We start from the raw sequence: 57178 nt of genomic DNA, 5'->3' as shown, positions 1-57178 counted from the left end.
GGACGGGCTGACCGACCTCTACCGTCGCGCGGCGGGACACGGTGTGGGTGGGTGGGGACCGGGCGGGCGCGGCGGGGAGAATGGGGGCATGCAGTCACACCCGAACGTGCAGGCGGTGCAGCGGGCGCTCGACGACGCGGGCGCGCGGGACGGCTCCGCCGACGCCAGCCAGGTACGCCTGCTGCCCGGGGCGGCGCACACCGCCGCGGCGGCGGCCGAGGCGCTCGGCGTCGAGGTGGGGGCCATCGCCAACTCGCTGATCTTCGACGCGGACGACGCGCCGCTGCTGGTGCTCACCTCCGGCGCGCACCGGGTGGACACGGCCGGCCTCGCCGCGTCCATCGGGGTCACCCGGCTGCGCCGGGCCAGCCCCGAGTTCGTCCGGAAACACACCGGCCAGGTGATCGGCGGGGTCGCCCCGGTCGGCCACCCCCGACCGCTGCGCACTCTGGTCGACACCGCCCTGGCGGCGTACGACGAGGTGTGGGCGGCCGGCGGGGTGCCCCAGGCGGTCTTCCCGACCACGTACGCGGAGCTGCTGCGGATCACTGCCGGAACCCCGGCCGACGTGGCGTGAGCGACGTCCCCGACCTGGTCACGCTGCACGTGTGGCGGATCCCCCGGACGGCGGTGCCCCGGGCGCTGGCCCGGATGGCGCTGCACCCGCTCCGGCTGCGGCACACCCCCGGCGTACGGTTCGGCAAGCTGCTCGGCACCGGGGCCGGCACCGGCTTCGGCCCCGGCGACGCCGACCTGACCCGGTGGGCCGCCCTGGTGGTCTGGGACTCCCCCGCCGCGGCGGCCGGCTTCGACGGCTCACCGGTGGGCCGCTCCTGGGACCGGATCGCTCACGCGTCCGCCCGGGTCGAGCTGCGCCCGCTGACCAGCCGGGGCGAATGGTCCGGCCGGCGACCCTTCGGCGACCCGCCCGGCGGCCTCGTCGACGGGCCGGTGCTCGCGCTCACCCGGGCCCGGCTGCGGCCCCGCCGGGCGGCCACCTTCTGGCGGGCCGTCCCGCCGGTGGCCGCCGCGCTGCACGCCGCGCCCGGGCTGCTCGCCCGGTTCGGCGTCGGCGAGGCCCCGCTGGGCTGGCAGGGCACGGTGAGCGTGTGGCGGGACGCGGCGGACCTCGTGGCGTTCGCGTACCGTCACCCGGAGCACCGGGCCGCGATCGCCCGCACCCCGACCGAGGGGTGGTACGCCGAGGAGCTCTTCGCCCGGTTCGAGGTGCGCGACGTGGTGGGTGACCGTTCGGTGCTGGGCTGGGCCGGCGCGGGCGGCGCGGGAACGAAGGGACAGGCATGAGGCTGGTCCGGTGGACGCCGGAGGATCTCGTCCGACGGCTGGACGACGTGGTGGTCGTCTACGGCGAGGCGATGGGCTACCGCGCCGACCTGCTGGAGGCCCGGCGCGGCTACATCGCCACCCACGTCCGCCGCCCCGGCTTCCGCGCGGTGGCCAGCCTGACCTCCGAGGGGCACCTGGCCGGCTTCGGGTACGGCTATCTCGGCGCGGCCGGGCAGTGGTGGCACGACCAGGTGTACCGGGCGCTGGACCCGCCGGCCCGCAAGCGGTGGCTCGGCAACTGCTTCGAGGTGGTGGAGCTGCACGTCCGGCCGCCCGCGCAGGGGCACGGCCTGGGCGCCCGCCAGCTGCGCGCCCTGCTCGACCTGGCCGACGGCGACACCACCCTGCTCTCCACCCCGGAGGCCGACGAGCAGCGGTCGCGGGCCTGGCGGCTCTACCGCCGGTTCGGCTTCGTCGACCTGCTGCGCCACTTCCACTTTCCCGGCGACGAGCGCCCGTTCGGCGTGCTGGGCCGGGACCTGCCGCTGGACCCGCCGGGCGCCGGCCGGCCCGGACCGGGCACGCCGTGATCCACCGGCGGCTGCCCTGGGTGCTGCTGGCCGTCCTGGTCCTCGCCCAGATCTGCTATCCGCTGGCCGGCGGGGTCACCCGCAACCGGCTCACCGTGGCGACCGTGCTGCTGGGCTGGCTGCTGTCGGTGGCCCACGCGGCGGTCAGCCGCGGTCCGCGCGCCGCCGCCGCGCTGGTCGCGGTCGCCACCGGGGGCGGCTTCGCGATCGAGGCGCTCGGGGTGGCCACCGGCTTCCCGTTCGGCAGCTACGACTACTCCGGCCAGCTCGGCCCGAAGCTGGCCGGGGTGCCGCTGATCATCCCGCTGGCCTGGACCTGGATGGCGTGGCCGGCGTGGCTGGCCGCGGTCCGGCTCGTCCGGCCGGTCGGCTGGCGGGGCGCGGCCGGGCGGGTCGCGCTGGGCGCGGTCGGACTGGCCGCCTGGGACCTCTTCCTCGACCCGCAGATGGTCGCCGAGGGTCACTGGCGCTGGCTCGACGCCACCCCGGCGCTGCCCGGGCTGCCCGGCATCCCGGTCAGCAACCACCTCGGCTGGCTGCTCTTCGCGGTGCTGCTGATGGCGGCGCTGCGCCCGCTGGCCGGCCCGGCGGCGGGCCGCACCGGGCCCGCCGACCTGCCGATGTACGCGCTCTACCTGTGGACGTACGCGTCCAGCGTGCTGGCCCACGCGGTCTTCCTCGACCTGCCCGCCTCCGCGCTCTGGGGCGCGGCCGGCATGGCGGTGGTCGCCGTGCCGCTGGCGGTGGCGCTCGGCCGGGGCCGCGCCGACCGGACCGACCGGGCCCGGCCGGCGCCGGAACCGGCCGCCGAGGCCGACGCGACCCGATGATCACCGCCGCCCTCGCCCTGCTCGTCGCCGTGGCCGGGCTCACCGGGCACGCCTGGGTCAACGCCACCCGCTGGCTGCGCCGCCCGGGCGACCCGCCGGCCGAGCCGACCGAGCCGGTCGCGGTGCTGCTGCCGCTGCGCGACGAGGCCGACCGGGTCACCCCCTGCCTGCGCGCGCTGCTCGCCCAGCAGGGCGTGCCCGGCCTGCGGATCGTGGTGCTCGACGACGGCTCGACCGACGGCACCGCGGAGGTGGTCCGCGCGGTGGCCGGCGGCGACCCACGGGTCACCCTGCTCACCGGGGTCGCCCCGCCGCCGGGCTGGCTGGGCAAGCCGCACGCCTGCTGGCAACTGGCCACCCGGACCGACCCGGCCCCGACCGTGCTCGCCTTCATCGACGCCGACGTGGTGCTCGCCCCGCACGCCGTCGCGGCGGCGGTGGCCGAGCTGCGCGCGGCGCGGGCGGTGCTGCTGTCCGCGTACCCCCGGATCGTGGTGCGGACGGCGGCCGACCGGCTGGTGCAGCCGCTGTTGCAGTGGTTGTGGCTGACCTTCCTGCCGCTGCGGGCGATGGAGCGCTCGCCACGGCCGTCCCTGGCCGCGGCCGGCGGGCAGTTCCTGGTCGTGGACCGGGCCGGCTACCTGCGGGCCGGCGGGCACGCGGCGGTCGCCGACAAGGTGCTGGAGGACATCGAGCTGGCCCGGGCGGTGAAACGCTCCGGTGGCCGGATCGCGCTGGCCGACGGCTCCCGGCTCGCCTCCTGTCGGATGTACGACGACTGGCCGCAGCTGCGCGACGGCTACTCGAAGTCGCTGTGGGCGTCGTTCGGGCACCCCAGCGCCGCGGCGGTCGTGGTGACCCTGCTGCTCCTGCTCTACTCCGCTCCCCCGCTGCTCGCGGTGGCGGCTCTGGTGACCGGCCAGCCGGCGGTGGCCGCGGCCACCCTGGCCGCGTACCCGGCGGGCGTCGCCGGGCGGGTGGTCTGCGCCCGGGCGACCGGCGGGCGGGCCTGGCCCGACGCGCTGGCACACCCCGTGTCGGTCGTGGTCCTCGGTTGGCTGACGCTGCGGTCGTACCATCTGCGGAAGCGGCGCCGCCTGTCCTGGCGCGGTCGCCCGGTCAGCTAGGAGGAGCGCGGCATGGCGCGAATCGTGGTCGTCGGCGCCGGGGTGGGTGGGTTGGCCACCGCCGCCCGGCTGGCCGCCACCGGACATCAGGTCACCGTGCTCGAGCAGGCCGGCACGGTCGGCGGCAAGCTCGGCCGGTACGCCCACCACACCCCCGAGGGGTCGTTCCACTTCGACACCGGGCCGAGCCTGCTCACCCTGCCGCAGGTCTTCCACGACCTGTTCGAGGCGACCGGCGCGAAGCTCGACGAGTACCTCGACCTGGTGCCGCTGGACCCGATCGTGCGGCACGTCTTCGCCGACGGGTCCACCCTCGACTCGGGCGCCGACCCGGACGGGTTCGCCGGCCGGATCGGCACCGCCTTCGGCGACCGCGCGGCGGCCGACTGGCGGCGGCTGTGGCGGCGGGCCGAGCGGGTGTGGGCGGCCTCGCACCGGGACATCCTGCGGCGCAGCGTCGACTCGCCGCGGGACCTGGCCGCGCTGGCCTGGCGGCTGGGTGACCTGGCCGCCATCGCCCCCGGGCGTACGCTGCGCGGCCTGGGCCGCGGCCACCTGGCCGACCCGCGGCTGCGGATGCTGCTCGACCGGTACGCGACCTACACCGGGGCCGACCCGCGGCGCGCCCCGGCCGCCCTGGTCGCCGTCCCCTACGCCGAGCTGGCCTACGGCGGCTGGTACCTGCGCGGCGGGCTGGGCAGCCTCACCGACGCCCTGCTCACCCGCTGCCTGGACCTGGGCGTGGTGGTACGCACCGACACCGCGGTCACCCGGATCGACGCCGCCGGCGGGCGGGTGCACGGGGTACGCCTCGCCGGGGCCACCGCGCCGCTGCCCGCCGACGTGGTGGTGGCAAACGTGGACGCGCTGACCCTCTACCGGGACCTGCTGCCCCACCCGCGCCGGCTGGCCCGGCTCACCGACCGGAGCCTGGCCGGCTTCGTGCTGCTGCTCGGCGTGCGCGGCGACAGCGGGCTGGCCCACCACAACGTCTTCTTCCCCCGCGACTACGACGCCGAGTTCGACGCGGTCTTCGGCGACCCGGGGCGCGGGGCCCGGGCCCGGCCGGCCCTCGACCCGGCGGTCTTCGTCACCGTGGCCGACGACCCGGCGGCCCGCCCGGCCGGGCACGAGGCGTGGTTCGTGCTGGTCAACGCCGCCCGGCACGGCACCGCCGCGGGCGCGGTCGACTGGCGCCGGCCGGGGCTGGCGCAGGCGTACGCCGACCGGATCCTCGACGTGCTGGCCGAGCGGGGCGTGGACGTCCGGGACCGGCTGCTCTTCCGCGAGGTGCGCACCCCGGCCGACCTGGCCACCGCCGCCGCCGCGCCGGGCGGGTCGATCTACGGCACCGCCGGCGGGCTGCTCCGGCCGGCCAACCGCGGCCCGGCGCACGGGTTGTGGCTGGTGGGCGGCTCCAGCCACCCCGGCGGCGGCCTGCCCATGGTCACCCTCTCCGCCGAAATCGTCGCCACCGAAATCGGCCCCGCCTGGGGGTAAGGAGGGGCCCCCGGTCAACACCCCGGGGCGGGGTCAGCCGGCGTCGGCCAGGGCGCGGCGGACGGCGGAGAGCAGCTGGCCCAATCCGAAGCCGGCCAGCAGCACCCACACCGCGGTCACCATGGTGATGGTCCCGGCCGTCAGGTCGGGGTCGATCAGGCCGCTCGCCCCGGCCAGCAGCAGCCCGACCAGGGCCACGCAGACCCGGGTGGGCCGCTCCCCCACGGTCACCGCGCCCAGCTCCCGCATGCCCGCGGCGACCGCCCGGGCCCGGGCGTACTCGTGCAACCAGGACAGCGCCCCACCCGCGACGACCAGCGCGCCCGGCGCCCCCAGCAGCCAGAACGCCGCCAGCCAGGCCACCTCGCCGAGCCGGTCGGCGAGCGAGTCGTAGACGTACCCGAGGCGGGTGGTCCGGCCGGTGGCCACGGCGACCGCGCCGTCCACGCTGTCGGCCACCGCGGCGGCCAGCACGAACAGCGCCGCCACGAACGGCCCGTTGCCCGGCCGCACCGCGAACAGCGGTACGCAGAAGCAGAGCAGCACCCCGACGGCGGTCACCGCGGTCGGGCCGACCCGCAGCCGGCCCAGGATGAACCCGACGTGGTACGCGAAGCGCAGCCAGGCCCGGACCACCGGCGCCGCCACCCGCGGGTCGAAACCGCCGTGCAGCCGAGCCCAGGCGGTGGCGTACTCGTCCCAGCTCAGTTGTGTGCCCACCACCGGTCAACCGTCGCAGCAGCGTCCAGGTGTCGGGAATCCGGGGTCAGACTCGGGCTCCGATCCGCAGGTGCTGCCACACCTCGCGGGTCGCGGTGGACCGGTTGAGGGTGATGAAGTGGATGCCCGGGACGCCCTCGTCGAGCAGCCGCGCGCACATCTCGCTGGCCTGCTCGATGCCGAGCCGGCGCACCGCCTCCGGGTCGTCGGCCACCCGCGCGAACCGCTCCGCCAGGGCGGGCGGGAAGGGCGCGCCGGAGAGCTGGACCGACCGCTCGATGGTGCTCAGCTGGGTCACCGGCATCACCCCGGCGAGGATCGGGGTGTCGCAGCCGGTGGCGGCCACCCGGTCGCGCAGCCGCAGGTAGTCGTCGGCGTCGAAGAACATCTGGGTGATCGCGAACTCGGCGCCGGCCCGGCACTTGCGGACGAAATGCTCGGTGTCGCTGGCCACGTCCGGCGAGCGCGGGTGCTTGTACGGGAAGGCGGCCACCCCGACGCTGAAGTCGCCCGCGTCCCGCACCAGGCGGACCAGGTCCTCGGCGTACTGCACGCCCTCCGGGTGGGGCACCCACTCGCCGCCCGGGTTGCCCGGCGGGTCGCCCCGCACGGCCAGCACGTTGCGCACCCCCACGCCGGCCAGCCGGCCGATCACGTTGCGCAGCTCGGCGACGGAGTGGTTGACCGCGGTCAGGTGCGCCATCGGCAGCAGGGTGGTGTCGGTGGCGATCCGCTCGGTGACCGCGACCGTGGTGTCCCGGGTCGACCCGCCCGCGCCGTAGGTGATCGAGACGAACGAGGGACGCAGCGACTCCAGCTCGCGGATGGCCTGCCAGAGCAGTCGCTCGCCCGGCTCGGTCTTGGGCGGGAAGAACTCGAACGAGAACGTCGGCTGCCCCGTGCGGATCAGCTCCCCGATCGCCGGTTGCGGATTGGGGAGGACGGAGGGAAGACCGAGCGCCACGCCACGACTCTAGCCGCCCGGACGCCCCGCACCGACGACCTTCCCACCCGTCGGAGCGGCAATGTCGGGCGGGAAGCGTCGTACCCCCGGGATATCACTGGGGGCAGCGCGGGTCGGCCGGCCGGGCCGGACCACGGGGTACGCGCGGGGGTCACGCGGGGTCACCAGCACCGATCGGCGACGTACGTGCCGTCCTCGGGGACGGTCGGCGTCGCCGCGCCGACGCCTTTCGGAGGACCGATGACCCCGCCACCGCCGCCCCTCGGGACGCTGCTGGCCCAGCTCCGTACGGCCCGCGGCTGGAGCCAGCAGCGGCTCGCCGCGCAGCTGTGCGCCGCCGCCGGCGTGCCGACCCTGACCCGGCACGAGATCTCCCGGTGGGAGCGCCATGTGCGGCTGCCCGGCGAATTCTGGCTGGCCTGGCTGGCCACCGTCCTCGGGGTGCCGGCCGGGCTGCTCGCCGACGCGGCGGCCCACGGTCGGCACCCGGGTCCACCGCCCGGGGCCCGGGTCGGCTCCCGGCCGCGGGCGGCGCTGCTCGCGGTTGCCCGGCGCTGGCTGGCCGACCCGGGTGGCGGGCTGCTCGCCGCGCCGACCGCCGGCCAACTGCCCGCCCAGGTCGTCGACGGGGCGCCCGCCGGGGCGCCCGGGCTGGCCGAGCTGCGCCGGCTGGACGACCTGGCCGGCGGGGCCGACCTGGCGCCGTTCGGGGCGTACCGGCTGCGCCGGGCGGTGCGCCGGCTGTCCGCGGCCGGCCCGGCGGGCCGCCGCCGGCTGCTGCCCGTGCTGGCCGAGTCGGCCCAGCTCGCCGGGTGGCTGGCGGCCGACGCGGGCGATCCGGCCGGCGGGTTGGAGGCGTACCGGCTGGGCCTGCGGGCGGCGGCGGCCGCCGGGGACCGGGCGCTGGCCGGGCACGTGCTCGGCTCGGCCAGCCACCTGCTGGCCGGCGCGGGCGACCCGGCGGGCGCGCTGCTGCTGGCCCGCACCGGATACCTCGGCGCCCGGCGGGCGGCCAGCCCGGGGCTGCGCGCCCTGCTGCTGCACCGGGTGGCGCTCGCCGCCGCGCTCGGCGGACGGCTCCGGGCGGCCGGCGCGGCGCTCGACGCGGCCCGGCGTGCCACGGTCGCGCCGGAGCCGGGCCGGGAGCCGTCCTGGCTGTACTGGCTGGACGCGGCCGAACTGGCCGCGATGACCGGGCGCACGCTGGTCGCGCTCGGCCGGTCCGGTGCCGGCGTGCCGCTGCTGCACGCCGCCCGGTGGGCGGGCCGGCCGCGCGCCGCCGCCGTCTACGGCGCCTGGCTGGCCCGCGGTCACCTTCAGCTCGGTGAGCTGGAGCGGGCCTGTGCCGTGGCCGGGGCGGCGCTGCTCGACGCCGTCCGAGCCGGGTCGCCGCGGGCCGTCGGCGAGCTGGCCGAGGTGCGCCGCCGGCTGGCCCAGCGCGCCGACGCCCCCGCGGTACGCCGGCACGGCGCACTCGTCGCCGCGGCCCGTCCGTGGCTGCCGCGACGCGCGCCGGTGACCGGCCGGCCGGGTCCGGGTGGCCGACGCGGTGGCCCACCTCGGCCGACCCGCCGGCCCCGGGATGCGGCGCGTGCCCCGGCGACCGGCTAGCGTCGTGGCGTGACCGACGCCGCTCCCGTGTCCCCCGTCGACCGCGCCGGCCTGCGCCAGCGGGTGGACAAGGCCCTCACCGAGTTTCTCGCCCAGCAGCGCATCTGGATGCGGGGGGTGGACGACGCCCTGGCACCGGTGGCCGAGGCGATCGAACGGTTCGTGCTGGGTGGCGGCAAGCGGTTGCGGCCCGCCTTCGCGTACTGGGGGTACCGGGGCGCCGGCGGGGTCGACTCCGACCAGGTGGTGAGCACCCTGGCCGCGTTGGAGTTCGTGCAGGCCAGCGCGCTGATTCACGACGACCTGATGGACCGCTCGGACACCCGGCGGGGTGAGCCGGCGGTGCACCGGCGGTTCGCCACCCGGCACCGCCGGGCCGGCTGGGGCGGGGACGCGGACGGCTTCGGCGACGCCGCGGCGATCCTCCTCGGCGACCTGTGCCTGGTCTGGTCGGACGAGCTGCTGCACTCCGCCGGCCTGGACCCGCGTACGGTGTCCCGGGCCCGACCGGTCTTCGACGAGATGCGCACCGAGGTGACCGTCGGGCAGTACCTCGACGTGCTGACCCAGGCCACCGGGGACATCTCGCTGGAGCGGGCCGGCAAGGTGGCCCGCTACAAGTCGGCGAAGTACACGGTCGAGCGGCCGCTGCTGCTCGGTGCCGCGCTGGCCGACGCACCGGAGCCGGTACGCGCCGCCTACTCGGCGTACGGGCTGCCGCTCGGCGAGGCGTTCCAGCTCCGCGACGACGTGCTCGGGGTGTTCGGCGACCCGGCGCAGACCGGCAAGCCGGCCGGGGACGACCTGCGCGAGGGCAAGCGGACGTACCTCGTGGCGGCGGCCGTGGAGACGGCCGACGAGGCAGGCCGGGGGCGGCTGCTCGCCGGCCTCGGCGACCCGGAGCTGGACGAGGCCGGGGTCGCCCGGCTGCGAGAGTTGATCACGGCCAGCGGGGCGCTGGAGCGTACCGAGCGGCGGATCGCCGCGCTGACCGAGACCGCGCTGGGCGCGCTGGCCACGGTCGACCTGGAGACCGAGGCCCGCCAGGCCCTGGTGGACCTGGCCATCGCCGCCACCCGCCGTACCCTCTGACCCGCTCCCGGCCGGAGCCGGGTCAGAACCCGAGGGCCTGGGCGCGGCGCTTGACCTCGCGGGCCTGGTCGCCGGCGAGCGCGGCGGCCGGCGTGCCGGGGAGGGTGGGGTCCTCCTCGTAGAGCCAGCGCAGCGCCGCCTCGTCGTCGTAGCCGGCGTCGGCCAGCAGGTTCAGCACGCCGGGCAGGTGCTTGAGCACCTGCTGGTTGGCGACCAGGTCGGCCGGGATCCGGCGGACGCCGTCGCGGCGCGCCGCGACGAGCTCCCGGTCCCTGATCATCTGGTGCACCTTGCTGATCGACAGGTCGAGGCGCTCGGCCACGTCCGGCAGGGTCAGCCAGGCGGCCGGGTCGGCGGGTCCCGCGGCGGCGGACTGCCCGGAGGGTACGGAATCGGTCACCCGACCACCCTGCCACGTGCCGCCGGCGGTCCACCACCGGCACCCCCGTGACCTGCGTCAGCGCGGCGGGACAGCCGCACCGGAGCCCCGGCTGTAGCATCCTGTTCACCGTTCACGCCTCCGACACATAGACTGCCTGCCGATGGACACACAGGTCGCCGACACGTTGCTGGGCTCGCTGATCGACGGGCGCTACCGCATTCGCGGTCGCGTCGCGCGTGGCGGCATGGCGACCGTGTACACCGCCACCGACGAGCGCCTCGAACGCACCGTGGCGGTCAAGATCATTCACCCGAGCCAGGCGCCGGAGTCGCCGGCCCGGCTGGCCGCTTTCGTGGCACGGTTCACCGACGAGGCGAAGACCATCGCCCGGCTGACCCACCCCAACGTGGTGGCGGTCTACGACCAGGGCAAGCACGCCGGGCTGCCGTACCTGGTCATGGAGTACGTCCGCGGTCGCACCCTGCGCGACGTGCTGGCCGAGCGGCGCCGGCTCAACCCGGAGGAGGCGCTGGCCATCGCCGAGCAGATGCTCGCCGCGGTCGCCGCCGCACACCGGGCCGGGTTGGTGCACCGGGACGTCAAGCCGGAGAACGTGCTGGTCGCCGAGGCGCCCACCGGCGGGCCGGCCAACCTGGTCGACAGCGTGGTCAAGGTGGCCGACTTCGGGCTGGCCCGGGCGGTGGAGGCCAGCGAGGAGAACGGCAACCAGCTGATGGCGACCGTCGCGTACGTGGCGCCCGAGCTGGTCACCGAGGGCCGGGCGGACGCCCGTACCGATGTCTACTCGGCGGGCATCGTGCTGTTCGAGATGCTCACCGGCCGGGTGCCGTACGACGGGGACCGGCCGGTGGACATCGCCTGGCAGCACGTCGACCGGGACGTGCCGGCGCCGTCGATGCTCGTGCCGGCGCTCCCCCGCGAGCTGGACGAACTGGTCGCGCGGGCCACCCGCCGCGACCCGGGGGCCCGGCCGACCGACGCGGGCGCCCTGCTCAGCGAGATGCAGACCGTCCGGGAGGGCCTGAGCACCCCGGACAACACGCACACCGCGGTGCTGCGCCGGGTGAGCGACGACCAGCAGCCGGTGGCCCAGCCGACCATGGTGGTGGCCGCGGTGCAGCCGGCACAACGCCCGGCCTGGGCGCGGCTGCCCGAGACGCAGGCCCAGCCGCCGCACCGGCGCCGGGCGGCGCCGCAGGGCTCGGCGCTGGGCGGCAAGCTGGCCGCGCTGCGCGGCCGGATGGGCGGCGACGGCGACGGCCAGAACCGGCTCGGCATCGCCGCCGTGGTGGTGGTGTTCGGCCTGCTCGCCGCGCTCGGCGGCTGGTGGTTCGGGGTGGGCCGGTACACCGTCGCCCCGCAGCTGGTCAGCATGAGCAAGGCCGACGCCGAGTCGCGGGCCGCCGAGGCCGGCTTCAACCTGGAGTACGCCCCGGCGAGGTACGACGAGAAGGCCCCCAAGGACCAGGTGATCGGCCAGAGCCCCGCCTCGGCCAGCCGGATCCTCAAGGGCGGCACGATCACCCTCACCCTGTCCCTGGGCCCCGAGCGCTTCCCGCTGCCCGACGTGATCGGCAAGGACTTCACACTCGCCGACTCGGACCTCAAGAGCGCCGGTCTGGTGGTGGTGAAGGGCCCCGCGCGCTACAACGACAACCTGCCCAAGGGCGTCGTGGTGGCTACCAGCCCGAAGGCCAAGGCGCAGGTCAAGCCGGGCGACAAGATCACCGTGGTGGTGAGCAAGGGGCGGGCGCCGATCACCGTGCCGCAACTGGTCGGCAAGAACGTCAACGACGCCCGGTCGGCGCTGGCGCAGCTCGGGCTGGTGCCGGTCGAGACGTACAAGGACTCCGACAAGCCCAAGGACGAGATCCTCGGGCAGAGCCCGGCCGACGGCGCCGGGGTCGAGAAGGGCGCACAGGTCAAGCTGGACGTCAGCAAGGGCCCGCCCGCCGTGGTGGTGCCGCGCGTGATCGACCTGCCGTGCCCGCAGGCGCAGCAGCAGCTGCAGGGCCTCGGCTTCCCGGTGAACGTGCAGTTCAACCCGAACGGCACCGTGCGGTTCCAGAACCCGGGTGAGAACGCGCAGGTGCCCCCGGGCACCCAGGTCACGATCGGCTGCCTGTGACCGGCCCGGCCACCGTCGGGCCGGCCGCCCGCCGGCCGGTCGGCTCGCACACCCCCACGTCCGGGGGCCTGGCGCGGTCGGTCCTGCCGTACGTCGACGCGGCCGGCTCCCGGGTGGTGCAGGTCTACGTCTCCAACTCCCGGGGCTGGGCCCTGCCGCCCGGGGACCCGGCCCAGGACGCGTTGCTGCGGGACGGCTGCGGTGCGCGGGGCGTACCGGTCTACATCCACGCGTCGCTGCTGGTGAACCTCGGTTCCCCCACCCCGGCCACGGTGCAGCGGTCGGCACAGACGCTGGCGCACGCGCTGCGCCGGGGCCGCGCGATCGGCGCCGAGGGTGTGGTCTTCCACGCCGGCAGCGCGGTGGAAGCCGGGTACGCCGAGACCGCCATGCGGCAGGTACGCGAAACCCTGCTGCCACTGCTCGACGAGGCGGCGGCCGCCGGGGGGCCGATGCTGCTGGTGGAGCCGAGCGCGGGTGGCGGCCGGTCGCTGGCCTCCCGGGTCGAGCAGCTGGGCCCGTACCTGGACGCGGTGGAGCGACACCCGATGATGGGGGTCTGCTTCGACACCTGCCACGCCTGGGCCGCCGGGCACGACCTGGCGGCCGAGGGCGGGATGACCGCGACGCTGGACGCCCTGGTGGCCACCGTCGGCGCGGACCGGCTCAAGCTGGTGCACGCGAACGACTCGAAGGACCTGTGCGGCTCCACCCGGGACCGGCACGAGAACATCGGCAAGGGCACCATCGGCGAACCGGCCTTCGCCGAGCTGATGCGGCACCCCGCCACCGCCGGCGTCCCCGTCGTGGTGGAAACCCCCACGGAGAAGCACGAAGGCCACGCCACCGACATAGCCACCCTAACCCGCCTCCACCCCTAACCCCCTTCCCCACCCCCCAGGGTGTCGATCATGAAGTTTGCGTCGGATTCCGCCCGATCCGCGACGCAAACTTCATGATCAACCCGGAGAGGGGCTGGGGGTGGGAGGGGGTTAGGCGCGGAGGGTTTGGGTCAGGGCTTCGGTGGCTTGGGTGATCTGGGTGTCGGAGACGTCCAGGTGGGTGACCAGGCGGGCGGTGCGGGGGCCCAGCACCGAGACCAGGACGCCCCGCTCGCGGGCGGCGGCGGCGAACCGCCTCGCGTCGAGCGGGTGCTTGGTCAGGTCGAGCGGGACGATGTTGGTCCGGACCCGGCCGGCGAGCACCCCGAACGGGGCGATCGCCTCAGCCAGCCGAGCCGCCTTGGCGTGGTCGGCGGCGAGCCGCTCGACGTGGTGCGCCAGGGCGTACCGGCCGGCGGCGGCGAGGACGCCGACCTGCCGCATCCCGCCACCCATCCGCTTGCGGACGAACCGGGCCCGGGCGATCTGCTCCGCGCTGCCCACCACCAGCGAGCCGACCGGCGCGCCGAGGCCCTTGGAGAGGCAGACCGACAGGGTGTCGAAGAGCGCACCGTACTCGGACAGCGGCACCCCGTCGGCGACGTGCGCGTGCCAGATCCGGGCGCCGTCGCAGTGCAGCGCCAGCCCGTGCTCGTCGGCGACTTCCCGCAGCCGGCGCAGCACGCCCAGCGGGATCACCCCGCCGCCGCCCCGGTTGTGGGTCTGCTCCACCGCGATCGCCCGGGTCGGCACCGCGAAGTAGCCGTCCGGCCGCACCATCCCGGCCACCACGTCCGGGTCGAGGTCCGCGCCGACCGCCGGCCAGGTCCGCGAGGAGATCCCGCCGTACGCGGCCGCGGCCCCGATCTCGTACGTAACGACGTGCGCGTCGGCGTCGCAGAGCAGCTCGTCGCCGGGCGGCACCAGCAGTTGCAGGGCGATCTGGTTGGCCATCGACCCGGTCGGGGCGAACAGCGCCGCCTCGTGCCCGAAGAGCGCGGCGACCTCCGCCTCCAGGGCGGTGACCGTCGGGTCCTCGCCATACACGTCGTCGCCGACCTCGGCCGAGGCCATCGCCTCCCGCATCCCGGCGGTGGGCCGGGTCACCGTGTCCGAACGAAGATCGATCAGGTCAGCCACTGTCATCCCTTCGGCTGCCGACTGCGGGGCTCGCAAGCTCACTCCTCGCGTCAGCCACTGTCATCCCTACGGCTGCCGACTGCGGGGCTCGCAAGCTCACTCCTCGCGTCAGCCACGGAGCATCTCCGCCACGAGGAAGGCCAGCTCCAGCGACTGCTGGGTGTTCAGCCGCGGGTCGCAGGCGGTCTCGTACCGGTCGGGCAGGTCGAGGTCCTCGATGCCCTGGGCGCCGCCGAGGCACTCGGTGACGTCCTCGCCGGTCAGCTCGACGTGCAGGCCGCCCGGATGGGTCTCCAGGCCGCGGTGCACCTCGAAGTAGCCGAGCACCTCGTCGACGATCCGGTCGAAATGCCGGGTCTTGTAGCCGTTCGAGGACTCGTGGGTGTTGCCGTGCATCGGGTCGCACTGCCAGACGACCTTGGCGCCGGCGGCGGTGACCTTGGCGACGATCGGCGGGAGGGCGTCGCGCACCTTGTGGTTGCCCATCCGGCTGATCAGGGTGAGCCGGCCGGGGACGTTGTCCGGGTTGAGCTTCTCGCACAGCTCCAGCGCCTCGTCCGGGGTGGTCGTCGGGCCGAGCTTGACCCCGATGGGGTTGGCGATCCGGGAGATGTAGTCGATGTGCGCCCCGTCGATCTGCCGGGTCCGCTCGCCGATCCAGAGGAAGTGCCCGGACAGCCCGTACGCCCGCTCGTCCGACACCCGGGTGAGCGCGCGGTCGTACTCCAGCGCGAGGGCCTCGTGCGAGCAGTAGAGGGTGACCGTCCGCAGCGCCTCCTCCTCGGTCATCCCGCAGGCGCGGATGAAGGCCAGGGCGCGGTCGATCTCCCGGGCGATGGCCTCGTAGCGCTCCCCCGCCGGGGAGTTGCGCACGAAGCCCTTGTTCCAGTCGTGCACCGCGTGCAGGTCGGCCAGCCCACCGCCGAGGTACGCCCGCAGCATGTTCATCGCCGCCGCCGAGTTGGCGTACGCCCGGATCATGCGCTGCGGGTCGGCGACCCGGGCCTGCGGCGTGGCCTCCAGCCCGTTGATCATGTCCCCCCGGTACGCGGGCAGCCCGCGGGCGTCGGTGGGCAGCGACCGGGGCTTGGTGTACTGCCCGGCGACCCGGGCCACCTTGATCACCGGCAGCGAGGCGCCGTAGGTGAGCACGATCGCCATCTGCAGCAGGGTGCGGGCGTTGGCCAGCAGGTGGCTCTCGGTGTTGTCGGCGAACGTCTCGGCGCAGTCGCCGCCCTGGAGCAGGAACGCCTTGCCCTCGCAGACCAGCGCGAGCTTGCGCCGCAGCTGGTCGACCTCGTAGGGCGCGACGATCGACGGGACGGTGTCGAGCACCCCGCACACCTCGGCGACCTCGGCCGGGTTCGGCCACGGCGGGGTCTGCGCGCGGGGCAGCTCCCGCCACCGGTCCAGGCCGAGGGCGGCGTCCTCGGCCGAGTCGACGGTCGGCCGGCTGGTCTGCAGGGCGGGGCTGCCCACCGCGGGGTAGCTCAACTGATGCCACTCATGGCGCATGACAGAAAGCGTACGGCGACGGCACCCGGAACCTGCTGTCGAGGGTTGCTGTACCGGCAGATGGGAGCGGATCGGTGCGCGGCGCGGCCGCCCGAGCACGGCGCGGGCGTCGCCGTCGAGCCGGCGACCGGCCGACGCCACAGCCGGTTGCCTTCCGCGGGTTCCTCCCCGAGACTAATCAGTTAAGTTTATTAACTGATTGGGAGGTTTCGATGAAACGAGGACGCCTGACCCTCACCGTCGCCGCCGTGGGGGCCGCTCCGCTGCTCCTCTCGCTCACCCTGGTCGGCCGCGCCGACGCGCACGGCTCGATGCAGTCGCCGGTCAGCCGCACGTACGCCTGCTTCCTGGAGGGGCCGGAGTCGCCGGACTCGCCGGCCTGCCGGGCGGCGGTGGCGGCCGGCGGCACCCAGGCCCTGTACGACTGGAACGAGGTCAACATCGCCGACGCCGCCGGGCGGCACCGCCAGCTCATCCCGGACGGCCGGCTGTGCAGCGCCAACCGGGACAAGTACCGCGGCTTCGACCTGTCCCGCGCCGACTGGCCGGCCACCGCGCTGCCGTCCGGCGGCAGCTGGACCTTCGCCTACCGGGCCACCGCGCCGCACCGCGGCACCTTCGAGCTCTACGTCACCCGCACCGGCTACGACCCGACGCAGCCGCTGCGCTGGGCCGACCTGGAGCTGTTCCACACCGCCACCGACCCGGCGCTCACCGACGGGGCGTACCGGATGGCGGCGCGGTTGCCGCAGCGCGCCGGCCGGCACCTGATCTACTCGATCTGGCAACGCTCGGACAGCCCGGAGGCCTTCTACACCTGCTCCGACGTGACCTTCGGCGGCGCCACCCCCACCGCCACGCCCTCCCCCACGGTCTCACCCAGCCCCACCACCTCGCCCAGCCCCACCGTCCCGCCCAGCCCGTCGCCGACCCCGCCCGCATCCACGCCGTCCCCGTCCACCACGCCGACCGGCACCGCGCCGGCGTGGCAGCCGAACACCCCGTACGCCGTGGGCGCCCGGGTCAGCTACACCGGCCGCGTCTGGCAGTGCCGCCAGGCCCACACCTCCCTCACCGGCTGGGAACCCCCCAACGTCCCCGCCCTCTGGCTCTGAACCACGCGGACGGGGAGGGGCCGGTGCGGCCCCTCCCCGTCGGGTGGGATGGTGCGTCGGCGCTCGGCTCAGCCGAGACCGCCCCGGATGGCGCTGATCAGCTCACCGTTGCTGGTGTCTCCGGAGAGCTCCCAGAAGAACGCGCCGCCGAGTCCCTGGGTGTTGGCGTAGCTCATCTTCCCGCCGATGGTCGCCGGGGTGTCGTAGCTCCACCAGTTGCTGCCGCACTTGGCGTACGCCGTGCCGCCGACCGTGGCGGTGGCCGGGCAGGTGTTCTTGAGCACCTTGTAGTCCTCGATGCCGGCCTCGTAGGTGCCCGGTGCCGCGCCGGTGGCGCTGCCGCCCGGGGCGGTCTGGGTCACGCCGGTCCAGCCGCGCCCGTAGAAGCCGATGCCGAGCAGCAGCTTGCTGGCCGGCACACCCTTGGACTTGAGCTTCTGGATCGCCGCGTCGGACCAGAAGCCCTGCTGCGGGATGCCCGAGTACGAGTAGAGCGGGGAGTGCGGCGCGGTCGGTCCCTGCGCGTTGAAGGCGCCGAAGTAGTCGTACGTCATCGGCATCAGCCAGTTGAGGTTCGCCGCCGCACCGGCGTAGTCGGTCGCGTCGATCTTGCCGCCGTTGCTGCCGTCGGCGGTGATCGCCGCGGTGACCAGGAAGCTGGAGCCGAACTTGCTGCGCAGCGCGTTGATCACGTTCTTGAACGCGTTCGGGCCGCTGCTGTCGCACTGGAGGCCGCAGGCGTTCGGGTACTCCCAGTCGATGTCGATGCCGTCGAAGACGTCCGCCCAGCGCGGGTCCTTGACCAGGGCGTAGCAGGAGTCGGCGAACGCGGCCGGGTTCTGCGCGGCCTGGGTGAAGCCGGCCGACCAGGTCCAGCCGCCGAAGGACCAGAGCACCTTCAGGTTGGGGTACATCTTCTTGAGCTTGCGCAGCTGGTTGAAGCTGCCGCGCAGCGGCTGGTCCCAGGTGTCCGCGACGCCGTCGACGCTGTCCGCCGCGGTGTACGCCTTGTCGTAGTCGGCGTAGCTGTCCCCGATGCTGCACCGACCGCCGGTGGTGTTGCCGAAGGCGTACAGGATGTGGGTGAGCTTGGCCGCGGAGCCACTGGTGTGGATGTTCTTGACGTGGTAGTTGCGGCCGTAGACGCCCCACTCGGCGAAGTAGCCGACCACCTTCTTCCCGCCGGTGGGCGGTGGGGTCGTCGGCGGCGGCGTGGTCGGGGGCGGCGTGGTCGGCGGGGTGGTGGTGGGTGGGGTCGTGGTCGGCGGTGTGGTGGTCGGCGGCGGGGTGCCGCCGCCGGAGCAGGACGCGCCGTTGACCGTGCAGTTCAACGGCCCGGAGTACGGGCCGGTGCCGTTGTAGCCCCAGCTGAAGCTGGCCCCCGGGGCGAGCGGGCCGGCCCAGCTCTTCTTGACCGCGACGTAGTGGTTGCCGCTGCGGGTGACGTCGGCGTCCCAGAAGCTGCCGACGGTGGTGCCCGAGGGCAGGTCGAACTCGATGCGCCAGGTGTCCACGTTGGCACTGGTGCCGTTGGTGACCGTCACGCGCGCCTCGTGACCGGTCCCCCAGTCCTGCACCTTCGTGAACGTGGCGGTCACGCTGCCGGCGGCGGCCGCGGTCGCCACCGGGACGGCCGCGACCGCCAGGGCGACCGCGGCGCCACCGGCCCAGAGGGCTCGGCGGAGTGATCTCTTCATGGCGCCTCCCCAAATAGTTAGGAAACCTTCCAGATGTTTGCAGAGACGCTACTCACGGCGTCATCACTTCGTCAAGATGCGCATACATCGATTTATGAGCGGGCCGGCGGCGGCCTCGCGGACCGGGCCGGGACCCGCCACGCCGAGGGGCGGCGGGCGGGCCGGGGGCGGGCGCGTAGCCTCGCGGCATGACCGTCTTCGACATCGAGATCGGGGCCCTCGGCGGCGGCCCCGCCGACCTCGGGCAGTACCACGGCCGCGCCCTGCTGGTGGTCAACGTCGCCTCGCGCTGCGGCCTCACCCCGCAGTACGCCGGCCTCCAGGCGCTCGCCGAGGAGTACGCCGACCGGGGCCTGACCGTGCTCGGCGTGCCGTGCAACCAGTTCGCCGGCCAGGAGCCCGGCACGGCTCCCGAGATCGCCGAGTTCTGCGAGGTCAACTACGGGGTGACCTTCCCGCTGACCGAGAAGGTGGACGTCAACGGCCCGGCCCGGCACCCGCTCTACGCGGCGCTGGTGTCCACTCCGGACGCCGAGGGGCACACCGGCGACGTGCGGTGGAACTTCGAGAAGTTCCTCATCGGGCCGGACGGCACGGTGGCCGCGCGGTTCGCCCCGCAGGTCGCCCCCGACTCACCCGAGCTGCGCGCCGCGATCGAGCAGGTCCTCCCCGGCTGACGACCCGCCACCCGCCGGCCCCGCCGCCCCGTCTGCGGGGGCGGCGGGTGTCAACAGGGGGCCCTTCCGCTACCGGAAGCGTTAACCGGGGCCCCCTCCTTGCCATCACCCCGCAGTGCTGCGGAACACCGGGTAGTAGCCGCCGGACTGGCCGGCCGCCGTCGGGTGGTACGAGATGCCGATGTTGGTGTAGTTCAACGCGTGCAGCCACTTCTCGCCGTAGCTGCACAGCTGGTGTCCGACGAAGATGGACCGGACGTCGGCGAACTTGAAGCCGGCCGCCAGGGCGGCGCTGCGGGTGATGTCGTCGACCAGGTTGATGCCCTCGTTGATCTTCGCCCGCGAGGCGGCGCTCAGTCCGATGCAGACCGTGCCGAGCTGGTAGAAGACCGGGTAGCCGACCACCACCACCCGGGCCGACGGTGCCCGGTTCCGGATGCCGTTGTAGACGTTGGCCAGCAGGCCGGCGAGCTCGGCGCGGGCCTTGTCCTCGGCGGCCTGCACGGCCGCGACGCACTGCGACTCGCCGTAGAGCACACAGGTGGTCATGATGTTGGCGAAGCCGACGTCGTTGCCGCCGACGGTCACGCTGACCAGCGTGGTGGTGGAGCTGAGCGCGGCGAGCTGACTGTTGATGACGTCCGTGGTGCGGGCGCCCGAGCAGGCCACCGAGCGGTACGAGGCCGGCCGCACCGCGGTGCTGTAGAGCGCCGGGTAGGCGCTGGTGCTGCGCTGACAGGAGCCGCTCTCGGAGGTGTAGCTGCCGGCGCCGACGCCGGAGGCGTACGAGTCGCCGAGGGCGACGTAGTTGTCGGTGGGGGCGGCCTGGGCGGGGGCGGCCAGCGCCAGCGTGGCGGCGAGGGATGTCGCCGCGCTCAGCGCGAGGGTAACGAGACGGAATCTCCGCACGTCGCACTCCTGGGGGTGGGAAGTGATGGTGAGAGATTGATATCAATAAGATCGTACCCGGCGGTAGCCTGCGGTTTTCCGCCAGCCGCCCATAGCGATAATTCGCTGCAAACAACTGCCAAACGGCTGCCGCCGCAGGAAGGAATCCGACGTGCCGGCCGGTCGACTTGCGCGACAGTCCCATGAACGGGACCCTGGGGCGAGCAGGCCGAGGTCACCCTCGCCCGGGGCGCGGTCTACTCGCTGCTGGTGCTGGACGCCGAGCGGGGCGGGCTGGTCACCGAGTTGCGCGAGGACGCTGGCGGCGGCGCACTGGTCACCACGGGGGGTGTGGAGACCGGCGGAGGCGGCTCGGCCGGGGCGGGTGTCGGGGGGTACCCGATGGTCGCCGGCGGCCTGCCCGCGGGCGCCGCGGTGGCGGGTGTGCTGTTGATCCGCCGGCGCAGCCTGGCACGGTGAGTGCCAGGAGCGAGCCGGTCCGGCGACGCTGGGGGGGTCGCCGGACCGGCGGGCTGGTCGCGGCGGGTGTGTTGGCGCTCCGCCTGACCGCCGGGAGCGGGGTCGGCGTCGCGGTCACCGCGCCGCCGGCCCCGGCCGCCCGGTCCGTCCTTTCCCGGGCCGCCGGTCAGACCGGGCGGCGGCCGGCGAAGCCGCACTCGGCCCGGTGGTACCAGCGGACGTCGCTGTCCCCCTCCAGCCAGCACCAGAGCACCGCCCGGCCGTCCCGCTCGCCGGGGAAGTCGAGCAGCACCGGGGCGATCCCCTTGACCTGGATGTCGTGCTCGTGCAACTCGTCCAGGACGCCGTGCAGCCGGGCCTCCAGCGCCTTCACCTCGGGCAACCCGCCGAGCACACTCATGCCGTGGTCGGCCAGGTCCGCGCGGAGTTCGGCCAGGTCGGCGCGGAGCCGGATCAGGTCGTCGATCCGCGGGCGCAGGGTCGCCACCAGGTGACGCGACTGGGCGAGAGTGAACACCCGAGCAGTATGGGGCACCCAGGTCACCGCCTGGGCGCGCAGCATCGCCCGGGTCCAGAGCGGGCGATACAGGTCCTGCTCGACTCGGCGCAGCGCAGCTGCGAGCCTCAGTCCGCCTGGGCGGCCAGCTCCCGGGCCCGATCCCGGGCCGCCTCCAGCGCCGCCAGCAGCGCCGCGCGTACGCCGTGCTTCTCCAGCTCCCGTACGGCGGAGATGGTGGTGCCGGCCGGCGAGGTGACCGCCTCGCGCAGCTTGACCGGGTGTTCCCCGGAGTCGCGCAGCATCACCGCCGAGCCGATCGCGGTCTGCACGATCAGCTCGTGCGCCACCTGCCGGGGCAGGCCGAGCAGGATGCCGGCGTCGACCATGGCCTCGACCAGCAGGTAGAAGTACGCCGGGCCGGAGCCGGAGAGGGCGGTCACCGCGTCCTGCTGGGACTCGGGCACCCGGATGGTGGCGCCGAGCGGGGAGAACATCTCCTCGGCCAGGGCCAGGTGCGCGCCGGTGGCGTGCGCCCCGGCGGAGATGGCGGTCATCGCCTCGTCGACCAGGGCCGGGGTGTTGGTCATCACCCGGACCACCGGGGTGCCCTCCGGCAGCCGCCGGCTGAAGAAGCTGGTGGGCAGGCCGGCGCAGAGCGAGATCACCAGCTTGTCGGCGGGCACCTTGGGACCGATCTCGTCGAGCAGTGCGGCGGCGTCCTGCGGCTTGACCGAGACGGCGAGCACCGCCGCCTCCTCCACCGCGGTGAGGTTGTCCACCACCCGTACGCCGTAGCGGGCGGTGAGTTCCTCGGCGCGGGCGGGGCGGCGGGCCGTGGCGAGCAGCCGCTCCACCGGCCAGCCCGAGCGCAGCAGCCCGGAGAGCATCAACTCGCCGATCTTGCCGGCGCCGATCACCGCGACCGTGTGCCGGGCGGCTCCCATCGGTCGTACCCCTTTCCTCGCCGGAACCGGGGCGGCACGGCGGTGACCCGCCGTGCCGCCCAGCACGGTCAGCTGCCGAAGAAGACCTCGGCCTCGGCGTACCGCTCCAGCGGGACGGTCTTCAGCTCGGCCGTGGCCTCGGCCAGCGGGACCCGGACGATGTCCGTGCTCTGCATCGCGACCATCTTGCCCCAGTCGCCCTCGTGCGCCGCGTCGATCGCCTGCAGGCCGAGCCGGGTGGCGAGCACCCGGTCGAAGGCGGTCGGGGTGCCGCCGCGCTGGATGTGGCCGAGCACGACCGTGCGGGCCTCCTTGCCGGTCTTCGCCTCCAGCTGCTCGGCCAGCCACTGGCCGATGCCGCCGAGGCGGACGTGCCCGAACGAGTCCAGCTCCTGGTTGTGCAGCACCATCTGGCCGTCCAGCGGCTGGGCGCCCTCGGCGACCACCACGATCGGGGCGTACTGGTGCTGGAAGCGCTTCTCGACGTACCCGGCGACCTGCTCGACGTCGAACTGCCGCTCGGGCAGCAGGATCACGTTGGCGCCACCGGCCAGGCCGGCGTGCAGGGCGATCCAGCCGGCGTGCCGGCCCATCACCTCGACGACCAGGGTGCGGTGGTGGCTCTCCGCGGTGGTGTGCAGCCGGTCGATCGCCTCCATCGCGATGTTGACCGCGGTGTCGAAGCCGAACGTGTAGTCGGTGGCACCCAGGTCGTTGTCGATGGTCTTCGGCACGCCGACGACGTTGACGCCCAGCTCGTGCAGCTTGGTGGCGACGCCGAGGGTGTCCTCGCCGCCGATCGCGATCAGGGCGTCCACGCCCTGCGCCGCGAGGTTCTCCTTGATCCGCTGGACGCCGTTCTCGATCTTGAACGGGTTGGTCCGGGAGGAGCCGAGGATGGTGCCGCCGCGCGGCAGGATGCCGCGGACCTCCGCGATGCCCAGCGGCTTGGTCAGGCCCTCCAGCGGGCCCTTCCACCCGTCCCGGAAACCCACGAACTCGTGACCGTAAATGGCCACGCCCTTGCGGACCACCGCCCGGATTACCGCGTTGAGCCCTGGGCAGTCGCCGCCGCCGGTGAGCACGCCGATACGCATGATCTGCTCATCCTCCTGGAGCATCAGGTGAAGCCCGGAACAAGCCCCAGGATATGGGTCGGAATCAGACCGTCGGCGCCATTGCCGGCCCGGGGCGGGCCGTCACCGCGAACTGTAGTCGCCGTGGGTGGGCGCCGACACCGCGCCCCGGCGCGTCCCGCCCGGCGGACCGGCTACCCGTCAGTAGTTGACCTCGTGGTTCTCGCCCGTCCTCGGCGGCCGGCCGGTCACCGCGGCCTTGGCGAAGCCGAACAGCGTGACCACGGTGCCGCCCGGCGAGTCCCAGTACTCGGCGGAGGTGGCGTGCACCTTGATCAGCGTGAGGCCGGGGGTCTCCAGGCCGTCCGGGAACCAGGCCTTGAGCAGCGGATTCCACAGCTGCTCCGCGCGTGCCCGGTCGTAGCCCTCGTGGGCGGTTCCGGAGATCGACACCCAGGCGTGGTGCCGCTGGTCGGAGAAGGCCACGTTCACCTCCGGGTTGACCCGGATCTGGCGCACCTTCGCCGAGTCGGCGTACGCGAAGAACCACAGGTTGCCGTCGAACGCCGCCTCCTGCAGCCCCATCGGCCGGCTCATCATCCGGCCGTCCACCCCGATGGTGGTGAGCATGCAGATCCGCGCCTGCCGGATCAGCTCGGTCACCCGGTGGCGGCCGTCGGCCGCCGTCGACTCGTCGGTCATGGCGTACCCCCTCGCGTCCCTCCGACCGGACGGTGCCCGGGACGGAACGGGTCAAACCTGGAACAGCCCGACCAGTTGCGGCGACCGGTCAGCCGCCGGTCATCGCCCGCCACCGAGCCAGGTTGTGCCGGGCGTCGACCAGCGCGTCGTGCCGCTCCGCCTCGGCGTCGGGCAGCCGCGGCCGGCCCCGGTCGTCCCAGAGCTGACGCAACTCCCTGGTGAACCGGGGAATCTCCCGCGGCAGCCCGGTCATCGAGCCCCAGAGCTGGGCCAGCACCACGTGGTCGTAGGCGGCGTACCAGGCCCAGAGTTCGAGCTGCTCGCCCGGGCGGTCACGGATCGGCTCGACCAGGAACTCGTAGAGGTCGTCGCGGATCCGCGCCCGGGACCGCCAGGCACGGTCGGCCGGCGACGGGAGCCGGTCCAGCACGTTGCGGCGGACCCACGGCACGGCCCGGGAGTCGTCGAACTCGGTGGAGACCGCGTAGAACTCGCGGCCGTACTCGTCGACGACGCCGATCGACACCAGGTCGATGGTGCGGCCGTCCTCGATGAATTCGCAGTCGTAGAAGTAGCGGTAGGCCATCACCGCCATCCTCGCCCACCGGGCGAGCCGGCCCGACGGCGGGGCGCGGGGCCGCCGTCCACGGCCACCTCCGGCGACGGATCCGCACGTCAGGGCGGACCGCCGGGCGCCACGGAAGCGTTTTGAGGGGTGTACAGCACGCGACCGGACCGTCATGATCTGATGTGTACCGCTACCGGACGCCGGACCGGTCCAGTCGACCTCGTACCGGCGACTGCCTGGTTCACCCGGTGCGTGGAATGGTCCTTGACCGGGGAGGGGTTGGGCCGTGGAGGTTCGCCTGCCGGAGCCGGGTGACGCGCTGACCGGTGTCGAGATGTTCGCCGGCCTCGAGCCGGAGGTACGCCAACGCGTCATCGCGGCGGCGGTGCCTCGCACCTACCGCAAGGGGCAGTTGCTCTTCGTGGAGAACGACCCCGGCGAGTCGCTGATCGTGCTGCGGCGCGGGGCGGTCGCGGTGTTCCGCACCGCGCCCACCGGTGAACGGGCCGTGCTGACGGTGATCCGACCGCCGGACGTGCTCGGCGAGGTCTCCCTGCTGGACGCCTCGACCCGCTCGGCGTCGGCCGAGGCCATCGAGGACTGCGCCGCGCTGGCGCTGTCCCGGCCCGCCTTCATGGAGCTGGTGCACTCCAACCCGCGCATCCTGGACGCGGTGATGCGCTCGCTGGGCGGGCTGATCCGGCGGCTGACCGAGCAGAACGCCGACCACGTCTTCCTCGACCTGCCCGGCCGGGTGGCCAAGACGCTGGTCCGGCTGGCCGGCGAGAGCCAGGCGCCGATGATCACCATCGAGCTCAACCAGAGCCAGCTCGCCGAGATGGCCGGCGGCTCCCGGCAGAGCGTCAACCAGGCGATCGGCTCGTTCGCCAACCGGGGCTGGCTGCGTACGGAGGGGCGCCGCATCGTGGTCACCGATGTGGCCGCGCTGCGCCGCCGGGCGGGGATGAACGACCGCTGAACACGGCACGTGGCCGGGGCGTCGAACGCCCCGGCCACGTGGTAGCGGTCCCGCGTCAGCTCACGGCTTGGTGCTGGTCGGGCCGATCCACCCGTCGGTCCCGTCCTTGCTGCCGCCGCCCTTGGGCCCCTCGCTGACGATCCCCTGGGCCTGCAGGGAGGCCAGGGTGGCGGCGTCCACGTCGATGGACTCGCCCGCGGAGTGGTTGATCCCGTCGGCATCGGTCCAGTCGTTCTCCAGCTTCACGTACACCATGATGTTTCCCCCTTGATCGCGGTCCTCGTCGTCCGGCGGCATGAATCTAATCCGCGACCGGTCCGCCTGACTGCCCGGATGAGTGTCCACAAGCCAACAGCCCGGTACCCGACAGCTCGCCCGACCGCGATACTCACCTGGACGCCGCGGGGGGCGGCGCCCGGCCAGGACCCGGCCCCAGGACCACCATCGGAGGGTGTCATCTCCGCCCAGTGTGACCGTTGTGGACGTACCGCCGCCGACGGCGACCGCTTCTGCGGTGGCTGCGGGGCGGAACTGGGCGCGGTCTGCCCGCACTGCCTGCGTCCCCTCGCCGCCGACGTGGCGTTCTGCACCTCGTGCGGGTCGCCCCGGGCCGGCGCCCGGCAGCCGATCACGGCACCCCAGGAGGACCGGCGCCGGATCAGCGTGCTCTTCGTCGACCTGATCGACTTCACCCCGTACGTGGAGCGGGCCGACCCGGAGCAGGTCCGCGCCATGCAGACCGGCTTCTTCGCCACCGCGAAACGGGTCGTCGGGCAGTACGGCGGGGTGGTCGAGAAGTACATCGGCGACGCCGTGATGGCGCTCTTCGGCGCCCCGGTGGCCACCGAGACCGACGCGCTGCGCTGCGTACGGGCCGGCCTGGAGCTGCAACGGGTGCTCACCCGGTTCGCGCCCAGCGGCGCGGACGAGCTGCGCTTCCGGGTGGGCGTGGCCACCGGGGAGGCGCTGGTCGACGTGGCCGCCGCCCGCGACGGCGGGCAGGCGATCGTGGCCGGCGACGTGGTGAACACCGCCTCCCGGACGCAGTCGGTGGCTCCGTCCGGCGGGGTGCTGGTCTGCGGCGCCACCCATGCCCTCACCAAGGACGCCATCCGGTACGAGGAACAGCCGCCGGTCACCCTGCGCGGGCGCTCCACCCCCACCGAGGTGTGGCTGGCCCTGGCCCCGGTCCGCCGGCAGCCCACCGACCGGGAGCCCGACACCACCCCGCTGATCGACCGCGAGCACGAGCTGGGGCTGCTGGTCAACGCGCTGCACCGGTCGCTGCGCGACCGGCTGCCCCAGGTGGTGACCGTCTTCGGACGCGCCGGCCTGGGCAAGAGCCGGCTGGTCCGGGAGTTGCACCGGCACGCCGGCCGGCTGGTCGACGAGCCGCTGACCTGGCGTACCGGGCGGTGCCCGCCGTTCGGGGAGAACGTCACCTACGCCGCGCTGGCCGACATCGTCAAGACCGAGGCCGGCATCCTCGACACCGACCCGGCGGCCACCGCCGGGCAGCGGCTGACCGCCGCGGTCGGCGAGCTGGTCGGGCCGGGCGAGCGGGACCGGATCGTGCCCGCCCTGCGCCCGCTGGTCGGGCTGGCCGGCGCCACCCTGCCCGCCGAGGAGGCCGAGTCGGCGTGCCGGCGCTTCCTGCTGGCCCTGGCGGCCCGGCGCCCGACCGTGCTGGTCTTCGAGGACCTGCACTGGGCCGACGACGCCATGCTGCGCTTCGTCGAGCTGCTCGGCGCCGCCGCCCGGGACGCGCCGCTGCTGCTGCTCTGCACCGCCCGGCCGGAGTTGATCGACCGGGACCCGAGCTGGGCCGGCATCATCACCGGCTCGGTCACCATCACCCTCCCCCCGCTGCGGGACACCGGCATCGCCTCGCTCTACGCGCACATGTTCGGCCAGGCGGCGTTCACGGCGGAGATGCTCAACCCGCTGATCGAGGTGGCCGGCGGGAACCCGCTCTACGCCCACGAGTACGTGCGGATGCTGATCGAGCAGGGCGCGCTACGCCAGTCGGGCCGGGGCTGGTCGCTGGAGAAGCACCTGGAGCTGCCGATGCCGGAGAGCGTGCACTCGGTCATCGCCAACCGGGTCGACCTGCTCGACGCCAAGGACCGCGCGGTCCTGCTGGCCGCCTCGGTGGTCGGGGTGCAGTTCTGGCCGGGGGCGGTGGCCGCCGCGCTGGGCCAGTCGGTCGAGTCGGTGGAGCGGGCGCTGCGCCGGCTGGAGCAGCGCGACTTCGTGCACGAGCAGGGCGCCTCGACGATGGCCGGGCAGCCGGAGTTCCGGTTCCGGCACGTGCTGGTCCGGGACGTCTGCTACCAGCGGCTGCCGCGTACCGAGCGGGTGGCCCGGCACGAACGGACCGCGGACTGGCTGGACACGCTGTCGCAGAGCCGGGACACCGACCTGGCCGAGGTGCTCGCCCACCACCGGTGGGCGGCCCACGAGATCGCCCGCACGCTGGGCACGGAGACCAACCGCTACGCCGCCCCGGCGCGCGCCGCGCTGCACCGGGCGGCCCGCCGGGCGTACGCCCTGCACGGGCTGGACGCCGCCGCCGCGCACGCGGGCCGGGCGCTGGGCCTGGCCGACGACAGCGACCCGGTCGGCCGGTTGCAGCTGGAGCTGCTGAGCACCGAGATCTCGTTCCACCGGGACGGCAACACCTTCCTCTCCGGCGGCGGGCCGGAGCAGCTGCACGCGCTCGCCGACCGGCTGCTCGCCCACGGCGACGACGCCTGCGCCGCGCGGGCCTGGACGATGCTCGGCCAGGCGGCCTGGCTGCGTGCCGACCGGACCGCCGCGGTCGCCTGCCTGAACCGGGCGGTGGCGCTGTTCGAGCCGCTGCCGGACAGCCAGCAGAAGGCCGACGCGCACGCCGAGCTGGGCCGGCTGCACATGCTCAACTACGAGCGGGACGAGGCGGTCGCCGCGGCGGAGACGGCCGCCGCGATCGGTGCCCGGCTCGGGCTCGTCGAGGTCAACGTCAACGCGCGGATCACTGCGGCGACCGCCCGTTACCAGGCGGGCGACCGGTCCGGGCTGGACGAGCTGCACGGGCTGGTCGAGACCGCCCGGACCCAGCAGTTGTACGCGCTGCCCCGCGCCCTGCAGAACCTGATGTTCGCGCTGAACGAGGAGGGCGAGTGGCTGCGCTCCGACGCGCTGCTGGCCACCCTGCCGGCCCTGAAGGGCAGCGGGCAGACGCTGGCCACCAGCTACTCGGGCGAGGCGGTCCGGGCGTACTTCGACGGTGACTTCGCCCGGCTGATCGCCGCCGCGGACGCGTTCGTCGACACCCCGACCGGGGGCTGGGACATGAAGGTCCGCGGCATGCGCTCGTGCCTGCTGCTGCTGCGCGGCCAGCCGGTGCCGCCGGCGGCCCGGCCCGCCCCCGGGCAACGCGACGGCGGTGCGGAGGTGGTCCGGCACCGGGACGACGTGTCCGCCGCGCTGGCCAGCGCCCGGGGTGGCGGTTTCCACCGGCCGCACTGGACCATGCTCGGCATGGCCGCGCTCTGCCGGGCGTTGCAGGGCCGCACCGACGAGGCGGCGGTCCTGATCGACGAGCTGGCCGACTCGTGGTCGGCGGTGCCGGCCCTGGCCAGCGGGGAGTGGATCGCCGCGGCCGCGTACGCGGCGACCCTCGCCGGCCGGGACGCGGCGGTGCGGGTGCGGGCGATGCTGGACCGGGTCGGCCATCGGACGCCCTGGTCGGAGGCGGCGTTGCGGACGGTGACCGGGGCGGTCGCGGCGGCGGACGGCGACCACCGGCGGGCCGGTGAGCTGTACCTGGCCGGGGCGGACATCTACGCCCGGATCCCGGACGTCACCGACCGGATGCTGGCCCTCGCCCTGGCCGTGGCCGAGCTGGACCGGGCCGGGGACGGCGCGGCGGTGGCCGGGCCGCTGGCCGAGGTACGCGCCTTCGCGCAGCGCAACGACGCACCGGGGCTGCTGACCCTGGCCCGGCGGCCGGTCCCGGACGCCGGGCCGGCCCTGGCCTGCTGACCGTCAGGCCGGGACCGGTTCCGTCGGCTGCTGCTTCAGCTTCTGCGCGTACGTGTCGACGTACTCCCGGCCGGAGAGTTCCATCAGCTCGTACATGATCTCGTCGGTGACCGCCCGCTCGACGAACCGGTCGCCCGCCATCCCGGCGTAGCGGGAGAAGTCCAGCGGCCGGCCGAACCGGATCCGGACCCGGCCCAGGTTGGGGATCAGCTGGCCGGTCGGCTGGATCTCGTCGGAGTTGAGCAGCACCATCGGCACCACCGGGGCGCCGCTCTCCAGGGCCAGCCGGGCCACCCCGGTCTTGCCCCGGTAGAGCCGGCCGTCGGGCGAGCGGGTGCCCTCCGGGTAGATGCCGGCGATGCCGCCGGCGCGCAGCACCTGGAGCTGGGTGTCCAGGGCGGCCCGGGCGGCCCGGCCGCCGGAGCGGTCCACCGGGATGGCGCCCGAGCCGAGGAAGAACATCTTGGTCAGCCACCCCTTGATGCCCTTACCGAGGAAATATTCCGCTTTGGCGATGAATGTGACTTTTCGCTTGACGATCAGCGGCGTGAAGATCGAGTCGGAGAAGGAGAGGTGGTTGCTGGCCAGGATGACCGGGCCGGTGGCCGGGATGTGCTCCCGGCCCTCGACCTGCGGGCGGAAGACCAGCCTCAGCACCGGGCCGAGGATGATGTACTTCAGCAGCCAGTACAGCACCGGGGTCCTTCCAGAACGGGGCGGCGAGGGCCCCGCGGCGGGCAGCGGGGCCCGTCCGGGCGCCGTCGGCGAGCGGAACCGTCGATGCCGAGGGTACGAACAGCGAGCGGCACGCCACAACGCACTCCCGGAACCGGCCCGGAACGTGTCACGATTCAAGGCACGGCGTACGGGCGCCGGGGCGCGAGCGGACGCACCGCCAGGTGCGATGAGGAGGGTGTCCGGTGTCAGCGGGTGGGCCCCGCCGGGGGCGGCGGGACAACGGCCTCGACGCGAGCGAGTACGCCGTCGCGGGTGACGTGGATCCCCGGGTCGGCGAGCACCTGCTCGACGTGCTGGCCGCCGGCGGCATCGCCGCGTACCTCCAGCCCTCCGCCGACCTCAACCCGGTCACCCGGACCACCACCGTCCCGCCGCGGCCCGTCGACCGGCTCTACGTCGACCGTTCGCACCTGACCACCGCCCGGGACTACCTGACCCAGCTCGCCGACGAGGGCGGCCCCGCCGACCGCGACGCCGAGCCGGACGTCGACGCCGAGTGGGCCCGGATCGTCGCCGGGTTCCACACCGCGCCGGCCGCCGGCGCGCACCCCTGGCCCGCGGCCGAGGACGTGGACGACGACCCGGCGGAGCGTCCGGGCCCGGCCACCGGCCCGGCCGGCCGCACCGGCACCGACGACGCCCCCGGGCCCACCGCCACCGACGTGCGCCGGCTGCCGTACGCGGCCGACGTGTCCGGGATCTCGGTGGGCCGGGACCGGCCCGACGAGCCTTCGCTGCTGGACGGGCTGGACACCTTCGGCGCCCACCTGCCCGGCGACGAGGACGAGGGCTACACGCCCCCGCCCCCGCCCCCGCTGCCCCGGGTGTCGAAGTACGCCGTGGTGGGGGTGCTCTGCATCCTGGTGGGCTTCGTGTTCTTCCTCCGCCCCACGCTGCTGCCGGTCGACTCGTCGGTGGTGACCCTGCTCGGCTTCACCGGCATCCTGGCCGGCTTCGTCACGCTGATCTGGCGGCTGCGTCCGGGCGACGAGGACCGCGACCCGGACGACGGCGCGGTCGTCTGATATCACCCCGGCGGGCGCTCGCCCGCATCGCGAGACGGGGCGCGACACGCGTACGGCGTAACAGTGGTGTAACTTACGGTCAGTAGGAATACGGCTGTACGTCACTTCCCCCCTGACTGCCCGGTTGTTCCTCACTCGCGGTGGTCAGCCCCTGCTGATCGGAATGCCCGAGATGCGACAGAGTTCTCTCGTGGTGGTGGCCAATCGCCTCCCCATCGACGACGGTATGGCACCCGACGGCGCCTGCGAGTGGCGCCGCAGCCCCGGTGGCCTGGTCAGCGCGCTGCACCCGCTGCTGCGGCACACCCCGGCCACCTGGGTGGGCTGGGCCGGCGGCACCGGCCCGGCGCCCGTCCTGCCCGACGTGGACGGGGTACGGATGCGCAGCGTGGCGCTCAACACGGAGGACTTCCGGGACCACTACGAAGGCTTCGCCAACGCCACCCTCTGGCCCCTCTACCACGACGCGGTCGAGCAGCCGGAGTACCACCGGCGCTGGTGGGAGGCGTACCAGCGGGTCAACCAGCGGTTCGCCGAGGCGACCGCCGAGGTGGCCGAGCCGGGCGCCGTGGTCTGGGTGCAGGACTACCACCTTCAGCTGGTCCCCGGCCTGCTCCGCGAGCTCCGTCCCGACCTGCGGATCGGCTTCTTCCTGCACGTGCCGTTCCCGCCGCCGGAGCTGTTCATGCAGCTGCCCCGGCGGGCCGAGCTGCTGCGCGGCATGCTCGGCGCCGACCTGATCGGCTTCCAGCGCGCCCAGGCGGCGCACAACTTCGCCCAACTGGTGGCGAAGGTGCTGGAGCTGCCCGCCACCGACCGGCGGATCGGCGTCGGCGACCGGGTGGTCCGCATCGGCGCGTTCCCGGTCTCCATCGACACCGCCGAGATGGCGGCCCTCGCCGCCCGGCCCGAGGTGGCCGAACGGGCCAGCCGGCTGCGCCGGGACCTGGGCGGTCCGGAGCACGTCATCCTCAGCGTCGACCGGATGGACTACACCAAGGGCATCGAGCAGCGGCTCAAGGCGTACAGCGAGCTGATCGCCGGCGGGCACGTCAAGGTCCGCGACACGGTGCTGGTCCAGGTCGCGGTGCCCAGCCGCGAGCGGGTCGGCCAGTACCAGATCCTGCGCGAGCGGGTGGAGCGCGAGGTCGGGCGGATCAACGGCGAGTTCGGCCGGGTCGGCGAGCCGGCCATCCACTACCTCACCCAACCCTTCGACCGGGCCGAGCTGGCCGCGCTCTACCGGGTCGCCGACGTGATGGCGGTGACCCCGCTGCGGGACGGGATGAACCTGGTCGCCAAGGAGTACGTCGCCGCCCGGGTCGACGACACCGGCGCGCTGCTGCTCAGCGAGTTCGCCGGCGCCGCCGCCGAGCTGTCCCAGGCGTACCTGGTCAACCCGCACGACCTCGAGGGGTTGAAGCAGGGACTGCTGGCCGCGTTGCAGGCCGACCCGGCGGACCTCGCGGACCGGATGCACGCGATGCGCGACCACCTGCACCGCTACGACATCCGGGCCTGGGCCCGCTCCTACCTCAGCGCGCTGGACGAGAGCGGAGCGCTGACCGACCGGCTGCGCACCGACTGACCCCGACCGATCCGCCCGGCGCGGTCGCTGCCGCCCGACAGGGCCGGCAGGACCCGAACGCGCGTGATACCTCTCAGGTATTTTGATGACTCTGAGGTATCACGCTCACGAGGGTCTGACGAAGGTGAGCAGCCCGGCGGCCACCCCACCGGCCCCACAACTGCCGACGGCGGCTCGTCCAGCACCACCGGCAGCCCGCGCCGCCGGTGACCGCCGGCCGGAGGGGGCGCACTGACCGCGCGGCCTGCCTCCCGGCCCCACGCCGTGCCCGGTCAGGCGCCGGCCCGGGACGGGTCGGGCGCCGGCTCCTTCGCCAGCCAGTCGAGGATCGCGTCGACCGGCTCGCGCCACCGCGCGTCGAGCATCATGTCGTGCCCCAGGCCGGGAAAGAGCAGCGGCGCCGAGTCGTACCGGCGGGCCGCCCGGTTCAGCGCGGACACCGGGACCACCCGGTCGTCCGGGCTGCCCAGCACCAGCACCGGCGGCCGGCCCACCGCCGCCTCCGGCTCGTCCGGGTTCAGCAGCGCCCACTGCACGCGCCGCGCCGCCCCGCCGAGCCGGGCCGCGTACCGGCGGGCGTCGGCGTCCGGCAGCTCCCGGCTGAACAGCTGCCGCGGGGCCAGCCGCAGCCGGCCGCCGAAGACCGCCGGCAGCGTACCGGCCGGGTTGCGGCGCAGCGCCGCGCCGAACGTCGGCCAGCCGCCCAGCACCGGCGCCACCAGCACCGCCGCCCGGGCCGGGTAGCGGGCCAGCGCGTGCGCCACCACCAGGGCGCCGGCGCCGTGCCCCACCAGCACCGCCTGCCGCGGCAGGTCCGCGGCCACCTGGATCACGTCATGGACGTACGCCCGCAGCGTCGCGTCCGGCGCCGGCTCGCTGTCGCCGTGGCCGCGCAGGCTCATCGCGTACGCCGGGAAGCCCCGGCCGGACGTGTGCGCCAGCCAGTGCTCGGCGAACGCCCACGCGCCGTGGCCGAAGCCGGGCACGAAGAGCAGCGGCGGGCGGCCCTCGTCCAGCTCGGGGACGGCGGCCAGCACCTCCCGGCGCGCCGGGCGGACCGGCCGGGCCCACTCCCACGCCCGCATCACCCGCTCCCTCATTTTCTACTGGCCTCCAGCTCGTGCAGGGCGCGTTCCAGCGCGCGCAGGTAGTCGGCGTGGCCCACCTCGAACCAGTGCCGGCTGCTGTCCTTCACCGCCCCGGAGTAGCGCTCCCCCGCCCCCGCGGTGACCCGCCGGGCGAACGCGGCGGCCCGCTCCGGGCGGGTCAGCCGGGCCCGGAGCAGCCGGGCGAAGAGCACCGCCTGCCAGTGCGACAGGGGGAAGATGCCGGAGTCGGGCTGCACCAGGCCGACCACGGCGAGGGTCGGGTGGCCGGGCACGAACGCGTTGAGCCACAGCCGGGGCCGCCCCTCCGCCCCCTCGTCGCCGAGCAGCTTCGGGTCGAGGAACTCGAACCGCGGCAGGTAGCCGGTGGCGAACACGACCAGCTCCGGGTCGATGCGCCGGCCGTCGGTCAGCTCCACCGTCCGGTCGTGGAAGCGGGCCACGTCCGGCACCGGGGCGATCTCGCCGTGACCGACGTAGTAGACCAGCTGGCTGTTGGCGATCGGGTGGGTCTCGTAGACCCGGTGGTCCGGCGCGGGCAGCCCGAACCGGGTGAGGTCACCGACGGTCAGTCGCAGCGTCCAGTGGTAGAGCCACTGGCGCACCCGCAGCGGCACCCGCAGCGCCAGCAGCGTGTCGTTGACCTGGTCGGCCGGGCGGCCGAGGACGTACTTCGGGGCGTACCAGTAGCCGCGGCGGGTGGAGTGCCAGCAGTGCGACGCCTGCTGGGCCGCCTCGACCGCGATGTCGCAGCCGGTGTTGCCGGCGCCGACCACCAGCACCCGCTTGCCGCGCAGCTGCGCCGGGTCCTGGTAGGACGAGGCGTGCATGACCTCGCCCCGGAACTCCGCCAGCCCCTCGTAGCGGGGCAGCTTCGGCGACCAGTTGTGCCCGTTGGCCACCACCACGGCGGCGTACCGGGAGGTCCGCTCGGGGCCGTACCCGCCGGTGCTGCGGGTGGTCACGTCCCACCGCTCGCCCTCGACCGGCTCCACCCGCACCACCTCGGTGCCGAACCAGATGTGCTGGCGCAGGTCGAAGTGGTCGGCGTAGCGCTCGAAGTAGGAGAGCAGCTGGCTGTGGTGCGGGTAGTCCGGCCAGGAGTCCGGCATCGGAAAGTCGGGGAACTGGGTGAACGGCCGGGACGAGATCAGGTGCGTGCTGGCGTACACCGGGCTGCGGTCGTGCCGCCAGTTCCACGCGCCGCCGACACCGGTCTCCCGCTCGTAGCAGTCGACGCCGAAGCCGTGCTCGCGCAGGTTCTTCACCGTGGTCAGGCCGCTCGCGCCGGCGCCGATGACGCAGACCGTGTCGCCCCGGTCGGAGACCGGACGGCCGTCGCGGGTCGGGGCGAGCGGGGCCGCTTCCGGTCGGGACCGGTCGTGCTCGGGGGAGGGGGACACCGGATTCTCCTTCGTACGGCACGAGCGCCGGGTCGCTGCGAAATCCTGCCCAGATCCGCCCCGGTTGTCCAGCCCCGTCCCGCCGCGCCGGTCAGCCGGCCGCCGGCAACAGGAGGTCGACCAGGATCGGGAAGTGGTCGCTGGCCCGCCGGGTCTGCGGCGTGTCGACCACGTCGTAGTCGACCACGGTGATCCGCGGGTCGACGAAGAGCGCGTCGATGCGCCGGCGCGGGTTCGCGCACGAGTACGTGTGCCGGTCCGCCCGGTCCATCGCGACCGCGGCGTCGGTCAGCCCGTCCGCCACGGTCCGCCAGGCCAAGCCGTCCGGCCCCTCGTTCAGGTCGGCGCCGGCCACCACCGGCAGCGTGGTCGCGGCCAGCTCCCGCTTGAACGCCGCCGCCTGCGCCGGCCGCTCGGCCGGGTCGGTCGACAGGTGGGAGCCGGCCAGCAGGAACCGGACGCCGCCGACCTCGCACTCGGCGTACGCCGCGCCGCGCAGGTGCCGGCCCGGGGTCAGCGGGTACCGCCGGCACGCGGTCGACCGCACCCGCACCCGCAGGCTGGTCAGCAGCAGGTTGCCCAGCGACGGCAGCCCGCCGGCGGCGACGGTGAGGCCGAACGAGGCGGCCAGCGTGGCGGACTTCTGCCGCCAGCGGAACCGGCGCGGCCCCTCCTGCACGATCACCACGTCCGGCCGGGCCGTCCGGACCACGGCGGCCAGCGCGGCCGTGTCGTCCCGCTGGGTGTGGATGTTGTACGACACGACGCGCAGCGGCACGCCCCGATCCCCGGTCACCGGCACCGCCGCTACAGCCGGCGGGCGAGGTCGGCCGCGCCGATCACGCCGGCGCTGTTGCCCAGCTCGGCCGGGCGGATCTCGGCGACCGGCAGCCGGCTGCGCTGGGCCAGCGCCTCGACGAACGAGCGGCGGGTCGGGCCCATCAGCAGGTCGCCGGCGTCCACCACGCCACCGCCGACCACCAGGACCTGCGGGTCGAGGATCTGGGCCATGTCCGCCAGGCTGGTGCCGAGCCAGCGGCCGACCTGGGCGAACGCCTCCGCGGACACTGGGTCGCCGCCCTGCGCCGCGGCGGTCACCATCGGGCCGGTGATCGCGTCGGCCTCGCCGCCGGCGAGGTCCAGCAGGGCGGTGGCGCGCTGCGGCTCCTGGCGGGCGGCGGCCCGGGCGAAGCGGACCAGCGCGCTGCCGCTGGCATACTGCTCGATGCAGCCGAGCCGGCCGCAGCCGCACTGGTGGCCGTCGGGGACGGTGAGCATGTGGCCCAGCTCGGCGGCGATGCCGTTGGCGCCGCGGACCAGTTCGCCGCCGAGCACGATGCCGCCGCCCACGCCGGTGCCGATGGTGAACATGACCATCGAGTCGTCGGCGTCCCGGGCGGCGCCGTGCCGGAACTCGGCCCAGGCCGCGACGTTGCCGTCGTTCTCCACGATGACCGGCTTGCCGACGGCGCCGCTGACGTACTCGCGCAGCGGCTCGTCCCGCCAGGCCAGGTTCGGCGCGAACAGCACGGTGGAGCGGCTGGCGTCGATCCAGCCGGCGGCGCCGATGCCGACCGCCTCGACGGCGTGGTCGGCGGCCAGCTCGGTGACCACCTCGATGATGACGTCGCGGGTCTTCGCCACGTCGTCGGCGGGGGTGTCCCGTCGGACCTGCACGAGCACGGTGCCGGTGTCGTCCACGACACCGCCGGCCACCTTCGTGCCACCGACGTCGACTCCGATGGTCAGCGTCACCGCTGCCACTCCCCTCTGCTGTGCTGCCCGGCATCGGCCGAGCCGGCCGTGCGATGCCGGATGTCCGGTGGGTCAGGCCCCGTCGCCTGGCGCGTTCCCGCCCGCCTCGCCGGACGCCCGCGAGGCGGGCACCACGGGACGGTCGGCCGGCGGCCGGTCGGTGACCGGCGCGTCGGGCCCGTCGGCGGGCGGTACGGGGGCACCCGGGTCGGCCGAGCACTCCCCCCGGGTGGCGGCGGACCACACGTCCTGCTCGGGTGCCGGCTGAGAATAATGCCCGGTCCGGGTGGCCTCGCGCCACACATGATCCCCGTCGGCGTCCCCGGTGCCGGCTCGGGCCTGGTCGGCCGGGCCCGGGGACGGGGCGCCGGCGGAGGCGAAGGCGCGCAGCAGGCTGGCCACCCCGGCCGCCAGATCACCCGCGCCGGTGGCGAGGCGTTCGGCGAATTCCGGACTCGGGTCGCGGACCGCGGCGATACCACGGCAGATCGGGCAGACGCAGCACTCCGGGGCGCCGGTGGCGAAACCGCCGCCTTCCGGCCGGGCGATCGGCCCGGCACCCGCGGCAAACCGCTCCCCGGTGTGATTGAGGACACCCGAGAGGATCCCACCCAGCGAGCCCCAGCCGACCGGAGCGGCACCGGCGGCGGGTGACCGGGTCATCGCCAGCAGCGCCGCGACCAGCCGCTCCGCCTCTTCCCGGGCCGAGCCCGGCTCCGTACCCGCCATGGTCGGTTCCTCCAAGGTGGCGACCGGGCCGCCGGTGGTCGGGTCAGTGCGCCGCACCGGGTGCTTCTACCCGGCGCTTGAGCTGCTTCAACGCGGCGTCCATGATCATCTTTTCGGCCTTGCGGCGGAACATGCCCAGCATCCCGACGGCGAGCTCCACCTCCAGCGTGTACGTCACGGTCGTGCCGCCGTCCGGGTTGCCGACCAGGTCGTACGACCCGCGCTGGGTGCGCTGCATCCGCGACGGCTCGACCAGGTGCCACTCGATCCGGGACAGGTCCTCGGCGTACTCGTAGGCGAGCACGTACTCGTCGGCCAGCACCCCGGCGTCGATGGTGAACCGCACCTGGCTGGCGTAGCCGTCCTCGTACTCCTCGACGACCTCCGCCCGGCGGATCGCGTCGGTCCACTCCGGGTAGCTCGGGAAGTCGCAGATGACCGCCGCCACCCGGTCCGGTGACGCGCCGATGATGATCGACTGGGTGGAGCTGTCCGCCATGGGGGGAGGCTACCCGGACCGGGCCGGCGGCACCGCGCTCCCACCCCGGTCCGCCGGCCGGGTAGGTTTCCACAGAGCCGACCCCACGGTGGCGGCGTCCCGGCCAGTGCGAGCACGAGGGAGTGCAGGTGCGCGAGTTCTCCGTCCCGCCGATCGTCACCGTCGGCGACGCGGCCAACCTGACCGACCCGGTCTGGGACAACGCCGAGGCCGCGCCGGACGCGGTGCAGTTCGTCCGGCCCGGGCCCGACGGCGCCCGGGAGGACGTGACCTGCCGGCAGTTCCGCGACGAGGTGGTCGCGGTCGCCCGCGGCCTGGTCGCGGCCGGCGTCAACCCGGGCGACCGGGTCGCGCTGATGAGCCGCACCCGCTACGAGTGGACCCTGGTCGACTACGCGATCTGGGCGGCCGGCGCGGTGACCGTGCCGATCTACGAGACCTCCAGCGCCGAGCAGGCCGCGTGGATCCTGGCCGACTCCGGGGCCGTCGCCGTGGTGGTGGAGACCACCGCCCACGCGACCCTGGTGGCCGGGATCCACGAGCGGCTGCCCGAGCTGCGCCACGTCTGGCAGATCGAGCTGGGCGCGGTGGGCGAGCTGGTCGCGGCCGGCGAGGCGGTCGACCCGGCCGATATCGAGGTACGCCGCAAGCAGGTCCGTTCCGCCGACATCGCCACCATCATCTACACCAGTGGCACCACCGGCCGCCCCAAGGGCTGCGTGCTCACCCACCGCAACATGTACTCCGACATCGCCAACGCGGTACCGGTGCTGCCCAACCTCTTCGGCCCCGGCGCCTCCACCCTGCTCTTCCTGCCCCTGGCGCACGCCTTCGCCCGGCTCATCCAGATCGGCGTGGTGCAGGCCCGGGCCACGATGGGGCACTGCGCGGACACCACGAACCTGGTGGCCGAGCTCCAGGACTTCCGGCCGACCTTCGTGCTGTCGGTGCCGCGGGTGTTCGAGAAGGTCTACAACGGCGCGCGGCAGAAGGCCGAGGCGGCGGGCAAGGGCAAGATCTTCGACCGGGCCGAGAAGGTGGCCATCGTGTACAGCGAGGCGCTGGAGACCACCGCCGGGCCGGGCCTGGGCCTGCGCGCCCAGCACGCGCTCTTCGACAAGCTGGTCTACCGCAAGCTGCGGGCCGCGCTCGGCGGCCGCTGTCGGGACGCGATCTCCGGCGGCGCCCCGCTCGGCGCCCGGCTGGGGCACTTCTTCCGGGGCGTCGGGGTGACCGTCGGCGAGGGATACGGCCTGACCGAGACCTCCCCCGCCGCCGCGGCCAACCTGCCCACCGGCACCAGGATGGGCACGGTGGGCCGGCCGCTGCCCGGGGTCACCGTCCGCATCGCCGACGACGGCGAGATCCTGATCGCCGGCGACCTGATCTTCCAGGGCTACTGGAACAACGAGGCCGCCACCGCCGAGGCTCTCGACGGCGACTGGTTCCGCACCGGCGACCTGGGCCGGCTCGACGACGACGGCTACCTGAGCATCACCGGCCGGAAGAAGGAGATCATCGTGACCGCCGGGGGCAAGAACGTCGCCCCGGCCGTGCTCGAGGACCAGGTCCGGGCGCACCCGCTGATCAGCCAGTGCCTGGTGGTCGGCGACCGGCAGCCGTTCATCGCCGCCCTGGTCACCATCGACGAGGAGGCCCTGCCCGAGTGGCTGGCCGCGCGGGGCCGGGCCGGGACCACGGTGGCCGAACTGCGCGAGGACGAGGCGCTGCGGGCCGAGATCCAGGCCGCGATCGACCGGGCCAACGAGTCGGTCTCCAAGGCCGAGGCGATCAAGGTGTTCCGCATCCTGCCCCGGGACTTCACCGAGGCCACCGGCGAGCTGACCCCGTCGCTGAAGGTCAAGCGTCAGGTCGTGCACGAGACGTACGCGGCGGAGATCGCCGAGATCTACCGCGGCTGACTACGATCCGTCACGTGCCCGCCTCGACACCCGGTCAACCGCTGACCCATCCCCTCGCCGCCGCCGCGCGGCTGGTGATGCTCGCGCTGGTCGCCGTCCTCACCTACGTCGCCACCCGCGACCCCGCCCAGCTCTGGTGGATCGCCCTGCTCGCCGTCGCCGGGCTGCCCGCCGTGCTGGCCCCGCAGCACCACCGGCTCGGCCCGCTCAGCCGGGTCGCCGAGGTGGTGGTGCTCGGGCTGGCCGCCAGCCAGGTCGCCGCCGTCGCCGACATCGGCGGCCCGATCGACGGCATCGGCGCCTCCGCCGTCCTGCCGTACCTGGCCGTGCCGGTGACGGTGACCGCGCTGCGCCGCGCCTTCCGGGAGGGCGCCGGCCTGCTCGCCGTCACCGCGGTGACCCTGCTGGTCAGCGGGGCGCTCACCGTGGTCGACGGCGGTCGCCAGCTGGGCCAGCCGGGTTACCTGGCGGTCTGCGCGCAGTGGCTGATCCTGGCCGGCCTCGGGCTCTACGCCGCCCGCAGCCTGCACCGGGTGATGCGGGTGCGCGGCGAGGGCAAGCCCCAGCCGTACGCCGAGGCGACCCGGCTGCTGACCCAGCTGCGTACGGTCGCCCGGCAGCTGCCCGGGGCCACCCTCGACCCCGGCGGCATCTCCGAGCACCTGCTGGACGAGCTGCGGCTGGCCGCCCCCACCGACCGGGGGGCGGTGCTCTCCGCCAGCGGCGGCGGGCGGCTGGTGGTGCTCGCCCAGATCGGCGCCGAGCGGGTCGACTGGGAGACGACGCTCGACGCGGACTCCGCGATCGCCGACGCCTGGGCCAGCCAGCAGCCGCACACCGCGACCCGCTCGCAGGCCCGCTCGCACCGCGGCGGCGACGTGTCGGCGCTGATCGTGCCGCTGGTCGCCGGGGTACGTACCGTCGGCCTGGTGGTGCTGGAGACCGATGTCGCGCAGGCGTACCCGGCGCCGGTGATGTCCCGGGTGACGGCGCTGACCGGCCCGGCCGCGCTGCGGCTGGAGGCGGCGCTGCTCTTCGACGAGGTGCGCTCGCTGGCCACCAACGAGGAGCGGCAGCGGCTGGCCCGGGAGATCCACGACGGGGTCGCCCAGGAGCTGGTGATGGTCGGCTACGGCATCGACAACGCGCTGGCCTACGTCGACGAGGACCCGAAGGAGACCGGCGACGCGCTGCGCGCCCTGCGCAACGAGGTGACCCGGGTGATCACCGAGCTGCGGCTGAGCCTGTTCGAGCTGCGCAGCGAGGTGGACCGGCACGGCGGGCTGGCCGCGGCCATCGCCGAGTACGCCCGTACCGTCGGCGCCTCCGGCGGGCTGCGGGTGCACCTGTCGCTGGACGAGTCGACCGCCCGGCTCCCCGCCGCCACCGAGGCCGAGTTGCTGCGCATCGCGCAGGAGGCGGTGACCAACGCGCGCAAGCACGCCGGCGCCGCGAACCTCTGGGTCACCTGCGAGGTGGACCCCCCGTACGCTCAGATCGAAGTGTCGGATGACGGTCACGGCATCGGTGACCAGCGGCCCGACGGGCACTATGGTCTTGCGATCATGGCCGAGAGGGCGGAACGTATCCGGGGCCGGTTGGAGATCAGGCCGCGGCAACCCAGCGGCACGACCGTGGCGGTGGTAGTCGGCTCCTCGCCCCGGCGCGATAAGGTGCGCGGCAGCACCGCAGCAGCAGAAGGGGAGTAACCCGAGGATGACCACTAGCCCGACACCGGCCACCCGTACCAAGGTCCTCCTTGTCGACGATCACGATCTCATCCGTAAGGGGCTGCGGCACGCGTTCGAGCGGGACCGCCAGTTCGAGGTCGTCGGCGAGGCGGCCACCGCGGCGGAGGGCGTGCGGCAGGCCGGCGCCCTCCAGCCCGACGTGGTGATCATGGACCTGCGCCTGCCCGACGGCAGTGGCCTGGAGGCCACCCGGGCGCTGCGCAAGTCCAGCGCGACGATGGGCATCGTGGTGCTCACCATGTACGCTGGCGACGACCAGCTCTTCGGCGCCCTGGAGGCCGGGGCGAGCGCGTTCGTGCCGAAGACCGCGCCGGCCGACGAGGTTGTCGCCGCCGCCCGGCACGCCGCCTCCTCCCCGAGCGCCTTCACCGCGGCCGACCTGGCCGAGGCGATGAAGCGGCGGCTGGCCCCGTCCGGTCCGCAGCTCTCCCCCCGGGAGGGCCAGGTGCTGCGGCTGCTCGCCGACGGCATGAGCGTCGCCGGCATCGCCAAGCAGCTCTTCGTCAGCGAGTCGACCGCCAAGACGCACATCTCCAAGCTCTACGAGAAGCTCGGCGCCGCCAACCGGGCCCAGGCCCTGATGACCGCGCTGCGGCTCGGCCTGCTCGAGGCGCCGGACGCCCCGAAGTTCTGACGCACCCCGTACCGACCGGGAGGTCCGTGTCCCGCCGGATTGCCCGGCCGGGTGCGGACCTCTCGCGCGTCCCCGGCCACCGGCCTGGTTGATCATGCACCGGCCCAGGTGAGGCGATAGAGGGCGGACCGCCTCTTCTCACCCGGGCGGGAGAGGAGCACAATACGCCGGGTGACCCTCAGGGCACACCATTTCTCGCGTTGTCCACCAAAAGGGGTACGGCATGCAGCGGCCGGACTGGGCTCCCGACACCATCGACATCGAGCGCCCCAGCGTCGCCCGCATGTACGACTACTACCTCGGCGGCTCGCACAACTTCGCGCCCGACCGGGCGGCGGCCCGGGCGATGATGGCCGCCGTGCCGGACGCCCCGCTGATGGCCCAGGCCAACCGGGCGTTCCTCCGCCGGGTGGTGCAGTTCCTGGCCGAGTCGGGCGTGCGGCAGTTCCTCGACATCGGCTCCGGCATCCCGACCGTCGGCAACGTGCACGAGATCGCCCAGCGGGTCGCCCCCGACTCCCGGGTGGTGTACGTGGACGTCGACCCGGTGGCCGTCGCGCACAGCCGGGAGATCCTCGACGGCAACGAGCGGGCCACCGTGATCCAGGAGGACCTGCGCCGGCCCGAGGCGATCCTCGGCCACCCCGAGGTCACCCGGCTGCTCGACTTCTCCCAGCCGGTCGCCGTGATGGTCGTGGCCGTGCTGCACTTCATCGCCCCCGAGGACCGGCCGGAGCGGATCCTGGGCCGGCTGCGCGACGCCCTGGCGCCCGGCAGTTACCTGGCGCTGTCCCAGGCCAGCGACGAGGGGCGGAGCGGGACCGGCGAGCGGGCCGAGGCCGAGCGGGTCTACCGGCGCACCGACAGCCAGCTCTGGATCCGCGACCGCGCCGAGCTGGTCGGCCTCTTCGACGGCTTCGAGCTGGTCGAGCCGGGCGTGGTCTGGGTGCCGCAGTGGCGGCCCGAGTCACCGGAGAGCGCCGAGGACGCGGAACGGTCCGTGTTCATGGGCGGCCTGGGGCGGGTCGGTGACTGAGCCGGCGGCGACCGGCCGGTCCTGCCCCGGGGTGTTCGCCCGGGCCTGGGCCAAGGCGGTGTCGGGCACCAGTTACCTGCCGATGACCCAGGCACAGCTGGAGGCGACGCTGCACCGCCTCACCGGGCGGCTGGCCGAGGCGTTCCTCGCCGAGCCGTTCGACCAGCGCATCGGCCAGCGGGTCGGCGCGGAGCTGGTCGCCGCGCACATCGCCTCGGCCGAGGGGTTGGGGCGTACCGTCGAGGTCATCCAGCTGCGGCTGCTGCGCGACCTCGGGCTGGTCGCCGACGACGCGGAGGACCGGATGGCCCGCCTGCTGGCCACCGTCGCCACCGGGTACGCCCGGGCGCTGCGCGACCGCACCCTCGACGAGCAGGAGTCCATCCGGCGGGCCGCGATGGTGGCCCGGGCGCACGCCGAGCGGGCGCTGCGGGACAGCGAGGCCCGGTTCCGGTACCAGGCCAACCACGACCCGCTCACCGGGCTGCCCAACCGCACCCTGCTCAACGAGCGGCTGGCCGCCGCGATCGCGCGGCCCGGCGAGGGCGCCGAACGGGTCGGCGTCTGCGTCCTCGACCTGGACCGGTTCAAGGTGGTCAACGACTCGCTGGGCCACCAGATCGGCGACCTGCTGCTGATCACCGTCGGCGAGCGGCTGCGGCGCACCGTCGGCGAGCACCTGGTCGCCCGGCTCGGCGCCGACGAGTTCGCCATCCTGGTCGAACGCACCGGCCGCACCGAGGACGCGGTACGGGTCGCCGAGGCGGCGCTGGCCGCGGTGAGCGAACCGGCGGTGGTCGCCGGGCACGAGCTGACCGTCTCGGCCAGCATCGGCATCGTGGAGCAGCCGGTGCGGGGCACCACGCCCGGCGAGCTGATGCGGGCGGCCGGCAGCACGCTGCACTGGGCCAAGGCGGCGGGCGGGGCCCGCTGGTCGGTCTTCGACGCCGAGCGCAACCAGCGGGAGCTGGCCCGGTACGCCCTCTCCGCGGCCATCCCGGCGGCGCTGGAGCGCGGCGAGTTCCTGCTCGACTACCAGCCGCTGACCTCGCTGGCCGACGGCACCCTGCGCGGCCTGGAGGCGCTGGTGCGCTGGCGGCACCCGGAGCGCGGGCTGCTGCGCCCGGACGCCTTCATCGGGCTGGCCGAGGAGACCGGGCTGATCGTCCCGCTGGGCGGCTGGGTGCTTGCCGAGGCGTGCCGGCAGGCCCGGGACTGGGGCGACGGCGCCGCCGCCCCGTTCGTCAGCGTGAACCTGGCCGTGCAGCAGGTACGCCGCCCGGGGCTGGTCGACGAGGTCGGCGAGCTGCTGCGGCGTACCGGCCTGCCGCCGGAGCGGCTCCAGCTGGAGATCACCGAGAGCACCATGATGAGCACCGTCGAGGAGCCGGTGCGCGCGCTGCGGGTGCTGGCCGACCGGGGCGTACGGATCGCCATTGACGACTTCGGCACCGGCTACTGCAACCTGGCGTACCTGCGCGGGCTGCCGGTGACCGAGCTGAAGCTGGCCGGCGAGTTCGTCAGCGGGCTGCGCGCGCCGGCCGAGGACCCGGCCGGGCGCACCGACGAACGGATCCTCGCCTCGCTGGTGTCCCTCGCCCACGCGCTGGACGTGACGGTGACCGCCGAGGGCGTGGAGACCGCCGAGCAGGCCGAGCTGCTGCGGGCGATGGGCTGCGATGCCGCGCAGGGCTGGTACTTCGGCCGGCCGGGGCCGGCGGAGCAGCACCTGGGCCGCTCCCCCGCCCTCTCCGCCACCACCGCCTGACCGGTCAGGCCCGGGCCCGCGGCTGGCGACCGTCGTCGCCGTTGAGGTACGCCAGCACGGCCAGCACCCGACGGTGGTCGTCGGTGGACGGCGGCATCCGCAGCTTGCTGAAGATGTTGTTGATGTGCTTGCTGACCGCCTTCTCGGTCACGAAGAGCCGGGCGCCGATCGCCCCGTTCGACCGGCCCTCGGCCATCAGCCCGAGCACTTCCCGTTCCCGCGCGGTCAGCTCCCCCAGGGGCTCCGCGCCGGCCCGGCTGGCCAGCAGCTGGGCGACCACCTCCGGGTCCATCACCGTGCCGCCGGCGGCCACCCGGCGCACCGCGTCCACGAACTGGTCCACGTGGGACACCCGGTCCTTGAGGAGGTACCCCACCCCGCCCTGCCGGTCGGTGAGCAGCTCCCGGGCGTAGAGCTGCTCGACGTGCTGGGAGAGCACCAGGATCGGCAGCCCGGGCAGCTCGGTCCGCGCCCGGATCGCCGCCTGCAGGCCCTCGTCGGTGAAGGTCGGCGGCAGCCGTACGTCGACCACCGCGACGTCCGGGCGGTGCGCGGTCAACGCGGGCAGCACCGACGGTCCGTTGTCGACGGCGGCGACCACCTGGAACCCGAACGCCTCCAGGATCCGGATCAGCCCGTCCCGGAGGAGGGCGAGGTCCTCGGCGATGACAACTCGCACGGCAGCTCCATGCTGATGACGGTGGGTCCGCCCACCGGACTGGTCGCCACCATCGTTCCATCGAAGGCCGCCAGGCGTCGCCCCACCCCCGCCAGGCCGCTGCCCGCCGCCGGGTCCGCACCGCCCCGACCATCGTCGCCGACCTCGACCGTCAGCCGCCCGTCGACGTGGCCGAGCCGGATCCAGGCCCGGCTGGCCCCGCTGTGCTTCGTCACGTTCGCCAGCCCCTCGGCCACCGCGAAGTACACCGCGGACTCCACCGGCGCCAGCGGTCGCCCCGGCAGGTCGACGGTCACCTCCACCGGCAGCGGTACGGCCAGCGCCAACGCCCGTACCGCGCCGTCGAGCCCGCGCTCGGCGAGCACCGGCGGGTGGATGCCGCGTACCAGCCCGCGCAGCTCGGCCAGCGCCTGCCCGCTGCTCTCCCGAGCCTCGGCCAGCAGCCGGCGGACGGCGTCCGGATCGCGCTGCACCAACTGCTCGGCCAGGCCGATGCTCATGCTCAGCGCGACCAGCCGGGCCTGCGCCCCGTCGTGCAGGTCCCGCTCGATCCGGCGCAGCTCGGCGGCCTGGGCGTCCACCGTCTCGGCCCGGGTCACGGTGAGTTGGCGGACCCGCAGCGCCAGCTCGGCGGTGCGGGTCGGCGGCAGCAGGAAACCGGCGAAGGTCACGTGCAGCCAGACCAGCCAGCGTCCCGCGGCCAGCCCGGCGAACAGGAACAGCGCGCCCAGCGGGAAGCAGAGCAGCGCCTGGAAGAGGTTGCCGAGCGGCCAGAACGGGCCGTAGCCGTACTCGACGCCGGCGGTGTGCAACGCCAGCGGCAGGCCGAGCACGCCCTCCAGGCCGTACAGCGGCAGGGCGAACGCGGCCAGGCACGCGCCGCCGGTGGCGGCGCCGGGCAGCAGCCAGGCCAGGTCCCGCCAGGTGGCCGGGTCCGCCACCACCCAGCGGAACCGCCGCCAGGTGCCGAACTGCGCGTCGGCGGGTGCCGGCCGGTACGGGCTGGGCAGCTCCACCCCGCCCCAGCGGGCCAGTCGGCGGTGCGCTCCGGTCACCGTCCGGACCAGGGCGGTGACCCCCGGGAAGAGCGCGAACCCGACGCCGAAGACCGGGATGAGGAGCAGCGACGCCAGCGACAGCACGAAGAGCGCCACGTGCGTGGTCAACGACAGCAGGGCGGTCAGCAGTCCCTGTACGACGGTCACCGCGCCGGGCCGGATCCACTCGCGGGCGATTCCGCGTACCGAGCTGTCCACGGACCCCATTCTCCGGCACCGCCGCCACGCGAGCGGTGGTGCTGGCACCACCCGGGTCCGCGTGGTGACACCCCTGCCCGGGCCGGCGGCGGTGCGAAGGATCGACGGTGGCACGGGACGGTGGACCAGTGGTTCCCGGCCCACCGGAAGCCGACCCACCGAAAGGAACCCGAGATGTCCTCGCAACGACTGGCCGGTGCGCCGTCCGGCCGCCGCGGCAAGTACGCGGTACTCGTCCTCTGGCTGTTGCTGCTCGGGGTGGCCGGCCCGCTGGCGGTGAAGCTCACCGAGGTGCAGGACAACTCGACGCTCGGCGCCTTGCCGACCGGCGCCGAGAGCACCCGCGCGGTGCAGCGGGCCGAGGCGGCCTTCCCCGAGTCACGGCGGCAGCTGGCGATCGCCGTCTACGTCCGCGACACCGGCCTGACCGCGGCCGACCGCGCCAAGGTGGACGCCGACCGGGCCGACTTCGCCCGGCACGCCGAGGGGGGCGTGGTGTCCCCGCCGGTGCCCAGCAAGGACGGCCGGGCGCTGCTGCTCTCCTTCCCCACCAGCGACGACCCCGACCGGCGCGCCGACGCCGTCGCGGCGGTGAAGGAGCGGCTGGCCGACGGCACGCCACCGGGCCTACGTACGGCGCTGACCGGCGAGGCGGCCGCCGAGCACGACGTATTCGACGCGTTCGGTGGCATGGACGGCGCGCTGCTGCTGGCCACCGCGGTGACCGTCGCGCTGCTCCTGCTGATCACCTACCGGAGCCCGGTGCTGTGGCTGATCCCGCTGATCGTGGTCGCGGTCGCCAACCAGCTCGCCGGGGCGGTGGTCTACCTGCTGGCCCGGCACGCCGGGTTGGCCGTCGACTTCCAGAGCCAGACCATCCTCACCGTGCTGGTCTTCGGCGTCGGAGTGGACTACGCGCTGTTGCTCATCGCCCGTTACCGCGAGGAACTGCGTCGGCACGCCGACCGGCACACCGCGATGGCGGCGGCGATGCGCCGCTCGTACGGTGCGATCTGCGCCTCGGCGGCGACCGTCGCGATCGGGCTGCTCTGCCTGCTCGCGGCGGACATGCCGGCCACCCGCGGGCTCGGACCGGTCGGCGCGGTCGGCATCGGCGCGGCGCTGCTCGCCATGACCACCCTGCTGCCGGCGGTTCTCGTCCTGTTCGGCCGGTGGCTGTTCTGGCCGTTCGTGCCCCGGTACACGCCCGACGTCGACACCACCGACCGCGCCGCCGACCACGGCCTGTGGCGCCGGATCGCGGGCCTGGTCGGCGGCCGGCCCCGGGCGGTCTGGATCGGCACCGCCGCGGCGCTGATCGCGCTCACCTTCGGCACCGGCGCCCTCAGCATCGGCCTGCCCGGCGACGAGTCCTTCACGACCGAGGTCGGCTCGGTCACCGGGCAGCGGCTGATCGCGGCCCACTACCCGGGCGGCTCGACGGCGCCGGCCGAGGTCCTGGCCACGGCCGGGGCCGCCGACCGGGTGGTGGCCGCCGCCCGCACCGTGCCCGGCGTCGCGGAGGTGAGCGCGCCGGAACGCTCCGCCGACGGCGGTTGGGTACGCGTCGTCGCGGTGCTCGACGCCGACCCGGAGAGCGACGCGGCGAGGGACACCGTGACCGGGCTGCGGGCGGCGGTGCACGCGGTGCCCGGCGCGCAGGCCCTGGTCGGCGGCCGGACCTCGGCCCTGCTCGACGAGGAGCGCACCGTTGACCGGGACAACCTGGTGGTCATCCCGCTGGTCCTCGCCGTCGTCCTGATCATCCTGGTGCTGCTGCTGCGCGCACTGGTCGCGCCACTGCTGCTGATCGCGAGCGTGGTGTTGTCGTACGCGGCCGCGATGGGTGCCGCCGGGTTGCTGCTCGCCGCGATGGGACACCCGCGGCTCTTCGTGGGGGTCCCGTTGCAGGCGTTCCTGTTCCTGGTGGCGCTCGGGGTGGACTACACCATCTTCCTGATCACCCGGGCCCGCGAGGAGGCGGCCCTGATCGGGCACCGCCCCGGCGTGCTCCGGGCGCTGACGGTCACCGGCGGGGTGATCACGAGCGCGGGCGTGGTGCTCGCGGCCACCTTCGGCGCGCTGCTGGTGCTGCCGCTGGTGCCGTCGGTGCAGATGGGCGTCATCGTGGCGGTCGGCATCCTGCTCGACACGCTGCTGGTGCGCAGCCTGCTGGTCCCCGCGCTGACGCTGGACCTGGGCGCCCGCACCTGGTGGCCGGGCCGGCTGTCCCGCCCGGCGTCGCACCCGGCCCCGCCGCCCTCGGCCCCACCGGTCCTCACCCGGGTCTGAACGCAGCCGGCCACGGTGGCCCGGCGCCACCAGCCGATCACCGACGGCGAGCTGACCGACAGCAGGGCTTGCCCGCGAGCGTGATACCTCACAGTCATATTCATGCCTGTGAGGTATCACGCTGATCTGCCTGGTTCCGCCACGGCCGGGACACGCCCGGGACGCGACGCCCGGGACCGGGTGTCTCAGCCGGCGAGCAGGTCGGCCATCCGCCGCGCCTGCGTCTCCCAGCGCCACTCCCGCTCGACCCAGGCCCGCCCGGCGGCCCCCAGCTGGCGGGCCAGGTCGCGGTCGGCCAGCAGGGTGGCCACCCGGTCGGCGAGCTGGGCGACGTCCCAGCCGCGCACGACGTATCCGGTCTCGCCCTCGCGGACCGCGTCCGGGGCGCCACCGGAGTCGCCGGCGACCACCGGCAGGCCGGTGGCGGAGGCCTCGAGGTAGACGATGCCCAGCCCCTCGACGTCCAGCCCGCGGTTGCGGGTCCGGCACGGCATCGCGTACACGTCACCGGCCGCGTAGTGCATCGGCATCTCCGCGGTGGGCACCGAGCCGGTGAACACCACGTCCCGCTCCACGCCCACCTGCCGGGCCAGCTTCTCCAGCGCCGCCCGGTAGGGCCCGCCGCCGACCACCAGCAGGGTGGCGTCCGGCACCCGGCGGCGGATCTCCGGCATGGCCCGGATCAGCATGTCCTGCCCCTTGCGCGGCACCAACCGGGACACGCAGACCACCACCGGGCGGTCGGCCAGCCCCAGCCGGACCCGGACCGGCTCGCCGTCCACCGACGGGTGGTACGTGTCGGTGTCCACGCCGGGGGCCAGCCGGTGCAGGTCGGTCAGCCCGTGCAGGGCCCGGTCCAGCCGCACCCGGGTGTACTCCCCCAGATAGGTCACCACGTCGGCGCCGCGACCGATCCGGCGCAGCAGGCCGCGGGCGCCGGGCAGCGCCGCCCAACCCACCTCGTGCCCGTGGGTCAACGCCACCACCCGCCCGATCCCGGCCCGCCGCCGCAGCCCGGCCGCGAGCAACCCCAGCGGCGCGGCGGCCCCGAACCACACCGTGTCGCAGCCGTACGACCGGGCCAGGGCGGCCGCCCGGCGGGCCACCAGCGGGGTGGGCAGCAGCACCCGGGTCCGCTCCCGGACCACCTCGAAGGGCTGGTCGGCGTCGAACTTCTCCGCCCCGCGCCAGCTCGACGCGTAGACCACCACGGAACCGGCGGGCTGCCGGAGGGCGAGGTTGTGCACGAAGGACTGGATGCCGCCGGGGCGGGGCGGGAAGTCGTTGGTGATCAGCAGCGTCCGGGTCATCGGCCGGTCTCCCTGGCGTAGGCGCGGGCGGCGGCCATCCGCTCCACAGTGGACGGGTGCGACGCCGACCACAGGTATTCCCAGCGGGGCGGATCGGGATCGGCCAGGTTCACCCCGGCCAGCCGGCGCTGCATCGCCTCGAAGGTCGCCGGATCGCCGGTCAACGCCAGGGCGTGCGCGTCGGCCCGCGCCTCGACCAGCCGGGACACCAGCGCCTGGGCCGGCGCGGCGACCAGCCCGACGACCGTGACCAGGGCCAGCAGCAGGGGGAACGCCCGTGGCTCGGCGATCGAGTCGACGCCGGCCAGCCGCAGCAGCGCCGACCAGGAGCCGAGCAGGTACAGCGCGACCACGGCGGCCGCCGCGCCCAGCGCGCCGAGCAGCGTGCCGGCCCACACGTCGCGGTCCTTCGCGTGGCCCAGCTCGTGCGCCACCACGCTGGTCACCTCGGCCGGGGTGGCCTCCCGCAACAGGGTGTCGTAGACCACCACCCGGCGGGTCGGCCCGAGCCCGGAGACGTACGCGTTGACCGCCCGGGTGCGCCGGGACGCGTCGGCCACCAGCACGTCCCGGACCGGCACCCCGTCCCGGGCGGCCAGGCCCACCAGCTCCTGGCGCAGCGGGCCGGGCTCCATCGGGGTGAACCGGTTGAACACCGGCTCCACCAGCACCGGCAGCACGAAGGAGAGCAGCAGCACCAGGCCGGCCGCGCCGGCCGCGCCGAACGCCCACCACCAGCGCGGGGCCAGCCGGGTGACGGTGTAGAAGCCGAGCAGGGCGAGCGCGGCGATGACCGCGCTGACCGCGTACGACTTGAGCAGGTCGACGGCCCAGCCGCTCCAGCCGTGGGTGCTCAGCCCGTACCGGGTGAGCACGCTCTGCCGCCAGGCGGAGAAGGGCAGGGTGAGCAGGTCGGCGACGAGCACCACGGCCAGCCCGCCGAGCACCGCCCGGGCCACCCAGTGGTCGCCGAACGGCCGGCCGGCCAGCTCGACCAGGCGCGCGCCCAGCGGGGTCAGCCCGAGCGCCAGGGCCACCAGCAGGCCGACGGCGAGCGCCCCGTAGCCGCCGGGGCGCAGCGCGGCGTGGAAGGCGCGGCCCCGGGCCACCTGCTCGGCGGGGAGCGTGCGCAGCGCGGCGAGCTGGTCGGCCCGCGGCGCCAGTGGGCGCGCCCAGGGGATCAGCAGGGCCGCGGCGAGCAGCAGCGCGGCGGCCAGGGCGGCGAGGGCCAGCAGCGCCCAGCCACGGGGGGTCATCCGCGCGCCCGACGTCGGGCGGCGCCGTCCACGCACCGTACGCCCGTCATGTCACCGCTCCTCCCGCCGAGAGCGCCCATCCTATTGCCCGCGGCCCGGCGGCCGGCCGGGTGCCCGGCGGGCGGCACCAGCCGGCGGTCAGGCCACCCGGCGGCGGCGCCCGGCCCGCCGGCGGCCGGCGGCAGCGTACGTCACGTCGAGCACCGCCACCTCGAACCCGGCCACCGCGAACGCCTCGACGGCCCGCTGCTCGGCCGGGTCGAGCCCGGCCACGGGCGGGTCCGCGTCGAGCAGGGCGGTCACCAGGCAGCCGGAGCAGCCGGTGCCCCGGATCCCGCACCTGTCGCAGTCGATGAGCATCGTGCCTCCTGACGCCGTGCGGCGGTGGCGGCGCGACGGGGTGTGGAACCACATCACCCGATCGAATCACCCCGGCCACCGTCGGTCAGGTCGGACACTAACCACCGGGTGCGACACAACCGGGACAACCGTGATCGACACCGACATGCGGTACGCGCCGCCCGGCCGGGAGACGGCCGGACGCGCAGCTCAGGAGCGGGAGAGCCGGCGCAACAGCGAGTCTGCGCCCAGCGGGTAGGCGCCGTGCCGGCGCACCCCGTCGGCGACCTCGCGGTCGGAGGAGACCACCACCACCGGGCGGCCGGACGGCTCGGCCCGGACCAGCCGCCGGATCAGCTCGTCGGCGGTCTCGCCCTTGCGGGAGAAGAGCACCCGCACGCCCCGGGGCGCCGGCGGCAGCCCGTGCATCCGCTCCGCGCCGTCGAAGACCACGGTCACCTCGTCGCCGGTCTGCGCGGCGATCCCGCCCAGCCCGACGATCAGGCGTTTGCGCTGCTGCTCCAGGGACATCTCGCCGAAACCGCGCTTGGTGACGTTGTAGCCGTCCACCACCAGGTGCGCCTTCGGCAGCGCGAGCAGCTGGTCCAGCCGGACCGGGTCGTCGGTGTCCCGGGCCCGGGTGGCCGGCCCGGTCGTCCCGGCCGCGCTGTCGGCGAACGCGTCGGCGACGAAGTCCGCGGGCATCCGGTCGACCGGGTCCAGCGCCAGCTCCCGGCGCAGCCCGACCGCCGCCTGGCCGATGGTCTCCAGCAGCAGCCACAGCTTCGCCTCGTCGACCGAACGGGCCTCCTTGGCGCTCGCCCGGGCCACCCCCGCCGCCGCCTCCGCCTCGGCCAGCCGGGCCCGGGCCCGGCGCAGCTCCGCCTCCGCGTCGGTGGCCGCGCGCGCGGCCCGCCCCCGCTCGGCGGCCAGCGTCTCGGTGGCCTTGCGCTCCCGGGCCTGGGTCTCCCGCAGGGTACGGGCGAGCTGCCGGGACTCCTCGCGCAGCTGCCCCAGTTCCTCGCGGACCCGGGCCAGCTCGTCGCGGAGCTTCTCCGCCTCGACCCGGGCCACCGCCCGGTCGTGCTCGGCGCGGGTGGCCCGCTGCTCGGCCTCCCGGACCAGCTCGGCGACCACCGCGCTGTCCGCCTCGGCGCGGACCGCGGCGCCGCTGGCCTCGATCAGGTCCCGCCAGCCCCGGGGCCGGGCCAAATAGGCCAGGGCGGCCACCTCGACCGGGTCGGCGGCGGCGGGCGCGGTGCCCTCGACCACGGCGGCGCCCAGATCCCCGGCGTCGGCCAGCACCCGGGCGGTGACCCGCTGGCGGAACAGCGGATCGGCGGTGAGCTGGGCGGCGATCATCGGCGCGCCCAGCCGGGCCCGCCGGTTGGGGGCGAACTTCGCCACCCGGCGCAGCGGCACCGGCACCTCGTCCACGGGCAGCACGGGCAGCACCGCCGCGGTGAGCGTCACGATCCGCTGCCGGACCGGCTCGGGCAGGACGGGCTCCGGCTCGGCCGGCCCGGAGTCCTCACCGGCACCCGGCACGGCGACGACCGACTCCTCCGACGGGAGGTGGTCGTCGTGCGGGTCGGTGAGGGGCATGTGGCAAGTCTCCCACCGCGACCGGGCCCACCGCCTGGTGAGTGAGCCGATCTCTCATCCTAGACCGGTGGTGACACCTGGGGCCGCTGGGACGGGAGTGTCGGACCGGGGCGTTACGGTGCCGCCCGTGGCGGGACGGGAGTACGTCCAGGCGGCGCTGGCCGGTCTGGATCCGGCGGTGAGCGGGGTGGACCCCGCGCTGCCGTTGCACGCGACCACCTTCGTGGTGGTCGACCTGGAGACCACCGGCGGCGCGCCGGACGGCGGCGGGATCACCGAGATCGGCGCGGTGAAGGTGCGCGGCGGCGAGCAGTTGGGGGTGCTCGCCACCCTGGTCAACCCGGGTGTCCCGATTCCGCCCTTCATCACCGTGCTGACCGGGATCACCCAGGCCATGCTGCTGCCCGCGCCGCCGATCGAGGAGGTGCTGCCGAGCTTCCTGGAGTTCCTCTCCGACGGGGTGCTGGTCGCCCACAACGCCCCGTACGACGTGGGCTTCCTCAAGGCGGCGTGCGCGAAGCACGGCTACCCGTGGCCCAACCCCCGGGTGCTGGACACCGCGGCGCTGGCCCGCCGGGCGCTGCTCCGCGACGAGGTGCCCAACCGCAAGCTGGGCACCCTGGCGGCATACTTCCGCACCGCCACCCAGCCGACCCACCGGGCGCTGGACGACGCCAAGGCCACCGTGGACGTGCTGCACGGGCTGATCGGCCGGCTCGGCGGGCACGGGGTGCACACGATCGGCGAGGCGATCGAGTTCGCCCGGGCGGTCACCCCGACCCAGCGCCGCAAGCGGCACCTGGCCGAGGGGCTGCCGAAGGTGCCCGGGGTCTACATCTTCCGGGCCGCCGACGACCGGCCGCTCTACGTCGGCACCTCCGGCGACATCGCCACCCGGGTGCGCAGCTACTTCACCGCCGGGGAGAAGCGGGCCCGGATCTCCGAGATGCTCGCCGCGGCCGAGCGGGTCGAGGCGGTCGAGTGCGCCCACTCGCTGGAGGCGGAGGTCCGCGAGCTGCGGCTGATCGCGGCGCACGCGCCGCCGTACAATCGCCGGTCCAAGTTCCCGGAGCGGATGGTCTGGCTGAAGCTGACCGACGAGGCGTACCCGCGGCTGTCGGTGGTGCGCAGCCTCTCCCCCACCGACACCGCCTTCCTCGGGCCGTTCCGCTCCAAACAGGCCGCCGAGCTGGCCGCCGCCGGGTTCCACGACGCCGTGCCGCTGCGCCAGTGCACGCAGAAGCTCTCCCGGCGCACCACCGCGCCGGCCTGCGCGCTGGCCGAGCTGGGTCGCTGCCCCGCGCCCTGCGAGCACCGGATCACCCCGGAGGAGTACGACCACCGCGCGGCGGCCCCGTTCCGCACCGCCACCGCGAGCGACCCGCAGCCGGTGGTGGACGCCCTGCTGGCCCGGATCGACGCGCTCTCCGCCGGGCAACGCTACGAGGAGGCGGCGGTGATGCGCACCCGGCTGGTGGCGGTGCTCCGGGCGGCCGTACGCATGCAACGGCTGGCCGGGCTGACCGGCATCGCCGAGCTGGCGGCGGCCCGCCGCGCCCGGCACGGCGGCTGGGAGCTGGCCCTGGTGCGGTACGGCCGGCTGGCCGGCGCGGGCGTCTCCCCGCCCGGCGTCCACCCGCGACCGACGATCCAGGCGATCCGGGCCACCGCCGAGACGGTGCTCCCGGGCCACGGGCCGGTGCCGCGCGCCTCGGCCGAGGAGTCCGAGCGGATCCTGTCCTGGTTGGAGCGCCCGGAGACCCGACTGGTCGAGATGTCCGCCGGATGGTCCTCTCCGGTCGCCGGTGCGGCCCGCTTCCGCGACCTGCTGCACAAGGCCGAGAACGCCTCGTCCGCCCAACTCTCGACCGAACGCTCATGAGCAAGTGACCGATCGGACCACCTTCACTCACTTACTCTGTTAGAGGAGTGCAGTCCTGCCCGATTCGTGGGCCTGCTTCCGGTTGCCGTTCCGGCGGCCGTGGAGCCCGGGGTGGAGGAGGTGTCCCAGGTGGACGTCGACGCCGGACGCGGCGCCGCCCTGGGGGGCGCCCTCCCGACCCAGCCGGGCGAGCTGCCACTGGCCCGCCGGCTGCGCTCGCTGCTGACCTGGCCGACCACCGAGAACGACCCGGTCGCCCACCTGGTCCGCACCCACCGGGGCATCCACGCCAACGCCGACGCCGCGGTGCTGCGCCGGGCGTACACGATCGCCGACAACATGCACCGCGGCCAGTTCCGCAAGAGCGGCGAGCCGTACATCACCCACCCGCTCGCGGTCGCCGAGATCTGCGCCGAGCTGGGCATGGACACCACCACCCTGGTCGCGGCGCTGCTGCACGACACGGTCGAGGACACCCGCTACACATTGCAGGCGCTGGCCGAGGACTTCGGGCCGGAGGTCGCCCACCTGGTCGACGGGGTGACCAAGTTCGACAAGGCGTTCTACGGCAAGGCCGCCGAGGCGGAGACGGTCCGCAAGATGATCGTCGCGGCCGGCAAGGACGTCCGGGTGCTGATCATCAAGCTGGCCGACCGGCTGCACAACATGCGTACCCTCGGCGTCCGCTCCGCCGCCTCCCGGGAGCGGATCGCCGGCAAGACCCAGGAGGTGCTGGTCCCGCTCTGCGACCGGCTCGGCATCCAGACCCTCAAGCGGGAGCTGGACGACGTGGTGCTGCTGCACCTGCGGCCCGACGAGCACGCCCGGATCGCCCGGCACGTGCACGACCGGCCCGGCTGGGACGCGTACCTGGACGACGTGGTGGCCCGGGCGAAGGTGGCGCTGCGCCGCAGCCGGGTCGACGCGGACGTCGCTCCCCGGCCCCGGCACCTCTACTCGATCTGGAAGGACACCGTCGCGGGTGACCACGCCGCCCCGTACGATCTGCCCCGCATCGTGATCGTGGTGGACGGCCCGGCCACCGACTGCTACGCCGCGCTCGGCGCGGTGCACGGGATGTGGCGCCCGGTGCCCGGCCGGTTCAAGGACTTCATCGCCTCCCCCAAGAACAACCTCTACCGGTCGCTGCACACCAGCGTCCGCGG

General features: G+C 74.7%; 51 protein-coding genes (1 of these 51 cut by a window edge). 25 read left to right on the top strand and 26 right to left on the bottom strand.

Annotated features, from left to right (window positions below; translation table 11 throughout):
• Nucleotides 1–88: 88 nt before the first annotated feature.
• Genes AB0H57_RS13045 through crtI form a run of 6 tightly spaced genes read left to right on the top strand, consistent with a single transcriptional unit; the run spans nucleotide 89 to nucleotide 5334 of the window.
• Entirely contained in the window at nucleotides 89–577 is a 489-nt protein-coding gene (locus tag AB0H57_RS13045; protein ID WP_357505782.1) for a YbaK/EbsC family protein, read from the top strand.
• A complete protein-coding gene (locus AB0H57_RS13040) occupies nucleotides 574–1305 on the top strand; it encodes a monooxygenase (RefSeq protein ID WP_357505780.1) in 732 nt (243 codons plus the stop codon). Before AB0H57_RS13045 ends, AB0H57_RS13040 begins: the two co-directional genes overlap by 4 nt.
• Nucleotides 1302–1877, top strand: a complete 576-nt coding sequence (locus AB0H57_RS13035; RefSeq protein ID WP_357505778.1) for a GNAT family N-acetyltransferase — start codon at nucleotides 1302–1304, stop codon at nucleotides 1875–1877. Before AB0H57_RS13040 ends, AB0H57_RS13035 begins: the two co-directional genes overlap by 4 nt.
• The gene (locus tag AB0H57_RS13030; RefSeq protein ID WP_357505776.1) at nucleotides 1874–2707 is read left to right on the top strand and encodes a carotenoid biosynthesis protein; all 834 of its coding nucleotides are present in this window, start codon (nucleotides 1874–1876) and stop codon (nucleotides 2705–2707) included. Before AB0H57_RS13035 ends, AB0H57_RS13030 begins: the two co-directional genes overlap by 4 nt.
• Entirely contained in the window at nucleotides 2707–3834 is a 1128-nt protein-coding gene (locus AB0H57_RS13025) for a glycosyltransferase family 2 protein (RefSeq protein ID WP_357505813.1), read from the top strand. The genes AB0H57_RS13030 and AB0H57_RS13025 overlap by 1 nt, the downstream gene beginning before the upstream one ends.
• Before the next feature lie 12 nt (nucleotides 3835–3846).
• On the top strand, nucleotides 3847–5334 hold the full coding sequence (gene crtI, locus AB0H57_RS13020; protein WP_357505774.1) for a phytoene desaturase family protein: 1488 nt from the start codon (nucleotides 3847–3849) through the stop codon (nucleotides 5332–5334).
• A gap of 33 nt (nucleotides 5335–5367) precedes the next feature.
• On the opposite strand, the gene AB0H57_RS13015 is transcribed toward crtI, so the two are convergent.
• Together AB0H57_RS13015 and metF are read right to left on the bottom strand one after the other, a co-directional pair.
• Nucleotides 5368–6057 (bottom strand): CDP-alcohol phosphatidyltransferase family protein, encoded by a 690-nt coding sequence (locus tag AB0H57_RS13015; protein ID WP_357505772.1) that lies wholly within the window; start codon nucleotides 6055–6057, stop codon nucleotides 5368–5370.
• A gap of 43 nt (nucleotides 6058–6100) precedes the next feature.
• Nucleotides 6101–7018 carry a methylenetetrahydrofolate reductase [NAD(P)H] gene (metF, locus tag AB0H57_RS13010; protein ID WP_357505770.1) on the bottom strand — a complete coding sequence of 306 codons (918 nt, stop codon included), beginning with the start codon at nucleotides 7016–7018 and terminating at the stop codon, nucleotides 6101–6103.
• A 240-nt stretch (nucleotides 7019–7258) separates the two neighbouring features.
• On the opposite strand from metF, the gene AB0H57_RS13005 reads away from it, so the two are divergent.
• On the top strand, nucleotides 7259–8629 hold the full coding sequence (locus tag AB0H57_RS13005; RefSeq protein ID WP_357505768.1) for a helix-turn-helix domain-containing protein: 1371 nt from the start codon (nucleotides 7259–7261) through the stop codon (nucleotides 8627–8629).
• Nucleotides 8630–8638: 9 nt separating this feature from the next.
• Entirely contained in the window at nucleotides 8639–9721 is a 1083-nt protein-coding gene (locus AB0H57_RS13000) for a polyprenyl synthetase family protein (RefSeq protein ID WP_357505766.1), read from the top strand.
• A 22-nt stretch (nucleotides 9722–9743) separates the two neighbouring features.
• On the opposite strand, the gene AB0H57_RS12995 is transcribed toward AB0H57_RS13000, so the two are convergent.
• A complete protein-coding gene (locus AB0H57_RS12995) occupies nucleotides 9744–10121 on the bottom strand; it encodes an Rv2175c family DNA-binding protein (RefSeq protein WP_357505764.1) in 378 nt (125 codons plus the stop codon).
• A 142-nt stretch (nucleotides 10122–10263) separates the two neighbouring features.
• Here AB0H57_RS12995 and pknB point away from each other — a divergent pair, with 142 nt between their 5' ends.
• Together pknB and AB0H57_RS12985 are read left to right on the top strand one after the other, a co-directional pair.
• A complete protein-coding gene (pknB, locus tag AB0H57_RS12990; RefSeq protein WP_357505762.1) occupies nucleotides 10264–12252 on the top strand; it encodes a Stk1 family PASTA domain-containing Ser/Thr kinase in 1989 nt (662 codons plus the stop codon).
• Complete coding sequence (locus tag AB0H57_RS12985; RefSeq protein WP_357505760.1) at nucleotides 12249–13133, top strand: deoxyribonuclease IV; 885 nt, start codon at nucleotides 12249–12251, stop codon at nucleotides 13131–13133. Before pknB ends, AB0H57_RS12985 begins: the two co-directional genes overlap by 4 nt.
• Before the next feature lie 111 nt (nucleotides 13134–13244).
• Here the strand turns inward: AB0H57_RS12985 and AB0H57_RS12980 are convergent, their stop codons facing one another.
• Together AB0H57_RS12980 and AB0H57_RS12975 are read right to left on the bottom strand one after the other, a co-directional pair.
• Nucleotides 13245–14264, bottom strand: coding sequence for a GntG family PLP-dependent aldolase (locus AB0H57_RS12980; protein ID WP_357505811.1), 1020 nt, complete (start codon nucleotides 14262–14264; stop codon nucleotides 13245–13247).
• Between the two features lie 117 nt (nucleotides 14265–14381).
• Nucleotides 14382–15788, bottom strand: coding sequence for a class II 3-deoxy-7-phosphoheptulonate synthase (locus AB0H57_RS12975; protein WP_357505758.1), 1407 nt, complete (start codon nucleotides 15786–15788; stop codon nucleotides 14382–14384).
• 212 nt (nucleotides 15789–16000) lie between these two features.
• Here AB0H57_RS12975 and AB0H57_RS12970 point away from each other — a divergent pair, with 212 nt between their 5' ends.
• Nucleotides 16001–16903 (top strand): lytic polysaccharide monooxygenase, encoded by a 903-nt coding sequence (locus tag AB0H57_RS12970; protein ID WP_357505756.1) that lies wholly within the window; start codon nucleotides 16001–16003, stop codon nucleotides 16901–16903.
• A gap of 68 nt (nucleotides 16904–16971) precedes the next feature.
• Here the strand turns inward: AB0H57_RS12970 and AB0H57_RS12965 are convergent, their stop codons facing one another.
• Entirely contained in the window at nucleotides 16972–18600 is a 1629-nt protein-coding gene (locus AB0H57_RS12965; protein ID WP_357505754.1) for a glycosyl hydrolase family 18 protein, read from the bottom strand.
• Between the two features lie 188 nt (nucleotides 18601–18788).
• On the opposite strand from AB0H57_RS12965, the gene AB0H57_RS12960 reads away from it, so the two are divergent.
• Nucleotides 18789–19277, top strand: a complete 489-nt coding sequence (locus AB0H57_RS12960) for a glutathione peroxidase (protein ID WP_357505752.1) — start codon at nucleotides 18789–18791, stop codon at nucleotides 19275–19277.
• Between the two features lie 105 nt (nucleotides 19278–19382).
• Here AB0H57_RS12960 and AB0H57_RS12955 read toward each other — a convergent pair whose 3' ends face one another.
• Complete coding sequence (locus AB0H57_RS12955) at nucleotides 19383–20186, bottom strand: SGNH/GDSL hydrolase family protein (RefSeq protein ID WP_357505750.1); 804 nt, start codon at nucleotides 20184–20186, stop codon at nucleotides 19383–19385.
• A 249-nt stretch (nucleotides 20187–20435) separates the two neighbouring features.
• Between AB0H57_RS12955 and AB0H57_RS12950 the strand changes: the two genes are divergently transcribed.
• Nucleotides 20436–20645, top strand: coding sequence for a hypothetical protein (locus tag AB0H57_RS12950; RefSeq protein ID WP_357505748.1), 210 nt, complete (start codon nucleotides 20436–20438; stop codon nucleotides 20643–20645).
• A gap of 166 nt (nucleotides 20646–20811) precedes the next feature.
• Here AB0H57_RS12950 and AB0H57_RS12945 read toward each other — a convergent pair whose 3' ends face one another.
• The 5 genes from AB0H57_RS12945 to AB0H57_RS12925 form a co-directional block, all read right to left on the bottom strand.
• Entirely contained in the window at nucleotides 20812–21162 is a 351-nt protein-coding gene (locus AB0H57_RS12945) for a DUF2203 domain-containing protein (RefSeq protein WP_357505746.1), read from the bottom strand.
• A 107-nt stretch (nucleotides 21163–21269) separates the two neighbouring features.
• Complete coding sequence (proC, locus tag AB0H57_RS12940) at nucleotides 21270–22088, bottom strand: pyrroline-5-carboxylate reductase (protein ID WP_357505744.1); 819 nt, start codon at nucleotides 22086–22088, stop codon at nucleotides 21270–21272.
• A 68-nt stretch (nucleotides 22089–22156) separates the two neighbouring features.
• Nucleotides 22157–23185: a 6-phosphofructokinase gene (locus AB0H57_RS12935; RefSeq protein WP_357505809.1), complete on the bottom strand. Its 1029-nt coding sequence runs from the start codon at nucleotides 23183–23185 to the stop codon at nucleotides 22157–22159.
• 180 nt (nucleotides 23186–23365) lie between these two features.
• Entirely contained in the window at nucleotides 23366–23866 is a 501-nt protein-coding gene (locus AB0H57_RS12930; RefSeq protein ID WP_357505742.1) for a pyridoxamine 5'-phosphate oxidase family protein, read from the bottom strand.
• An 88-nt stretch (nucleotides 23867–23954) separates the two neighbouring features.
• On the bottom strand, nucleotides 23955–24452 hold the full coding sequence (locus AB0H57_RS12925) for a polyadenylate-specific 3'-exoribonuclease AS (RefSeq protein ID WP_357505740.1): 498 nt from the start codon (nucleotides 24450–24452) through the stop codon (nucleotides 23955–23957).
• A 268-nt stretch (nucleotides 24453–24720) separates the two neighbouring features.
• Here AB0H57_RS12925 and AB0H57_RS12920 point away from each other — a divergent pair, with 268 nt between their 5' ends.
• Nucleotides 24721–25413 carry a Crp/Fnr family transcriptional regulator gene (locus AB0H57_RS12920; RefSeq protein ID WP_357505738.1) on the top strand — a complete coding sequence of 231 codons (693 nt, stop codon included), beginning with the start codon at nucleotides 24721–24723 and terminating at the stop codon, nucleotides 25411–25413.
• 60 nt (nucleotides 25414–25473) lie between these two features.
• On the opposite strand, the gene AB0H57_RS12915 is transcribed toward AB0H57_RS12920, so the two are convergent.
• The gene (locus AB0H57_RS12915; protein ID WP_357505736.1) at nucleotides 25474–25668 is read right to left on the bottom strand and encodes a hypothetical protein; all 195 of its coding nucleotides are present in this window, start codon (nucleotides 25666–25668) and stop codon (nucleotides 25474–25476) included.
• A 201-nt stretch (nucleotides 25669–25869) separates the two neighbouring features.
• Here AB0H57_RS12915 and AB0H57_RS12910 point away from each other — a divergent pair, with 201 nt between their 5' ends.
• Nucleotides 25870–29439, top strand: a complete 3570-nt coding sequence (locus AB0H57_RS12910; RefSeq protein WP_357505807.1) for an adenylate/guanylate cyclase domain-containing protein — start codon at nucleotides 25870–25872, stop codon at nucleotides 29437–29439.
• A gap of 3 nt (nucleotides 29440–29442) precedes the next feature.
• On the opposite strand, the gene AB0H57_RS12905 is transcribed toward AB0H57_RS12910, so the two are convergent.
• Nucleotides 29443–30135 carry a lysophospholipid acyltransferase family protein gene (locus AB0H57_RS12905; RefSeq protein ID WP_357505735.1) on the bottom strand — a complete coding sequence of 231 codons (693 nt, stop codon included), beginning with the start codon at nucleotides 30133–30135 and terminating at the stop codon, nucleotides 29443–29445.
• A gap of 224 nt (nucleotides 30136–30359) precedes the next feature.
• Between AB0H57_RS12905 and AB0H57_RS12900 the strand changes: the two genes are divergently transcribed.
• The gene (locus AB0H57_RS12900) at nucleotides 30360–31202 is read left to right on the top strand and encodes a DUF308 domain-containing protein (RefSeq protein ID WP_357505734.1); all 843 of its coding nucleotides are present in this window, start codon (nucleotides 30360–30362) and stop codon (nucleotides 31200–31202) included.
• 172 nt (nucleotides 31203–31374) lie between these two features.
• The gene (locus AB0H57_RS12895; RefSeq protein ID WP_357505805.1) at nucleotides 31375–32790 is read left to right on the top strand and encodes a trehalose-6-phosphate synthase; all 1416 of its coding nucleotides are present in this window, start codon (nucleotides 31375–31377) and stop codon (nucleotides 32788–32790) included.
• 272 nt (nucleotides 32791–33062) lie between these two features.
• On the opposite strand, the gene AB0H57_RS12890 is transcribed toward AB0H57_RS12895, so the two are convergent.
• The 6 genes from AB0H57_RS12890 to AB0H57_RS12865 all read right to left on the bottom strand — a co-directional run bounded on the left by AB0H57_RS12890 (nucleotide 33063) and on the right by AB0H57_RS12865 (nucleotide 38282).
• Nucleotides 33063–33890 (bottom strand): alpha/beta fold hydrolase, encoded by an 828-nt coding sequence (locus tag AB0H57_RS12890; protein WP_357505732.1) that lies wholly within the window; start codon nucleotides 33888–33890, stop codon nucleotides 33063–33065.
• On the bottom strand, nucleotides 33887–35299 hold the full coding sequence (locus AB0H57_RS12885) for an NAD(P)-binding domain-containing protein (protein ID WP_357505730.1): 1413 nt from the start codon (nucleotides 35297–35299) through the stop codon (nucleotides 33887–33889). The genes AB0H57_RS12890 and AB0H57_RS12885 overlap by 4 nt, the downstream gene beginning before the upstream one ends.
• Nucleotides 35300–35390: 91 nt before the next feature.
• A complete protein-coding gene (locus AB0H57_RS12880) occupies nucleotides 35391–36101 on the bottom strand; it encodes an endonuclease/exonuclease/phosphatase family protein (protein ID WP_357505728.1) in 711 nt (236 codons plus the stop codon).
• A 5-nt stretch (nucleotides 36102–36106) separates the two neighbouring features.
• On the bottom strand, nucleotides 36107–37054 hold the full coding sequence (locus tag AB0H57_RS12875) for an ROK family glucokinase (protein WP_357505726.1): 948 nt from the start codon (nucleotides 37052–37054) through the stop codon (nucleotides 36107–36109).
• Between the two features lie 72 nt (nucleotides 37055–37126).
• Nucleotides 37127–37783, bottom strand: a complete 657-nt coding sequence (locus AB0H57_RS12870; RefSeq protein ID WP_357505803.1) for a hypothetical protein — start codon at nucleotides 37781–37783, stop codon at nucleotides 37127–37129.
• A 43-nt stretch (nucleotides 37784–37826) separates the two neighbouring features.
• Nucleotides 37827–38282 (bottom strand): SRPBCC family protein, encoded by a 456-nt coding sequence (locus AB0H57_RS12865; protein WP_357505723.1) that lies wholly within the window; start codon nucleotides 38280–38282, stop codon nucleotides 37827–37829.
• A 128-nt stretch (nucleotides 38283–38410) separates the two neighbouring features.
• Between AB0H57_RS12865 and AB0H57_RS12860 the strand changes: the two genes are divergently transcribed.
• From AB0H57_RS12860 to AB0H57_RS12840, 5 genes are all read left to right on the top strand, one after another.
• Nucleotides 38411–40204: an AMP-binding protein gene (locus AB0H57_RS12860; protein ID WP_357505721.1), complete on the top strand. Its 1794-nt coding sequence runs from the start codon at nucleotides 38411–38413 to the stop codon at nucleotides 40202–40204.
• A 14-nt stretch (nucleotides 40205–40218) separates the two neighbouring features.
• The gene (locus AB0H57_RS12855; protein ID WP_357505719.1) at nucleotides 40219–41913 is read left to right on the top strand and encodes a GAF domain-containing sensor histidine kinase; all 1695 of its coding nucleotides are present in this window, start codon (nucleotides 40219–40221) and stop codon (nucleotides 41911–41913) included.
• 7 nt (nucleotides 41914–41920) lie between these two features.
• Complete coding sequence (locus AB0H57_RS12850; RefSeq protein WP_088972416.1) at nucleotides 41921–42589, top strand: response regulator transcription factor; 669 nt, start codon at nucleotides 41921–41923, stop codon at nucleotides 42587–42589.
• Nucleotides 42590–42812: 223 nt separating this feature from the next.
• Nucleotides 42813–43625: an SAM-dependent methyltransferase gene (locus AB0H57_RS12845; protein ID WP_357505717.1), complete on the top strand. Its 813-nt coding sequence runs from the start codon at nucleotides 42813–42815 to the stop codon at nucleotides 43623–43625.
• 82 nt (nucleotides 43626–43707) lie between these two features.
• Nucleotides 43708–45393, top strand: a complete 1686-nt coding sequence (locus AB0H57_RS12840; RefSeq protein ID WP_357505801.1) for a bifunctional diguanylate cyclase/phosphodiesterase — start codon at nucleotides 43708–43710, stop codon at nucleotides 45391–45393.
• A gap of 4 nt (nucleotides 45394–45397) precedes the next feature.
• Here the strand turns inward: AB0H57_RS12840 and AB0H57_RS12835 are convergent, their stop codons facing one another.
• Together AB0H57_RS12835 and AB0H57_RS12830 are read right to left on the bottom strand one after the other, a co-directional pair.
• Entirely contained in the window at nucleotides 45398–46072 is a 675-nt protein-coding gene (locus AB0H57_RS12835; protein WP_357505715.1) for a response regulator transcription factor, read from the bottom strand.
• Nucleotides 46024–47328, bottom strand: a complete 1305-nt coding sequence (locus AB0H57_RS12830) for a sensor domain-containing protein (protein ID WP_357505713.1) — start codon at nucleotides 47326–47328, stop codon at nucleotides 46024–46026. Before AB0H57_RS12830 ends, AB0H57_RS12835 begins: the two co-directional genes overlap by 49 nt.
• A gap of 174 nt (nucleotides 47329–47502) precedes the next feature.
• Between AB0H57_RS12830 and AB0H57_RS12825 the strand changes: the two genes are divergently transcribed.
• A complete protein-coding gene (locus tag AB0H57_RS12825; protein ID WP_357505711.1) occupies nucleotides 47503–49620 on the top strand; it encodes an MMPL family transporter in 2118 nt (705 codons plus the stop codon).
• Between the two features lie 185 nt (nucleotides 49621–49805).
• Here AB0H57_RS12825 and AB0H57_RS12820 read toward each other — a convergent pair whose 3' ends face one another.
• The 4 genes from AB0H57_RS12820 to AB0H57_RS12805 all read right to left on the bottom strand — a co-directional run bounded on the left by AB0H57_RS12820 (nucleotide 49806) and on the right by AB0H57_RS12805 (nucleotide 54130).
• A complete protein-coding gene (locus tag AB0H57_RS12820; protein WP_357505709.1) occupies nucleotides 49806–50930 on the bottom strand; it encodes a glycosyltransferase family 4 protein in 1125 nt (374 codons plus the stop codon).
• Nucleotides 50927–52186 carry a M48 family metallopeptidase gene (locus AB0H57_RS12815; protein ID WP_357505707.1) on the bottom strand — a complete coding sequence of 420 codons (1260 nt, stop codon included), beginning with the start codon at nucleotides 52184–52186 and terminating at the stop codon, nucleotides 50927–50929. The genes AB0H57_RS12820 and AB0H57_RS12815 overlap by 4 nt, the downstream gene beginning before the upstream one ends.
• A gap of 138 nt (nucleotides 52187–52324) precedes the next feature.
• Nucleotides 52325–52546, bottom strand: a complete 222-nt coding sequence (locus tag AB0H57_RS12810; RefSeq protein ID WP_357505705.1) for a hypothetical protein — start codon at nucleotides 52544–52546, stop codon at nucleotides 52325–52327.
• 189 nt (nucleotides 52547–52735) lie between these two features.
• Entirely contained in the window at nucleotides 52736–54130 is a 1395-nt protein-coding gene (locus AB0H57_RS12805) for an NYN domain-containing protein (protein WP_357505704.1), read from the bottom strand.
• 127 nt (nucleotides 54131–54257) lie between these two features.
• Here AB0H57_RS12805 and AB0H57_RS12800 point away from each other — a divergent pair, with 127 nt between their 5' ends.
• Together AB0H57_RS12800 and AB0H57_RS12795 are read left to right on the top strand one after the other, a co-directional pair.
• Entirely contained in the window at nucleotides 54258–56012 is a 1755-nt protein-coding gene (locus AB0H57_RS12800; RefSeq protein WP_357505702.1) for a DEDD exonuclease domain-containing protein, read from the top strand.
• 129 nt (nucleotides 56013–56141) lie between these two features.
• Nucleotides 56142–57178 carry the 5' portion of an HD domain-containing protein gene (locus tag AB0H57_RS12795; RefSeq protein WP_357505799.1) on the top strand. Its footprint extends 754 nt past the window's final position, so the window shows 1037 of its 1791 coding nt (coding positions 1–1037); it begins with the start codon at nucleotides 56142–56144; the stop codon falls past the right edge of the window.

It is taken from the genome of Micromonospora sp. NPDC050686 (assembly GCF_040654475.1).
In the GTDB taxonomy this organism is placed as follows: Bacteria; Actinomycetota; Actinomycetes; order Mycobacteriales; family Micromonosporaceae; genus Micromonospora.
Note: the sequence above shows the minus strand (reverse complement) of the source record. Positions and strands in the feature narration are given on the sequence as shown.

Coding starts and splice junctions, on each gene's coding strand:
- AB0H57_RS13005 (WP_357505768.1), top strand. CDS start 7,259: ATGACCCCGCCACCGCCGCCCCTCGGGACGCTGCTGGCCCAGCTCCGT.
- AB0H57_RS12805 (WP_357505704.1), bottom strand. CDS start 54,130: ATGCCCCTCACCGACCCGCACGACGACCACCTCCCGTCGGAGGAGTCG.
- proC (WP_357505744.1), bottom strand. CDS start 22,088: ATGGGAGCCGCCCGGCACACGGTCGCGGTGATCGGCGCCGGCAAGATC.
- AB0H57_RS12925 (WP_357505740.1), bottom strand. CDS start 24,452: ATGGCCTACCGCTACTTCTACGACTGCGAATTCATCGAGGACGGCCGC.
- AB0H57_RS12975 (WP_357505758.1), bottom strand. CDS start 15,788: ATGCGCCATGAGTGGCATCAGTTGAGCTACCCCGCGGTGGGCAGCCCC.
- AB0H57_RS12825 (WP_357505711.1), top strand. CDS start 47,503: ATGTCCTCGCAACGACTGGCCGGTGCGCCGTCCGGCCGCCGCGGCAAG.
- AB0H57_RS12890 (WP_357505732.1), bottom strand. CDS start 33,890: ATGAGGGAGCGGGTGATGCGGGCGTGGGAGTGGGCCCGGCCGGTCCGC.
- pknB (WP_357505762.1), top strand. CDS start 10,264: ATGGACACACAGGTCGCCGACACGTTGCTGGGCTCGCTGATCGACGGG.
- AB0H57_RS12930 (WP_357505742.1), bottom strand. CDS start 23,866: ATGACCGACGAGTCGACGGCGGCCGACGGCCGCCACCGGGTGACCGAG.
- AB0H57_RS13045 (WP_357505782.1), top strand. CDS start 89: ATGCAGTCACACCCGAACGTGCAGGCGGTGCAGCGGGCGCTCGACGAC.
- AB0H57_RS12915 (WP_357505736.1), bottom strand. CDS start 25,668: ATGGTGTACGTGAAGCTGGAGAACGACTGGACCGATGCCGACGGGATC.
- AB0H57_RS12965 (WP_357505754.1), bottom strand. CDS start 18,600: ATGAAGAGATCACTCCGCCGAGCCCTCTGGGCCGGTGGCGCCGCGGTC.
- AB0H57_RS12810 (WP_357505705.1), bottom strand. CDS start 52,546: ATGCTCATCGACTGCGACAGGTGCGGGATCCGGGGCACCGGCTGCTCC.
- AB0H57_RS12870 (WP_357505803.1), bottom strand. CDS start 37,783: ATGGCGGGTACGGAGCCGGGCTCGGCCCGGGAAGAGGCGGAGCGGCTG.
- AB0H57_RS12815 (WP_357505707.1), bottom strand. CDS start 52,186: ATGACCCCCCGTGGCTGGGCGCTGCTGGCCCTCGCCGCCCTGGCCGCC.
- AB0H57_RS12935 (WP_357505809.1), bottom strand. CDS start 23,185: ATGCGTATCGGCGTGCTCACCGGCGGCGGCGACTGCCCAGGGCTCAAC.
- AB0H57_RS13035 (WP_357505778.1), top strand. CDS start 1,302: ATGAGGCTGGTCCGGTGGACGCCGGAGGATCTCGTCCGACGGCTGGAC.
- AB0H57_RS12840 (WP_357505801.1), top strand. CDS start 43,708: ATGACCCAGGCACAGCTGGAGGCGACGCTGCACCGCCTCACCGGGCGG.
- AB0H57_RS12960 (WP_357505752.1), top strand. CDS start 18,789: ATGACCGTCTTCGACATCGAGATCGGGGCCCTCGGCGGCGGCCCCGCC.
- AB0H57_RS12820 (WP_357505709.1), bottom strand. CDS start 50,930: ATGACCCGGACGCTGCTGATCACCAACGACTTCCCGCCCCGCCCCGGC.
- AB0H57_RS12865 (WP_357505723.1), bottom strand. CDS start 38,282: ATGGCGGACAGCTCCACCCAGTCGATCATCATCGGCGCGTCACCGGAC.
- AB0H57_RS12850 (WP_088972416.1), top strand. CDS start 41,921: ATGACCACTAGCCCGACACCGGCCACCCGTACCAAGGTCCTCCTTGTC.
- AB0H57_RS12895 (WP_357505805.1), top strand. CDS start 31,375: ATGCGACAGAGTTCTCTCGTGGTGGTGGCCAATCGCCTCCCCATCGAC.
- crtI (WP_357505774.1), top strand. CDS start 3,847: ATGGCGCGAATCGTGGTCGTCGGCGCCGGGGTGGGTGGGTTGGCCACC.
- AB0H57_RS12970 (WP_357505756.1), top strand. CDS start 16,001: ATGAAACGAGGACGCCTGACCCTCACCGTCGCCGCCGTGGGGGCCGCT.
- AB0H57_RS12845 (WP_357505717.1), top strand. CDS start 42,813: ATGCAGCGGCCGGACTGGGCTCCCGACACCATCGACATCGAGCGCCCC.